This is a genomic window from Corynebacterium sp. Marseille-Q2823 (assembly GCF_903645345.1).
In the GTDB taxonomy this organism is placed as follows: Bacteria; Actinomycetota; Actinomycetes; order Mycobacteriales; family Mycobacteriaceae; genus Corynebacterium; species Corynebacterium hiratae.
The window spans coordinates 111104-161139 of sequence record NZ_CAHJXS010000006.1 but is presented as its reverse complement, the minus strand read 5'-3'; the positions used below and the strand labels follow the sequence as shown (position 1 = coordinate 161139).

Annotated in this window: 46 protein-coding genes, 3 tRNA genes and 2 pseudogenes; 20 read left to right on the top strand and 31 right to left on the bottom strand. The window is 60.6% G+C overall.

Annotated elements, in window-relative coordinates; all coding sequences use genetic code 11:
* The 5 genes and pseudogenes from HWX44_RS08885 to HWX44_RS13315 all read right to left on the bottom strand — a co-directional run.
* Positions 1-785 (bottom strand): annotated as a pseudogene (locus tag HWX44_RS08885) (hypothetical protein); the annotation flags it as partial.
* Between the two features lie 23 nt (positions 786-808).
* Positions 809-3646 carry a hypothetical protein gene (locus tag HWX44_RS08880; RefSeq protein WP_175974240.1) on the bottom strand — a complete coding sequence of 946 codons (2838 nt, stop codon included), beginning with the start codon at positions 3644-3646 and terminating at the stop codon, positions 809-811.
* Positions 3646-7314 (bottom strand): tubulin-like doman-containing protein, encoded by a 3669-nt coding sequence (locus HWX44_RS08875; protein WP_175974238.1) that lies wholly within the window; start codon positions 7312-7314, stop codon positions 3646-3648. The genes HWX44_RS08880 and HWX44_RS08875 overlap by 1 nt, the downstream gene beginning before the upstream one ends.
* A 70-nt stretch (positions 7315-7384) precedes the next feature.
* Positions 7385-10366, bottom strand: coding sequence for a VWA domain-containing protein (locus HWX44_RS08870; RefSeq protein ID WP_254868151.1), 2982 nt, complete (start codon positions 10364-10366; stop codon positions 7385-7387).
* Positions 10366-11013: a hypothetical protein gene (locus HWX44_RS13315; RefSeq protein WP_232760836.1), complete on the bottom strand. Its 648-nt coding sequence runs from the start codon at positions 11011-11013 to the stop codon at positions 10366-10368. Before HWX44_RS13315 ends, HWX44_RS08870 begins: the two co-directional genes overlap by 1 nt.
* Before the next feature lie 435 nt (positions 11014-11448).
* Here HWX44_RS13315 and HWX44_RS08860 point away from each other — a divergent pair, with 435 nt between their 5' ends.
* The 4 genes from HWX44_RS08860 (at position 11449) to HWX44_RS08845 (ending at position 13531) form a co-directional block, all read left to right on the top strand.
* Positions 11449-12183, top strand: a complete 735-nt coding sequence (locus tag HWX44_RS08860; RefSeq protein WP_070546933.1) for a queuosine precursor transporter — start codon at positions 11449-11451, stop codon at positions 12181-12183.
* A 118-nt stretch (positions 12184-12301) separates the two neighbouring features.
* Positions 12302-12511, top strand: a complete 210-nt coding sequence (relB, locus tag HWX44_RS08855) for a type II toxin-antitoxin system RelB family antitoxin (RefSeq protein ID WP_049157792.1) — start codon at positions 12302-12304, stop codon at positions 12509-12511.
* 2 nt (positions 12512-12513) lie between these two features.
* Positions 12514-12798: a type II toxin-antitoxin system RelE family toxin gene (locus HWX44_RS08850; protein WP_049157790.1), complete on the top strand. Its 285-nt coding sequence runs from the start codon at positions 12514-12516 to the stop codon at positions 12796-12798.
* On the top strand, positions 12791-13531 hold the full coding sequence (locus tag HWX44_RS08845; RefSeq protein WP_175974236.1) for a sortase: 741 nt from the start codon (positions 12791-12793) through the stop codon (positions 13529-13531). The genes HWX44_RS08850 and HWX44_RS08845 overlap by 8 nt, the downstream gene beginning before the upstream one ends.
* On the opposite strand, the gene tgt is transcribed toward HWX44_RS08845, so the two are convergent.
* The 3 genes from tgt to HWX44_RS08830 form a co-directional block, all read right to left on the bottom strand.
* Positions 13519-14802, bottom strand: coding sequence for a tRNA guanosine(34) transglycosylase Tgt (tgt, locus tag HWX44_RS08840; protein ID WP_175974234.1), 1284 nt, complete (start codon positions 14800-14802; stop codon positions 13519-13521). The two genes, HWX44_RS08845 and tgt, sit on opposite strands and share 13 nt — an antisense overlap.
* 6 nt (positions 14803-14808) lie before the next feature.
* A complete protein-coding gene (locus HWX44_RS08835) occupies positions 14809-17241 on the bottom strand; it encodes an MMPL family transporter (RefSeq protein ID WP_175974232.1) in 2433 nt (810 codons plus the stop codon).
* Positions 17242-17394: 153 nt separating this feature from the next.
* Positions 17395-18633 (bottom strand): MFS transporter, encoded by a 1239-nt coding sequence (locus HWX44_RS08830; RefSeq protein WP_175974230.1) that lies wholly within the window; start codon positions 18631-18633, stop codon positions 17395-17397.
* 113 nt (positions 18634-18746) lie between these two features.
* On the opposite strand from HWX44_RS08830, the gene HWX44_RS08825 reads away from it, so the two are divergent.
* From HWX44_RS08825 to HWX44_RS08820, 3 genes are all read left to right on the top strand, one after another.
* Positions 18747-18914, top strand: a complete 168-nt coding sequence (locus HWX44_RS08825; RefSeq protein WP_158010513.1) for a hypothetical protein — start codon at positions 18747-18749, stop codon at positions 18912-18914.
* Positions 18915-19147: 233 nt separating this feature from the next.
* A complete protein-coding gene (locus HWX44_RS13470) occupies positions 19148-19276 on the top strand; it encodes a hypothetical protein (RefSeq protein WP_256381183.1) in 129 nt (42 codons plus the stop codon).
* A 77-nt stretch (positions 19277-19353) separates the two neighbouring features.
* Positions 19354-19566 (top strand): hypothetical protein, encoded by a 213-nt coding sequence (locus HWX44_RS08820; RefSeq protein WP_175974228.1) that lies wholly within the window; start codon positions 19354-19356, stop codon positions 19564-19566.
* A gap of 106 nt (positions 19567-19672) precedes the next feature.
* Here HWX44_RS08820 and HWX44_RS08815 read toward each other — a convergent pair.
* The 4 genes from HWX44_RS08815 to HWX44_RS08800 form a co-directional block, all read right to left on the bottom strand.
* Positions 19673-19763, bottom strand: a tRNA-Ser gene (locus tag HWX44_RS08815).
* A gap of 92 nt (positions 19764-19855) precedes the next feature.
* A complete protein-coding gene (locus HWX44_RS08810; protein ID WP_046648854.1) occupies positions 19856-20053 on the bottom strand; it encodes a CsbD family protein in 198 nt (65 codons plus the stop codon).
* Between the two features lie 93 nt (positions 20054-20146).
* Entirely contained in the window at positions 20147-20590 is a 444-nt protein-coding gene (locus tag HWX44_RS08805) for a nucleoside deaminase (RefSeq protein ID WP_070754918.1), read from the bottom strand.
* 34 nt (positions 20591-20624) lie between these two features.
* Positions 20625-21128: a tRNA adenosine deaminase-associated protein gene (locus HWX44_RS08800; RefSeq protein ID WP_046648855.1), complete on the bottom strand. Its 504-nt coding sequence runs from the start codon at positions 21126-21128 to the stop codon at positions 20625-20627.
* Between the two features lie 39 nt (positions 21129-21167).
* Here HWX44_RS08800 and HWX44_RS08795 point away from each other — a divergent pair, with 39 nt between their 5' ends.
* Entirely contained in the window at positions 21168-22196 is a 1029-nt protein-coding gene (locus HWX44_RS08795) for a prephenate dehydrogenase (protein WP_175974226.1), read from the top strand.
* Positions 22197-22687: 491 nt separating this feature from the next.
* On the opposite strand, the gene HWX44_RS13465 is transcribed toward HWX44_RS08795, so the two are convergent.
* From HWX44_RS13465 to HWX44_RS08720, 16 genes and pseudogenes are all read right to left on the bottom strand, one after another.
* Positions 22688-22819 carry a hypothetical protein gene (locus HWX44_RS13465; protein ID WP_303049252.1) on the bottom strand — a complete coding sequence of 44 codons (132 nt, stop codon included), beginning with the start codon at positions 22817-22819 and terminating at the stop codon, positions 22688-22690.
* A gap of 27 nt (positions 22820-22846) precedes the next feature.
* Entirely contained in the window at positions 22847-23944 is a 1098-nt protein-coding gene (locus HWX44_RS08790) for a trypsin-like serine protease (RefSeq protein ID WP_175974224.1), read from the bottom strand.
* Positions 23944-24849, bottom strand: a complete 906-nt coding sequence (locus HWX44_RS08785; RefSeq protein ID WP_046648860.1) for a DUF418 domain-containing protein — start codon at positions 24847-24849, stop codon at positions 23944-23946. The genes HWX44_RS08790 and HWX44_RS08785 overlap by 1 nt, the downstream gene beginning before the upstream one ends.
* Before the next feature lie 116 nt (positions 24850-24965).
* Positions 24966-25445, bottom strand: coding sequence for a hypothetical protein (locus tag HWX44_RS08780; protein ID WP_175974222.1), 480 nt, complete (start codon positions 25443-25445; stop codon positions 24966-24968).
* A gap of 89 nt (positions 25446-25534) precedes the next feature.
* Positions 25535-27064, bottom strand: a complete 1530-nt coding sequence (locus HWX44_RS08775) for an IS1634 family transposase (RefSeq protein WP_444843283.1) — start codon at positions 27062-27064, stop codon at positions 25535-25537.
* 156 nt (positions 27065-27220) lie between these two features.
* The gene (locus tag HWX44_RS08770; protein WP_175974221.1) at positions 27221-27700 is read right to left on the bottom strand and encodes a hypothetical protein; all 480 of its coding nucleotides are present in this window, start codon (positions 27698-27700) and stop codon (positions 27221-27223) included.
* Between the two features lie 108 nt (positions 27701-27808).
* On the bottom strand, positions 27809-28273 hold the full coding sequence (locus HWX44_RS08765; RefSeq protein ID WP_175974218.1) for a hypothetical protein: 465 nt from the start codon (positions 28271-28273) through the stop codon (positions 27809-27811).
* Positions 28274-28348: 75 nt separating this feature from the next.
* Positions 28349-28424: transfer RNA gene (locus HWX44_RS08760), tRNA-Arg, on the bottom strand.
* A gap of 166 nt (positions 28425-28590) precedes the next feature.
* Positions 28591-29674: pseudogene (locus HWX44_RS08755) on the bottom strand (GTP-binding protein).
* Positions 29675-29716: 42 nt separating this feature from the next.
* Positions 29717-31291, bottom strand: coding sequence for an SLC13 family permease (locus HWX44_RS08750; RefSeq protein WP_175974216.1), 1575 nt, complete (start codon positions 31289-31291; stop codon positions 29717-29719).
* Positions 31292-31528: 237 nt separating this feature from the next.
* A complete protein-coding gene (locus tag HWX44_RS08745; RefSeq protein ID WP_175974214.1) occupies positions 31529-31828 on the bottom strand; it encodes a DUF202 domain-containing protein in 300 nt (99 codons plus the stop codon).
* Positions 31825-32187: a YidH family protein gene (locus tag HWX44_RS08740; RefSeq protein ID WP_070702442.1), complete on the bottom strand. Its 363-nt coding sequence runs from the start codon at positions 32185-32187 to the stop codon at positions 31825-31827. The genes HWX44_RS08745 and HWX44_RS08740 overlap by 4 nt, the downstream gene beginning before the upstream one ends.
* A gap of 49 nt (positions 32188-32236) precedes the next feature.
* Positions 32237-32920, bottom strand: a complete 684-nt coding sequence (locus tag HWX44_RS08735) for a potassium channel family protein (RefSeq protein ID WP_070702445.1) — start codon at positions 32918-32920, stop codon at positions 32237-32239.
* 1 nt (position 32921) lies between these two features.
* Positions 32922-34286 carry a TrkH family potassium uptake protein gene (locus tag HWX44_RS08730; RefSeq protein WP_175974212.1) on the bottom strand — a complete coding sequence of 455 codons (1365 nt, stop codon included), beginning with the start codon at positions 34284-34286 and terminating at the stop codon, positions 32922-32924.
* A 117-nt stretch (positions 34287-34403) separates the two neighbouring features.
* Positions 34404-36452 carry a YhgE/Pip domain-containing protein gene (locus HWX44_RS08725; RefSeq protein WP_175974210.1) on the bottom strand — a complete coding sequence of 683 codons (2049 nt, stop codon included), beginning with the start codon at positions 36450-36452 and terminating at the stop codon, positions 34404-34406.
* Entirely contained in the window at positions 36452-38992 is a 2541-nt protein-coding gene (locus HWX44_RS08720) for a YhgE/Pip domain-containing protein (RefSeq protein WP_175974208.1), read from the bottom strand. Before HWX44_RS08720 ends, HWX44_RS08725 begins: the two co-directional genes overlap by 1 nt.
* Before the next feature lie 186 nt (positions 38993-39178).
* On the opposite strand from HWX44_RS08720, the gene HWX44_RS08715 reads away from it, so the two are divergent.
* The 5 genes from HWX44_RS08715 to HWX44_RS08695 all read left to right on the top strand — a co-directional run bounded on the left by HWX44_RS08715 (position 39179) and on the right by HWX44_RS08695 (position 41310).
* A complete protein-coding gene (locus tag HWX44_RS08715) occupies positions 39179-39568 on the top strand; it encodes an NUDIX hydrolase (RefSeq protein ID WP_144657633.1) in 390 nt (129 codons plus the stop codon).
* 61 nt (positions 39569-39629) lie between these two features.
* Positions 39630-40205, top strand: coding sequence for a TetR/AcrR family transcriptional regulator (locus HWX44_RS08710; RefSeq protein WP_144657635.1), 576 nt, complete (start codon positions 39630-39632; stop codon positions 40203-40205).
* Positions 40202-40564 (top strand): DoxX family protein, encoded by a 363-nt coding sequence (locus HWX44_RS08705; RefSeq protein ID WP_070444309.1) that lies wholly within the window; start codon positions 40202-40204, stop codon positions 40562-40564. The genes HWX44_RS08710 and HWX44_RS08705 overlap by 4 nt, the downstream gene beginning before the upstream one ends.
* Before the next feature lie 88 nt (positions 40565-40652).
* Positions 40653-40895 (top strand): hypothetical protein, encoded by a 243-nt coding sequence (locus HWX44_RS08700; protein WP_175974206.1) that lies wholly within the window; start codon positions 40653-40655, stop codon positions 40893-40895.
* Positions 40882-41310 (top strand): TA system VapC family ribonuclease toxin, encoded by a 429-nt coding sequence (locus HWX44_RS08695; protein WP_083276414.1) that lies wholly within the window; start codon positions 40882-40884, stop codon positions 41308-41310. Before HWX44_RS08700 ends, HWX44_RS08695 begins: the two co-directional genes overlap by 14 nt.
* Positions 41311-41370: 60 nt before the next feature.
* Here the strand turns inward: HWX44_RS08695 and HWX44_RS08690 are convergent.
* Both HWX44_RS08690 and HWX44_RS08685 read right to left on the bottom strand, forming a co-directional pair.
* Positions 41371-41459: transfer RNA gene (locus HWX44_RS08690), tRNA-Ser, on the bottom strand.
* A 45-nt stretch (positions 41460-41504) separates the two neighbouring features.
* Complete coding sequence (locus HWX44_RS08685; protein ID WP_175974204.1) at positions 41505-42659, bottom strand: PucR family transcriptional regulator; 1155 nt, start codon at positions 42657-42659, stop codon at positions 41505-41507.
* 113 nt (positions 42660-42772) lie between these two features.
* Between HWX44_RS08685 and HWX44_RS08680 the strand changes: the two genes are divergently transcribed.
* Genes HWX44_RS08680 through HWX44_RS08665 form a run of 4 tightly spaced genes read left to right on the top strand, consistent with a single transcriptional unit; the run spans position 42773 to position 47308 of the window.
* A complete protein-coding gene (locus HWX44_RS08680; protein ID WP_175974202.1) occupies positions 42773-44170 on the top strand; it encodes an amino acid permease in 1398 nt (465 codons plus the stop codon).
* A 13-nt stretch (positions 44171-44183) separates the two neighbouring features.
* A complete protein-coding gene (locus HWX44_RS08675; RefSeq protein ID WP_175974200.1) occupies positions 44184-45857 on the top strand; it encodes an alpha-keto acid decarboxylase family protein in 1674 nt (557 codons plus the stop codon).
* A gap of 10 nt (positions 45858-45867) precedes the next feature.
* Positions 45868-46920, top strand: coding sequence for a histidinol-phosphate transaminase (gene hisC, locus HWX44_RS08670; RefSeq protein WP_175974198.1), 1053 nt, complete (start codon positions 45868-45870; stop codon positions 46918-46920).
* A 16-nt stretch (positions 46921-46936) separates the two neighbouring features.
* Positions 46937-47308, top strand: coding sequence for a phage holin family protein (locus HWX44_RS08665; RefSeq protein WP_144657641.1), 372 nt, complete (start codon positions 46937-46939; stop codon positions 47306-47308).
* Here HWX44_RS08665 and HWX44_RS08660 read toward each other — a convergent pair.
* On the bottom strand, positions 47305-47559 hold the full coding sequence (locus tag HWX44_RS08660) for a MoaD/ThiS family protein (protein WP_144657643.1): 255 nt from the start codon (positions 47557-47559) through the stop codon (positions 47305-47307). The genes HWX44_RS08665 and HWX44_RS08660 overlap by 4 nt on opposite strands.
* A gap of 40 nt (positions 47560-47599) precedes the next feature.
* Between HWX44_RS08660 and HWX44_RS08655 the strand changes: the two genes are divergently transcribed.
* Genes HWX44_RS08655 through HWX44_RS08645 form a run of 3 tightly spaced genes read left to right on the top strand, consistent with a single transcriptional unit; the run spans position 47600 to position 49627 of the window.
* Entirely contained in the window at positions 47600-48751 is a 1152-nt protein-coding gene (locus HWX44_RS08655; protein ID WP_175974195.1) for a molybdopterin molybdotransferase MoeA, read from the top strand.
* Complete coding sequence (locus HWX44_RS08650) at positions 48748-49218, top strand: MogA/MoaB family molybdenum cofactor biosynthesis protein (protein WP_144657645.1); 471 nt, start codon at positions 48748-48750, stop codon at positions 49216-49218. Before HWX44_RS08655 ends, HWX44_RS08650 begins: the two co-directional genes overlap by 4 nt.
* The gene (locus tag HWX44_RS08645) at positions 49208-49627 is read left to right on the top strand and encodes a molybdenum cofactor biosynthesis protein MoaE (RefSeq protein WP_144657647.1); all 420 of its coding nucleotides are present in this window, start codon (positions 49208-49210) and stop codon (positions 49625-49627) included. The genes HWX44_RS08650 and HWX44_RS08645 overlap by 11 nt, the downstream gene beginning before the upstream one ends.
* Positions 49628-50036: the final 409 nt, after the last annotated feature.

Genomic DNA, 50036 nt, shown 5'->3' with positions numbered 1-50036 from the left:
GTGTGGTCACGGTAGGCGGTTCCCTTGGTGTAGACGAGGGTGTCGCCGGCGTCGGGTGAGGCAACCATCTCAGAATCATCGGCTACCACTCGGTAGAAGACCACCTCATCCGGCGTGTGGTCCAGCTCGGGCCACCACAAGCGCACCGGATGGCGCTGGTCGGTGTCCTCTGGAACCGGTTCTGGTTCCACGCCATAACCAGGCTCTTCTTGAGAATCCTGTTCCGGCTGTGCCTCAAGCGGTACCTCAACCTCGAAGTTGATGCCCGGTGGAACCCAGTCTGGTTCTTGGCGGTACTGATACTCCGCCCGGATACCGAAGCCCGGGATAGTGATGTAGTCCTCTTCGTTGACCTGAGTCTTTTGCTCCTCCTCAGCCTGCAGTGCTTCCCACTCAGCGAAGAAGTCGCGAGGACCTGCCGACACAGACTGTGCCTTCTGTGTCTGCTGTGGCTGGGGGAATGCCGGGGCTGCCTCCACTCGTGCCGCTTCTTCTCGTGCCACGCGCTCTTGGGCCGCGCGCTCTCGCGCGGCACGTTCACGCGCGGCACGTTCACGCGCGGCACGTTCTTCCTGCGTCACCGCAGCGTTGCGCGCCTCCGCGCTCAGCTCCGGATGCGTTACCTCTTCGCCGTTGAACGTGGCGGCGATCTGTTCAGCGAACTGCCTAAACGGTGCTGATACGGCGTCGCGCACATCATCGGCGCTCACGCGCTTGAGCTCGTGCAGCGTCCTCAGCTCACTCAGCGGCACGTCCGCAATCGAAGGTTTCGGGTTGTGTGTCATCAACGTTCCTTAAAGAGGTTCCGTCAGAAGGTTTCGTCGAGGTCTGAGAGGTCCGGGGCTGCCGGCTGACCAAAGAATGGCCGCGCGGCTGAGCCCTCGTTGTTCTCCTGCACCGGCGACTTAAAGTCCATGTGATTCGTGTCATCCAGCTCATCCAAGGACAGATCCGAGGACTGAGCAAAGGGCTGTGCGCTAGACGACGCATCCGGAATCAAGTACTTGAAATCCGTAATCTTTCCGTACTGCACTACCGTCACAGAACGTGAAAGCTGGCTGGTCAGCGCGGTCTGGCTGTCGACCTCCACGATGCGCGTGCGGGAGCCATCAATTTCGGTATAACCTTCAGCGCCGCCAGCGCTGGTGAGTGCGTTGGAGCTAAAGGCCTGGAGGGCTCCCTTTTCCTGGTTCATTCCGGCGAGGAACTCGGAGGTGCTCTGCACGCGGCTGCCGCCCTCCTCGCGGAAGGTCACGCGGCTTAGGTAGCGCTGCAGGCTGCGGGTCATCCGCGGGTCCGTGATGACCTTCTGCCATTCCTGTTGCTTCAGGTCACGGTCCTGCATGTACGCGTGATCGAGGTTGCGCGACAGGTTATCCAAGGCAGTGCTGGACCCCAGTCCAGCCATGCCCCACATCTCATTGAGCGCCACGGCCGAGTGGCCAGTGCGGTTGCGCTCGAAGGTGTTATTCATGTCGTCGAGCAGCGACTTAAGCGAACGGTGCGCCCATTCGGTCTGGAAGATGTAGGAGCGGATTTCATCCGTCATGCGCACAGCATCGTCGCGGTTGAGCACGGCCTGGGCAATACGAGCGTTCTCCGGAAGACCCGACTGCGGTGTCCGCAGCCGGTCGCTCGACGTCTCCTTGCGGCCGAAAGGTGCGTAGATCGCACGGCCCAGCAGCGCCGACCAGCTCAGGAACTGGTTATAGGCATTAGAGATGCGCGAGATCTCCGCGGAGGAGGTTGCCAGATTCTGGGCGGCAATTTCCTGATTGCGGTTGAGCAGCTTTCGCCTCTGCACGTAGTCAAAGATTTCACGCTGGGCCTTAGTAAAGACCGCCCAGGAGCAGACGAGGAAAAGCACGACCGCCAGGATGATGCCCACGACGTACCACGGCCAGTCGAACCACTGTAGGTACTCACCCAGCGGCAAGTCTGGATTGTAGCGCCCGGCCACCATGTAGGTCATGAGAGCAAGCGCCACGAAGAGCACGATCCACATCGTGCGCAGCTTCCGGGTCAGTGCTTTGTTTTCCGCGTTGAAATCACGCGCTTGGAAGTTATTGGCCAGCTCTTGTAGCTCGCGTGCTTTGGCGTGCGCGTCGCGGTACTTCTGCTGGGCATGCCCCAGCTTCTCCCATAGGCCCTGGCCCACCTTCCAGGCGAAGGTGGTGCTGTTCTTTGCTCGCCACGACGCAAACTCGTGCTTCTTGCGGCTCACCGCCTCGTTGCGGGTTTGCTGGCTGGTGTACTCGATGTCAGCGGCAAAACGCTCGGCGCCTACCGGATCGAAAGGCGCGACGGTTGCTTGGGACTCGTGTGTATAGCCCAGCGTGCTGGTCATCAGCGGGTGGAAGCCTTGGAAGGAAGCGCTGACATCCTGCACAGACTGGCCACCGTATTGCACGATGTACATGTTGCCCTGGTTATTGCGCAGCCCCTTGGTGTCGATGCTCTCGCGCCACGAGCCATCGACCAAGCCGAGTGCATAGTCGTGGTATGCCTCCCACGTGCGCGACAACTGCGGTTCCTGTCCCAGGGAAAAGTGCTGCTCCCGGGCGACCCGCATGGTGTGCTCGCTGGCTTGGCGCAGCTCTTCGACGCTCGTCGCGCCGCTGCCCTTGCCGGAATGCCCCGCCAAGACGACCTCCACGCTGGAGTCCTCGCCGTAGAGCATCTTCTGCAGGAAGGTAGCCGCGTTCTTGTTCATCGCACCGCGCTGGCCCTCAACCCAATCCTGGGGCTTGCCGACGACCGTGGACCAGTACAAACGCAAGTTATCCTTCAGTGCTGCCCAGCCGCTGACCTTGTGGGACTGCAGCTCCTCATAGGCGGTCGGGGTGCTCACCAACGGAGCAATCTCCTGGTTGATGAACATCTGCGCGCACTGCTCCGTGAGCTGCTCCGGGTTGGCATAATGCACGGCGCGCGAAATGTTGTTGACCTGCGGCTGCGGCAGGCGCTGGGCGGGATCGAAGACAGCCTTTTTTACCTTGTCCTCGATGTCATTGGCATCGATGGTGCGGTGAAAAGCGCGTACGAGACGGAAACGCTGCCGGTCACCGGTTTCGATGACGCGGTGCGTCTCCGGATCCAACACGGCCGGTTCCGGCATGCCGCGCCACAGACCGAAAATGCTGGCCACGGCCGGGGCTGCGAACTGTGCCAACTCGAAGCCGTCCGCGGTGCGCTTGATGGGACGGATGCGCGATGACGCCGGGGTTCCGCCCTCCTCCGGGGAGAGCACGAGGTTGCTCCAGCCCTGCAACGGGGCGATGTCCACGCTTTCGCGCGGGAGGGCGGAGAGCAGCAGGCGCACGCGCAGATTGGAGGCCTGGATGAGCCGCTGATCGACGGCGCTGACCCACTCCGTGAGCTTGTCGACGTCCTGCGGTTGTTCCGCGTCCATCGGGTCAATGGTGGCGAGGAGGACGTCCCCGCTGAAGCTGCGGAGGGCCTCGTCGAGCGTCGACAAGCGCGCCGTTCCCTCTTCCGTAAAGGAGCGCACGACGGCCCCACTGGTGGGGTGGGCATAGTCGATCCAGAGGAAGTTCTGCAGGAGACCAACCGCACGCAGATCGCTCAGGCGGGAGCGGATGTCATCCGCGGTGGCGCCGTGTCCAAAGATAATTACGTTCGTCATTAGAAGGTGTCATCCAGGTCGTTGAGGTTGAATTCCGGCGCGGTGGGCTGGGCGAAGCCTGACTCGGAGCTACGCACCTGCGGCTCCGGCTGGGCCACGGGATTCTCCGCCACCGTCTTAGCCTGATCCAGGTAGTTGCGGATGACCGGAACCATCGCGATGACGTCCAGCGCCAAGTCACGGTAGTACGGCGTTATCGAGGCAACTTCGCGGGAACGGATCTCAGCGAAAGGCTTTTCCTTCCGGCCCTGGCCCGGCAGAGCATTGGAGTGCCCCGGCACAAAGTGGTCTGCGCCGCGAGCAAACTTGTCCAGCTCGTTGACGAAAGTTTCGTAGCGATCCTGAATAGAAGTGCCTACAACTCCGCGGTTCGGGACGTCACCGTTAGCCAGGAACTGTGCCAGGCGATGCACCACGGGGTGCGTCGAGGCGCCAGAGTGGGCGAAGTCGAGGCCGTCGTCGAAAAGCCCACGCAACAGTTGGTACGGGTACAGCGAGGAGGCGAAACCATAACGCCCAGTTTCCTGAACCTTGGCGTAGGCGATGAAGATGGATTCCAGCACCGAGGACATCCAGTCCGACTTCTTGATCATGCGGCGTGGTGAGATGAGCAGCGGGTTCGGGAAGTCCACCCAATCGTTGACGCCGCCATCTGTGTCATCGAAAATGTGGGCCGCGGCGTTGGCAGCATCCGGGTTCGAAATGTAGACGCGGCCGGTGATACGCCCGATGATCCAGCCAGCCACCATGGCCTGGCGTTCCGTGTTCGTCAAAGGCAGTGCTGCCGGCAACGGGCGGGTGCGGCGCTCAGACCACCAGGAGCCGTCGAAATTGTCCTGCTTCTCAATGTCCTTGGCAATGTAGTTGAACATGGAGGAGAAGACGATCGGCGAGTAGTTCGGGTAGGAACCAAAGATCTCAATGTGTTGGACGTGGTCCGACATGTTGAGCGAATTGCGCAAAGCCACGGAAGAAGGACCATCAATCTCAGGGCGGCTCAGCACTGACTCCAGCTGAGCGGCAATGCCGGTCTCCGCAGAGCCCAGCTCCGCAAACGGGATATCGGAGAAAGAGTAGGTGTACTGCACCGACTTGCCGTGGATGCGCTGGACCATCTCATCGTTGACCGCAGCCAGCGGGCGGGCATAGCTCAGGGCCAGTTGGAAAGCCTCGATGAAGCGACGCTGACGCTCCGCGTGCTCAACCTCGTTGATGTCTGGGGTGAGCGTGAGGTAGCGGCGCAGGTCCACAGAGTTGAACTTCTGGAACTCGTAGTCACGGCGGTTAATCCACTGACGCGAGCGCTCCAGCAGGTCAGTCGGGCGAATCTTCGCCCGGTAGTGCGCACGCTGTGATTCGCGGGTTTCGCCATTCTGCGGATGGCGCGAGAGGTACTTGGATACCCAGCCGGCCCGGTTGGAGTAGGCATCGTTGGTGCGCTTCTGCGGCGCCAACGTGTCATTCGGCGCCTGGGCCGCATCGAGCGATTCCCATTCGCCGCGGATGACGGCACGCACGGCAAAGGGGTAGGCCTGCTCGTAGTTGGTGACATCCGCGGTGGACTGTTGGCCCTGGATGGTGCGCAGCATCTGGTCCCGATAGTCCGAGATGAAGGAGTTGACGTCGGTCAGCATGATTTCGTTCTCCGCGCCCTTGAAGCGGGATTCCACGACCTCATCGAACTCCGTCGGCCACGAGTTGACCTCATCGGTGCGGACATCAGCCAGCTTGTTGGTTTCCGGGCGCTTCGACACGGCCTTCTCCAACACCGCATGGGCATCTCCCAGCTCGCGCTTGAGATGGAAGAGGTTCTCATCGGCGTAATCCTGAAGGACGTCCTTGAGCAGGTGTGCGATGGCCATGAGGGCGTAGCTGTAGAACTGGTTGAAGTACAGGCCCATGAGCGCATTGACGGTGGGGGTCGGATCCGTCATCTGCCCCTTACCGGTCAATGGGCTGAGGATGGGATCCGCGCCTTCCGGCTTCGTCAGCACGCGGGTGTTTTGGTAGTAGCCGGAGTACTCAGCCAGGCACGGCAGGAGGCGGTCGGAGTTGGTGAGAACGTCCGTGATCTTGGAGAGCATCTCGCGCACATAAGGAACGCCCACCGCGGCCAGCTCCGCCTCCACGGCAGCGAGGACGCTATCGCTGAAGAAGTTGGCGTAGCGGTAGACGATGTCATAGGCGGCATTGTTAAGAACAGATGCGATGGCCTGCTCGTTGCGCGGATCCGCCATGTTGCCCTCGAACTCTTCACGCCATTCGTTAACGTTGCGGCCCTGGCCTACGGGGATGAAGCTCTGCAGGTATTTCGTGGCGCTATCAGCGGCTTGCTGGGCTTGACCGCCAAACACGCTGTTGAGCCAGTTCCACACGCTGCCGCTGTCGATCTGCCCGCCATGCGCCCAAGAAGGATCGAGCGTGATGGAGCCGAAGGCATTGGGCAGGCGCTCCTCCAGCTTCTTGGCAATCTGCATCTCGCCGGCCTCGGGGTTTTGCGGGTCGAGGTGCCCGTTGAAGAGGCGCTCGAAGGCACTACGCGCAAGGCGCTGGGAGGAATACTCGGCGAAGCGATCGCGGCCCATCGACACCTGGGCATAGCCGAGCGAACCCCAGGGCAGGCGGCCCCACGGGGTTCCACCCGTCGGGCTATCCCAGCCGAAGAAGCGGCGGCCGCCGTCACCGGCCGGAGTGTTAGTCATTGCATAAGACACCAAGTTATCGCTGGCCTTGGTGGAGGCCATCAGTCCTGCCAAGGCTCGTCCCAGGCCACGGTAGATGGACATGGCGGAGCCGTCACCGAAGCGGGCGCTGGTGGTACCCATCTTGGAGCCGATCGGGAAGATGCGGCTGAAGATCTGGCCCTCCGGCGGGGTACCCATGTCGAAGGCCTCAAAGACGGCGCGGTCGTGGTCGCTGGAGTTGCCCATTTGTGCGGCGACGACTTCACCGAACATCGCGAGCGAGTTCGGCCACGCGCCGGCCATGTCATCCGCCTTGTTATCGGAGAAGATCTCCGGGGTGTACATGAAGACGAGCGTGCCCTGCGGGTTCACGTTCGGAATGGTGGTGAGCACGCGGCACACGTCGAGGAACATCGAAGCACCTGCACCGCCTGCCATGGAGGAGACCACGAGGACCACCGGCTGGGAATCGCCGGTATCAGAGTCCAGCTTGGTCTGCTTGTAATTAAGGCGGTTGAGCTCCTGGATCGCCTCCTGCGTGAACATCTCATCCACCGCATCCTTGAGGGCCTGGCGAATCTCCTTCAGGTGCGGAAGGGTCAGCATGCGGCCGATCGCACGGTACTGGCCGGCACCGTCAGCCAGCTTCACGTCATTGGTGGAGGGGTTGCGGGTGGCCCACGTTGCGATCTCCCCGAGCTTGCCGGAGCGGCCCAGGATGCTGGATACGCCTTCATCGAAGGTGTTGTAGTTCTGGCGCGAACCAATGCCAACGTAGTGGCCACCGTTCTGCGTAACGTTCGGCAGCTTTTGCGGGCCGGCTTCCTCTTCGAGCGGCACGTCGATGTTGACGAACTGCCAAGCCTTGGGCAGCTCGGTTAAGTCCGGGTCGATGCTTCGCAGCTCGGCCTTGAGCTGGTCCATCATGAACGCCAGTGTCTTGGCGCCGGAGCCACCGCAACCGACGACGAGGAACTTCTTCATCTCTAATTACCTTTCGAAGGGGAGGTTCGCTTCTGTTCTAATTAGGTTTGGTGTGTGATGCTCAACCGGCTTAGCCCTGGGATCCGAATCCCGGGCTCGGGGGCCAGCCGCCATTGTTACCAGGGTTACCAGGATTGTTCGGGCGCTGCTGGCCTGGCTGGCCGAAACCGGGGCCTCCACCGAAGCCGGATCCGCCACCAACGTTGGGGCCACCGCCAAAGCCGGGGCGCCCTGGCTCGCCTGTGGGCCCTGGCTGGCCGTGATTCGGTGGACCGGATGGCTGGGACGGCCCAAAGCCTCCGTGCTGCGGCGGTTGCTGCTGCGCACCATTGCGGGGAGCACTCTGCGGGCCGCGCTGCGGCGTAGGTGGTTGGCCAGGGTGTGGTCCGCTCTGCGGGGCATTCGGCGGCTGTGGGCCAGGCTGGCCCGCCTGCGGCGGCGTCTGCGGCGGTGTCTGCGGCGGTGTCTGCGACTGTGACTTCTCGGCGGGGAATTCCACTTGGTCGAAGAGCTGCAGGGCCTGGCGGCTGATCTCCTTCGACATCTCGTCGTACGCGCTGGCCTGCGCCAACGTATCGACAGTCAGGACGATCTCTCCGGAGTTGCGGTCCTTCACGTTGCCCACGAAGAACCACGTGTTCTGCACAGCAAGTGGCAGCACTGCGCGGTAGCCGGACTTCTTGCCCTTACCGGAGATAGTGCCATCGCGCTGAACCTCCACGTGGGCGGCGGTAAAAGGGCTCAGGCCCATCTTTACCTTGGCGTCGTTGCCACCCAGGCGAACAGAACGTGCAGAGGTCTCAACCGGAACAGCACCCTGGAATTCATCCTTGGACACCGCAAATGGGCGGCCATTATCGGTACGTATGAGGTTCGCGCCATCGCGCTTGACCGGGATGGTCTTCGCAAACATGCGCGGCTTCTCCGGAATGCGGCCGCTAATCCACTTCATCAAGTACAGAATTCCCAAGGGGATCAGCAGCGCGAGCACAACCGCAAGGACGAAGGACAGACCGAACGCGGACTTGTTCAATGGCGCGCTCATCGAGCCCTGCAGCGTCAGCGGTAGCTCCAGCTGTTGGTTATCCTCAGCCGACTGCAGGTTAATCACCGGCTCCACGCGCAGCGGGCCATCCGCCATCTCCTCAACGCTCACCGTCACCGGGATGGTCGTCTTCTCATCCTTGGAGAGCTCCAGCGCGGAATCCTCAGAATTGTGCTTGGAGCTCACGGAAACGGAAGGTACTCCTGCGGGAAGCATGCCGTCAGCGGAATCCACGGTCTGGTCTGCTACCCAGACCTTGCCGGGACCGGTCACGGGAACATCGACGGTAATTTCCTTTTCCGTCATGGTGATCGTCTGCGCCGAGCCCACCGTCGGCATATTAACCGGGGTAACGGTCAGCGGCGTTTCCGCGTTGATGGGATCCAGCTTCGAACCTGGGCGCTCATCGGTGCCCTTGGTGGTGATCTCCACGCGCGTCACCAGCTGACCGGATGCGGCGTTTTCCACCTGGTCCAGGGGAATATCGACTGGCTGCCCATCGGTGATGGGCGCATTGTCCACGAGGGTAACCGGGGAGCCGTCCTCCGGTACGAACTCGGCGTGGAGGGTACCTTCGCCCTCCAGCGTGCGTGGCTCGCCCTGGCCATCGACCAACTGCCCCTTCAGGACCTGGTCCGAGTTGATGCCGCCTTCCACCTTGGAGCCGTCTTCCGTCTTGAGGTCCAGGTTGAGGCCCGGCACCATAACGACGGACGCGAGGTACTCACCGTCAGTCCCTTCAGCCACCTTGTAGCCAAAAGTCCAGGCGCCTGCCCAGGGGTCGCCGTCCTTCTCCATCGCGATATCAACCATGCCCGGTAGCTTGCTGTTCTCCGTCACGGAGACCTTCGCGCCGGCTACGTGAGTGGTATCAGGCTTGAGCTCAACGGTTTCACCATCGGGCCCAGTCAGAGTCGGGATGAGCTCTCCTTCCCCAACCGAGCTCTTCGGCACCGCCGACAATCGCACTGGGGACACGGAGTTATCGAGGACGAAATCGAATTGGTCCTTGAGGTTTCCCTCCTTGGTCACACCACCCGAGGTGGGGATGAGGTTACGGAAGGCAGCGAACAGCGCCGCTGGATCCTCACCCGCGTCGAAGAAAGCACCGTTGGGAGCGCCCTGGCCACAGTCTTCGCCCTCCGCCATGCGGGTGAGCTGGCGGACCTGATCTTGTGCTTCTGCAGCCGGCACGAGGCCCACGTTAAAGAGGCGGATATTGGAGTTGCGGAACGCGGTGACAGAGGAATTAACCTCACAGAGCTTGTCCTGCGCTCCCTGGAGATCATGAGCCTCGGCATCGGTGTAGTACTTGCCATCGGTAAAGAACACGATGGCGCGGCAGCTGCTGCCCTGGTGGGAAGCCAGTTCCTTGAGTGCTCCCTTGTAGGCCACGCCATAGTTGGTTTCTAGATCCGCAACACGGTCCTCCTGTCGGAACTTGTCCAGTTCGCCTTTGAGAGCATCCCCATTGCCGGAGACATTGGTCCACCCGCCATAGTCAGCCGGATCGCTGTAGTACTCGGAGCCGAAACCGGCGAGCTTGACGTTGATGTCTGCGCCATTGTCCTCCCCGAGGTTAGCCAGCTGCTTGACGATGTCCGCCGTGGCGTCAACGCGGAAATAATCAGCATCCGTCGGCTTCGATCCCTCATAGCCAACCAGCGAGGCCGACTGGTCAAGAACGAACAACAGGTCCGCGGATTTTTCGCTGGCGATGCAGGAGCCAAAATCAGAGAGGTTCTTTTGCGAGACCTCAGAAAGCGCGGACTCGGAGCCGATTCCCTCAACGTGCTCCTGTGGCGGCGGATTCTCTCCGCCGTGGTCTTCTGGGTTCTCCCCGTTTTGTTCTTCCGGCTGGCCTTCCGATCCCTCTGGTGCAGGAGCCTCCGGCGCGGGGGCGTCTGGGGCCGGAGGAGCCTCCTGCGCCACCGCTCCCAGGCTGCCGCCGAATCCGGCGAGTGCCATCGCCGCGGACAGGGCAAGTACACGAGTGAGCTTCTTCATTAGACGCCAACCGCCTTTCCTACGTAGAAGGCGATTTCCACCGCAGCGACAATAACAAGGACAAAGCTCCCGCCCATGATGAGGCGGTACAGCAAGGTTTGCGTGGTGTCCTCTACATAAAACGTCTCAGCCTGGCGCTGCGTGTTCTTCAGCGTATAAATACCCAAAAGGATGAAGGACACGATTCCAGCCAGCAGCCAGCCGCCAATAGCCAGGCCAAAGAACAAGACCTGCGTAGGGGCCGCCACGAGCGGGGCGACAATCAACAGAATCAGCGCAATGACCGCAGATACGCCAGCTGCAATGAGAAGCGGCCACGGTCCCTTCGTGGGACCCGTGGGTGTTGCCACCTGGCGGCGGTAGTCCGGCGCCGGGGAGGACTGGCCGAAGCCATCCGGCGAGCCCGGCGCGCCGAAGGAGCCACCGGTACCCGAATCGGAGCCTTGGCCAAACCCAGAACCCGAGGAAGGCTTCTGTACGGGGTTCTGCGCAGGATTCGGTGCACCAAAGCCACCGAATCCGCCAGGTCCACCGGGCGCGCCAAACCCAGAGCCAGAACTGTTTCCGGACCCTGTGCCTGGCTGGGGAGCCCCCTGTGGCGGGCGCCCGCCGAACTGTGGTGACGAGCCTGGGGAACCAAACGTCATATCGATGACCTTCCCTAATGCGAAGTTGTGCCGCCGACTAGCCTCTACCTACTCCATCGAAAGGCGCAGAAGGCGAAAAAGACCAGCCGGAGGCTTAAGGACTAGAACCAAGGTAGCCGTGCCCCCTGACACGGCCTGCCCTTCAGTGGCCCGAAATTCGAACGCGCCCGAATTTCTTCGAGCGCACCGTGGCACAGTAGACAGGAAACGTGCAGGGAACACGAAAACACTGCAAGCAAAAGAATGCCACACTAGGAGCGTTTTTTCTGCCCACTTCACAGATCTTTATGGGTGGACTACCGGAACTGCCTCCCAGGAAGGTGCAGCTCAACTGCTCTTTCTTAAGGAACGAGGTGGAATGGGAGCACTCCCCGCCTGACGGGAATCAATTTCCTCATTTCTGCTTCCCCCAGTTTCGTGGAAAGATGCTGTTCCATGACAACTCAATCGGCAACCGCAACCACCGCAAAGGGTGGCGAGAGCATCCGATTCATCCCGGTACATTCCACTTTGTACCCGTGGCTGGTCGCGGTGTTCGTCGTTACCTTCCTCATCTCGAACATCAACGCCACGAAGGGCGTCCAGCTCGGCCCGCTTATCACCGATGGCGCCTTCTTCCTCTTCCCCATCGCCTACATCGTGGGCGACGTTCTCTCTGAATGCTATGGCTTCAAGTCCACCCGCCGAGCCGTGTACATCGGTTTCGCCATGGCGCTTCTAGCCGCAGTTTCCTTTTATATTGCAATCTGGCTGCCCGCGGCTGATTTTTACGAAGGCCAGGAAGCCTTCGCCGCCACGCTCGGCCTGGTTCCGCAGATCCTGCTGGCTTCCCTCGTCGGCTACGTCGTGGGCCAGCTGCTCAATTCCTTCACCCTGGTGAAGATGAAGGCCCGCTCGGGCGAGAAGGGCCTCATCGCCCGCCTTGTTGCTTCCACCGTCGTCGGCGAATTCGGCGATACCCTGCTGTTCTGCGCCATCGCAGCGCCTGTCATCGGTATCGATTCCTTCAGCGGCTTCCTGAACTACGTCATCGTGGGCTTCTTGTGGAAGACCGCCTGCGAGGTCATCATGCTTCCACTGACCACGCTGGTTATCTCTTGGGTCAAGCGCCGCGAGGACTACGTGCCTATCGACGAGGCCGACACCCCTACGTCAGCGCCGTCTAAGTAGCAGCGACCCGCCCCGATCTTTCACCCCCTTAGCACGCACTGTGCTGAGGGGGACTTTTCACTCTTCCCTTCACTTGCCCCAATGAATACAATGTATTCACGATGGTTAAGGAGGAAATATGGCTACTTTGACAATTCGCATGGATGATAACGACGCTGAACTCGTTCGGAATCTAGCTACCTTTGAGGGCCGGACGATATCTGACTTTGCCCGAGCAGCACTTTTAGAACGGGTCGAAGACTACTACGACCTTCAGGAACTGCGCGCAGCAATGGCAGAAGATTCTGGCGAACGGTTTAGCCTTGATGAGGTCCTCGAGGATCTCTAAAGATGTCGGAGGGAATCACTTCATATCACGTCGAATTCACGTCGAAAGCCCGCAAACAGCTAAAGAAGTTTGACCGATTCGATGCGCGAATCATCGTGACGTGGATCCAAAAGAACCTCGAAGGCTGCGAAGACCCTCGAGCTCTCGGAAAAGGATTGACTTCAAACCGTTCAGGTGAATGGCGCTATCGGGTCGGCTCCTACCGCATTCTGGCGTACATCCACGACCAGAAAATAACGATTGAGGTATTCGCTATCGGCCACCGGAAGGACATCTACGATGCATAAGCATCTGCGAGGTTCCCTCCTCCCCATCCTTGGCCTGGCCACAGCCTTTAACCTTGCGGCATGCTCGGGTACAGAGGAAGCCACCACGTCGCCTGAAACGACGAGCCACGCGGCACCGGAAACGACGACGGTGAGCAGTGAGGCGTCGTCAAGCGCAGCACCCAGCACCACCCCTGCCCCGCCGCCGCTCAATGAGGGACCGGCACCTGCACTGACCGGCACGTTTGAGATGGATGGCCCGGCCACCATCACGGGCGCGACCTACGATTCAATGCCCTTCGTCCTGCCCCTCAACCCCGCTGGGCCACAGGAGACCATGGTGCGCTGGGTGCAAGACTGGGGTGAGTCACCCGCCACGGCGGAACAGGGCACTACCTACGTCTTGGGCCATGCCTGGGGCCAGCAGAAACTGGTGTTCAACCCCTTCTCCGAGGTGGTCACCGCCAACGTGGACCTGAGCAACCCCACCACCGTGGAGGGCCTCGACGGGGCGCAGGTGCAGCGCTTTGCGACGCCCATCCTCAACGGCTCCCACATCCGCATGACGTCTGATGGTGGTGCCGGGCGCGAGTGGATTGTCGATAACGCTTTCCTGGTGGGCAAGGAACAGCTAGGAAGCGACGCGGACCTGATGAATACCGAGGTTCCCGGGCGCATCGTACTCATCGCCTGTGCGGTAGACGGCAGCACTGACTTGGAGTACAACGTCATCGTCACCGGTCACTTGGCGTAATAGCGCCCCAGGAATTCATCGCGGTAGGCCTCGTAATAGCCGCCGTCGATCGACGCCCGGATGTTATCCACCAAGCGGATCATGAACTCCAGGTTGTGGATGGTGCACAGCGTGCCCGCCAAGAATTCCTTGGCCTTGAGCAGGTGGTGGATGTAGGCGCGGGAGTAATTCTCCGAGACGTAACCGCCGAATTCCTCATCCACACCAGCAAAGTCGCGCTTGAAGCGCGCATTGGTGAGGTTGAGACGTCCGTCGAGGGTGTAGACGCCACCGCGGCGCGCTAGGCGGGTGGGTGCCACGCAGTCGAAGGTATCGGCACCAGCCTCAACGGCGGTAAAGATGTCATCCGGTTCAGAGATACCCAGCAGGTGCCGGGGCTTATCGACGGGCAACTCATCGCACACCCAGCCCACAATCGTTCCCAGGTTCTCCTTCTCCAACGCGCCACCGATGCCGAAGCCACCGAATCCGCGCCGACCATTGGCCTCGGCGCGATCGGAAAGCTCCACCAACCCGCGCGCGGCCTGGCGGCGCAGATCCTCGTATTGCGCGCCCTGCACCACGCCCCACAGGGACTGGCGCGGCTTCTGCGGGCCGCGGGCGAGCGTCAGTCGGTCGTGCTCATCCAGGCAGCGCTGCGCCCAGCGGCGCGTGCGCTCCACGGATTCCTCCTGGTAGGTGCGGGTATCTACGAGCGTGGTGAGCTCGTCGAAGGCGAACATGATGTCCGCACCCAAGCCATGCTGGATCTGCATGGAGACCTCCGGAGTGAAGCGGTGCGTGGAACCATCGATGAAGGACTTAAAGTCCACACCGTCCTCATCCACCTGCGCCATGCGCTCCTTCTTGGCCGCACGGATGTCGGAGTCCGTCAGGTCTGCCACGTCCATGGCGAGTACCTTCTTGAAACCCACGCCGAGTGACATGACCTGGAATCCGCCCGAGTCGGTATAGGTCGGCCCATGCCAGTTCTCGAAGGTAGCCACACCACCGGCCTCGTCCACGATGTCATGGCCCGGCTGTAGATAAAGGTGATAAGCGTTGGACAGGATGGCCTGCGCTCCGGTCAGGCGAATCTGCTCCGGGGTCAGCGTCTTCACCGTTGCCTTGGTGGCCACCGGAATAAACGCCGGGGTTTGGATATCACCGTGCGGGGTATGGATAACACCGGTGCGGCCGTGCTTTCCCGGTTGCGTTGGACCACTTAGGTCCAGCTCCTTCTTCACGTCGAAAGAAAGATCGGTCTCCAGCAGCGGCTTAGGGTGAGTCATAGGGAACTATTCTACGGGCTGTGCTGCTTTATCCTCTGCTTCACGGGACGCTGCCGCGTGTTTGCGCTCCCATTCTTCCTCGAGTGCGGTGCCCTCGATATCCAGCTGCGGGATCAGCTTGTCCAGCCACTTCGGCATCCACCACGTGGTATGCCCCATGAGGAACATGGTGGCGGGGACAAGCGACATGCGGACTAAGAAGGCGTCGAAAAGCACGCCCGCCGCCAGCGCGAAGCCGAAGATCTGGATAAAGGGCAGGGGCTGGCTGATAAAGGCCACGAAGACCGCAATCATAATGATGGCCGCGGCGGTGACCACGCGGGCACCGGCGGTAAAGCCAGCGATGGTGGCTTCATCGTTGGCGTTGTACTTGCTGTACTTCCCACCACTGCCCTGCGGGAAACGGGAGAAATGCTCGCGCATGCGGGTGACCAGGAAGACCTGGTAGTCCATGGCTAGGCCGAAGGTCACGCCGATGAGGAAGATGGGCATGAAAGAAATCAACGGGCCCGGCGCAGGCACCAGGCCGGTGAGGCCGTCCTGCCATACAAGCACGGTCAGGCCGAAGGCTCCGCCGACGGAAAGCAGGAAGCCCAGGCCCGCGACCAGCGGCACCAAGATGGAGCGGAATACCGCCAGCAGCAGGAAGATGGCCAGCCCCACCACGATGGCGAGGTATGGCCCCATGGCCTCCTCGAGGCGCTCGGTGATATCGAGCTGCACCGCGGTCAGACCTGTCATGCCGATCTCGGCACCGGTGGCATCCTCCAGCTCCGCGCCGGCGGTGCGCAAGGCGGAGGCGGTGCCAACCGTGGCCTCATCCGTCGGCGCTGTGGTGGGGCTGACCATAATCTGCGCAGCCTTCATGTCTTTGCTCACGCCCACCAGCTGGGCGTGCTTAACGCCGCCGACCTGGTTCAGGCGCTGCACGGAATAGATGAAGGAGGACAGCGCGGCCTTCTTCTGCTCATCTTCTTCGCCCTCCTGGCCCTGAATATAGGGCTGCAGTGCCGCGGATTCCGGATTAGCGTTGGCACCATCCACAATCACCAGGAAGGGGCCGTTGATGCCGGGGCCGAAGCCCTCGGACAGGAGGTCCGCCGCCTTGCGCTGGGTGGTATCCGGGTTGGACGTGGTATCCGCCGGCAGGGCCAGCTCCATGTGCAGAACCGGGGCGGTCAACGTTCCGAGGCCGAGCACCACCAGCGCCATGACCACACCGGGGACGCGCTGCACCGTGCGCACCCAACGGTTACCCATCGTTGGCTTCGTGCGGCGCGAGCGGCGCTTGGTGGGGTTGCCCGCCACGCCGGGTATGCGACCAGCGAAGGCCTTATCTCCCAGCAGGCCCAGCATCGCGGGCACCAAGGTCAGCGCCACAAGCACAGCCATGAAGACCGTTCCCGCAGCGGCCAGGCCCATGGCGGTGAGGAAGCTAATGCGCGCCACGAGCAGCGCGAAGAGCGCGATGAAGACCGTCGCGCCGGCAAAGACCACCGAGGAACCCGCGGTGCCAACGGCCATGCCGGCGGCATCCGGCCCATCCATGCGGGAGCGCTCCTGCCGGTAGCGCGACATGATGAACAGCGCATAGTCGATGCCCACGGCCAGGCCAATCATGACGGCCAGCACCGGGGTGAGGTTGTTGAGCTCCATCCAGTGGGTCGCGATCATGACGCCCATCGCACCCAGGCCCACGCCCACGACCGCGGAGATAAGCGGCATGCCCGCGGAGGCCAGCGAACCAAAAGTAATAATGAGAACGATAAACGCCACGGCCAGGCCGATGACCTCAGAAATCGAATTGACCTGGATTTCATCACCGAAGCCCGCGCCGCCGGCCTCTACTTCCAGCCCCGCCGCACGGCCGAGATCCATGGCTTCATGGACCACGTCTTTATCCGCGGGGTCTACCGAATAGGGGCTTTCCGCGTCGAAGTCGAAGGTGGTGTAAGCAATGGTCTCATCGGCATTGACCATGGCCAGGTTGTCAGCATCCGCCCGCGCGGTCTCCTCCGGTAAACCCATGGAGGTGAACTGCTCAATGACTTGCTGCTGCAGTGCAGGCGATACGTCGAGCGGGTTACCCCAGCGCTGCTGGCTGCCCTCTGGGATATCAAGGCCTTCAGCAATGTGGTGCACCACATCCGCGACCGCTTCTTTATTCTGCGGATCGCTGAGTTTCTGCCCTTCCGGGGCCTTGAAGACGAGGTTGACCGACGGCGCATTGGCCGGATTACCGTTCTCCGGGAAGAGCTCCACCGCGCGGCGGGTGGCATCAATAGCGGGCGTGCCGCTGATGGAGTACTCCGTGGTCATCGGCTTCATCAAGCTCAAGGTTGCTCCACCCGCGGCCGCCACGATGAAGATCCAGGCGATGATGACCTTCCATCGGTTGATGTAAGACCAGCGGCCTAGGTGGTAGAGCAGCTTTGCCACGGAAATTCCCCTTCACATGCGCGATTATTGCTCGCGGAAGCTTTGGTGGTGGACACGAATGTGCACCAGTTTAACCAGTTGGGCTGTGAAGCCCTAACGGTATCGCACGCCCAGCTAGGCACCACTACGTGGCCGAGCGTTAAGCGATCTCCGCTACGCCTCAGCCATATCTGCAGTTCGCGGCGAACGCGCCACAGGCAGGGACGACGCAACAGCTGCAACCACCAACGCAGCTGCCAAGGCAACCGCCGCAACACCAGGCTGAGAAGAAAGCGCCGCGAAAAGAATCATTCCAAGCGGGGTACCGGCGGTAAAGACCAGCTGATCCTTTGTTGCGAACTGGTGCACCAGACCATCATCCCCCAAAGACTGCCCGAGAGAATCCCACGCAATGCCTGCCGCAGTCATCAACAAGGACGCAGCAGCAGCAACTGCGGCGATGAGCACGAAGACAGAGGAGAATGCCAAAGCCAGGATCTGCCCGGCCAGAAGAATCAGCATCAGGATTTGCAAGGTGCTAAAACGCACCCGATCTAATGCCTTCAGAATTGTTGCGGCTGAGCCAAGCAGCGAACCGACCGCAAGCGCAGTTGCCATAAACCCCCAGGACTTTTCGTCGAAAGTATTCATAATCCATGTAGGTCCAGCACTTCCCAGGAAGCCGTTGACAATTGCCGCGACCAGCCAAGTGCCGAGCCCTACCCGCACCCAGCTCGGGAGTGTTGGGGCCGCAAGAGGCTTGTTCGGGCTCGATGAACCTGCGCTGTCCGGTTCTGGTTCAGCCGCTGCGACATTAGAGCTTTCGCCTGCTGGTTCCCTGCGCACTGAGAGAAACGGAAGAACAAAGAGCATGGCCACGAGGAAAGTGGCGCCGTCGATAAGCAATACCGTGTTGAATCCCAAGGTGAGCACTGCCGCTGTACCGATGAGTGGGCCGGCGATAAACAGCACATCACCGAGCATCGACAGGGTTCCATTGACGCGGGTGCGCTGCTCATCGGAAAACAGCTGCGACAAGAGACTAAACCTTGCTGGCCCAAAGAATGACGAGGCACAACCGTACACGCAGCTTGAGAGCGCGAACGCAGCAATGGAATCGCCGCGAGCCACCACCCACGCCACGAGTCCCCACTGCGCCAACATCCGAACGACATCACTACCCAGAATCCAGGTCACCGGCCGGTGAGGTGGCGGCAGCTTTCGGACCACTAAAGAACTAAGGAAACGGCCCGCCCACAGTGCGATAAGCACCACCGTCAAGCCGCGCCCCGACGGATCTACTCGGTGTGCCTGAAGCGCAAAAGCAATCGGGATGAGGCCGTCACCTAACCCGGAAACGACAGCGGCTGCGAAGACGAGCGAGAACGTAGCTTTAAAAGAAAGACTATTCATCAACCTCAACATTTTATAGTGCTACACTTCATAGTATTGAGCTATAGAGAGCCAGAATACATCCCCCCCTGTCCAGTCAAAGTTTTAACCCCTGAAGTGCTCTAGGAGACCCCATGTCCACTTTCGTCATCGTTGCCGTCGCGGCCATCCTTCTCATTGCCATCCCAGCAGGCATGATGAACCGACGGATTCACAAACGTACGGAAGACCACGACCCCGAGGCGCGCCAGGCCGCGCTGGATTTCCAAAGAGATGTTGATAGAGGCCGGGCCAGCTTCTAAAACACAAAAAGACCGGCACCCCAGAGCTAAGAGCTGGAGTGCCGGATGTGGCGGTGGCGGCGTAGTCCACGCTCACGACATCCTTGAGCACCGTTCCTGCGCACGCCGAAGGGAGGAGTGCCTAGGATTGCCTCAAAAAAATAGCGTCCAACAGCCAATTCTGCGGACGCATCAAAGCAGATGGACAATGGTCACCGTACGTTTACGTGAACACTGTCCCCTAAGGAATGACTGTGCAAATCTTTCTGATCCTGCTGGTAGCTTTCATAGCTGCACGGCTTCACTTCTTGGTCAAAGAAGTAGAAAAAACAAATGAACTTCTAGCCCTTCAGATTGAAGAAACCCGCCAAGGCGATACCTAAAGCATCGCCTACTGAATGCCTCACTTTTTCAGGGGTTAGGGGTCTAAATGTGTGACAAAAAGAAGGTACAGGAGCAAATGGGAAAAATTCTATTGGGCATCTCTATCGGTCTACTAGCGGGAGGAATCATTGCTTTTGTAGCGCTCTCCTATATTGACCTCACCGCGCCATTCTCCTGGGTAGTTTTCTTTTTCTCGGCGACCATCGTGGGAGCTATCGTCGACATGATTCTGCGGACAAAGAAATGCGAAGAAAACACTTCTGCCCCAGACAGTGATATCCACCCTTGATATCGCCCGCCATACAGGTCGAAGCCCAAGGCCCAAGAGGGGGCGGGCCGGCTTCTAAAACATAAAAAGACCGGCACCCCAGAGCTAAAAACTGGAGTGCCGGGTGTGGCGGTGGCGGCGGGATTTGAACCCGCGGTTGGGGGTTACCCAACAATCGCTTTCGAGGCGATCACCTTCGGCCGCTCGGACACGCCACCGCGTTCCAGATTACGTCGAGTAACCCCGAGCGACAAAATCGCTGCCCTCGCCAGGCGGCGGGGACAGCGATTCAGCTATTTAAGGCTATGAATTAGTCCTTGAGGTTGCCGATAACCTCGTTGGCCTTATCCTTGACGCCCTCAACGGCGTCGGAAGCCTTCTGCTTGGCCTCAGAGGTGACCTGGTCGGCCTTGCCCTCGTTCTCCAGCTTCTCGTTATCGGTCAGACCGCCAGCGGCTTCCTTAGCCTTGCCGACGAACTCGTCCTTCTTGTTCTCGAAATCACCCATGATTCTCTCCTTACTCTCTACTTCTCTCACGTGGACCACCCAGCCTACACGCGAATCGGAAGGTGGCTCCGGGGCCACTAACCAATTCAAGGGCTAAGCGCCGCTGCCGCGCAGACCCCCGAAGAAGCCCGTGAGCAGCTCCGCGCACTCCCCCTCCAGTACACCGCCGCGTACCTCGGGAACGTGGAGGGCGCCCGGGGCGCGCAATACCTCCACCAGCGAACCGCACGCCCCCGTCTTCGGCTCAAAGGCCCCGAAGACCACCGAAGACACCCGGGAAGCCTGAATCGCGCCCGCGCACATCGCGCAGGGCTCCAGGGTGACAACCAGCTCGCAGCCCTCCAGACGCCAACCATCGCCATGCACGCGCACCGCCTGGCGGATGGCTTCCACCTCTGCGTGTGCGGTGGGGTCATTCAGCTGCTCGCGGCGGTTAACGCCGGTGGCGAGTTCGTTGCCGGAGGCGTCGTAAAGCACGGCACCCACAGGGATATCCCCCGCCGGCGTGGTGCGCGCAACCTCCAGGGCGCGGCGCATGCGGGCCTCTGCGCGCACCAGCCCCGCTGCTGGTTTAAGAGTCATCCGAGTCGAGGCCGTCGATGAAATCCTCCAGCTCATCGCCAAAACCCAGCTCGCCGGCGATGCGCAGGAGCATATCGGAAGGCCAGTCCTCATCGTTGTCGATGATGTAGCCCACCTGGTCCTCATCGAGGCCGAGGTCCGCGAAGATATCGAAATCGCCGTCACCGTACGGGTCGGCGTCCTCCCACTCGTCTTCGTCTAAATCCGGGATCTCGAGATCGCGCAGGTCCAGGAAATCCGCGGCGAAGTCGTCCTCGGAGGCGTAGGTGGCGTCGGAAAGCAGCATGCGCACATCCCCCGGCACCGGGCGCACGACGACGAAATAGTCATCCTCCACGCACAGCAGCGCGAATGCCGCCCCCTCGGAACGCAGGTTGCGCACCGCTTTGATGGAGGTGTTGACGTCGGTGAAGTCATCCTTGAAAGGGCGAATCACCCAGCCGCCTTCGGCACTGGCAACGGTGATGGCAAAGGACAGATCGTCGTGGCTCATACCTCGTCAGATTAGTCGGGTTGTGCCACAATTGTCACCGTGAGTTCTCAAGATGTTCAACGCCCCGTCTGCATTATCGGCCTCGGTCTCATTGGAGGTTCCCTCCTGCGTGACCTAGCTGCTGCACACCATTCCGTGTACGGCTATAACCACTCCACTTCTGGTGCCCGAACGGCCATTAAGCAGGGCTACGACGTCACCGATGATCTGCCGGCCATCCTGCGGCGCGCCGAGGAGGACAATGCGCTTATTGTCATCGCGGTGCCCATGGATGCGGTTGCCTCGGTCCTCGACGCCATCCAGGAACACGCCCCGAGCTGCGGGTTGACGGATGTCGTCTCGGTCAAGACCGAGGTGCGCCAGCTCATTGTGGAGCGCAACATGGAATCGCGCTACGTGGGTGGCCACCCCATGGCCGGCACCTCCAAGTCCGGCTGGGAGAACTCCCACACCGGGCTATTCAACCGCGCTGCCTGGGTAATCACCTATGACTATGCCGCCGAGTGCGAGGCCCGCGGCGAGCGCATTCCCGCCGCATGGGAGAACATTTTTGCGGACGTGGTCCGCATGACCCAGATGGTTCACGCGGAGGCGGTTCCGGTGCGCGTGGCGAACCACGATGCCGCGGTTGCCCGCATTTCGCACTTGCCGCACGTGCTGGCGGAGACCCTCGCGGTGGTCGGCGATAATGGCGGCATTCTGGCACAGTCCCTGGCGGCCGGCTCCTTCAAGGACGGCACCCGCGTGGCGGGCACTCGCCCGGATCTGGTTCGCCAGATGTGCGAGACCAATGCACCGGCACTGGTCCAGGCCCTCGACGAGGCTCTTGAGTTGCTGCCGGATGCGCGCGAATCGCTGGCCTCGGATAAGCCTTCCATCGCCGCGCTTGCCGACGCTGGCTTCCGCGCCCGCACCCGCATCGAAGCCCGATCAGGTGCTCGGAAGGAATCGGTCTCCCCGGTGAAGATTTCTTCCCGCCCGGTCTTGCGGCTGCACCCGGGTGCGCCGAACTGGGTGGCGCAGCTGCGCCAGACCGAGTCTTTGGGCGGGCGCATCGAGATTTTCTAGCCGGCTGGTCGGCTTCTAGGCCTGACCTTCTGCCCTAGCAGGCGGTTTCTCGACGGGTTCGCGCACATGGTTCCAGTCAAAAGGTTTGTTTGCCCCCAAACGAACCTTCTACCTGGTTAAAGATGGTTTACTTGCCTCCAAGGGAACCTTTTGACTAATGACTTCTGAGTGGAACCTTTTGCGTGCTGCTGGGCATGGGGCAGTTTCCAAAAGGCGTCTTGCAAATGGCATTTGCAGATGGCATCTGTCAAAAGGCGTCTCGCCTGAAAACGCCTTTTGGGGCGTGCAGATGGCGTTTTCAGCCCCAAAGATGCCTTTTAGTGGATGTCTTTTGTGGGGCGCCATTTGGCGACGGTTTGTGGGGTGCCATCTAGCGACCGACCGTGGAGGAGCGTGCGTGGTGGCGGGCGGGCGGCGTAGTGCGGTGGCGTGGGGCGGTGCGGGACGCTTAGTCGCGGAAGGTGTCGTCGCGACGTTTGCGGGCTTGGGACTCATCGCGCGTGATACCGAGCAGCAGCGGAGCCCGCCGCTAGCACGGCAACATCCAGAGCATGCCGGAGGCCAGCCACAGCACCACACAGGATGGCACCGGCAATCAGACACGGAACGAGTTTCTCCTTCATGAAGAAACAGCCTAGTTGCTACCCCGCTCAGCGCCTGCGGCGAAGCAAACGTGAAGCGATGGCTAGCACGATCAGGCCCACCACCCCAGTCACGCCGGCTGTCAGAGCTGCGGGCGCGCTGACCTGCATCGTTGCCGGCGGCGCCGGGGAGTTATCGGCGTTGAGAACTCCGTCGGTATCACGGCCGCTGGTGACGTCCTCGATCCAGTCGCGAACTTCGACCACGGACGTAATCGCCGCTGTTGGGGAAGGCAGATCCGGATCCGCGTTCGACGTACCAGCCGTGGCCACGCCCACAAGGCGACCGCCTACGAAGAACGGCCCGCCCGAGTCGCCGCCCTGCATGCCTTCGCCGTTGAGGGACTTCACGTCCATGATGGCAGCGGCAATCATCGGCCCCACTCCCCCAAGCTCACCGGCGGGAATGCTTTCCGCGCCGTCAGGTCCAACGGCAATCTCTGGCATGTCGCCGCCCTTCATCACCTGGGGCGCATCGGACGAACCAGGGGCGGGAGCGACCATTCCACCGGGGGCAGGCACTGCCATGTCACCAGGAGCCATAGCCCCGGAATCTCCTGGCACCACCGGCGTCATCTTCTCGCCGGATTCATCTGGGCTGGCCGGTGGGGTGCCGCCGGATAGCAATTCGCCTACTTCCATCTCTGCCATCGGCAGCTGGCCTTTGCGGGCCATACGGGAGCTACTGCTCCAGCCGTAGAAGTGGCCTTTCTCGCCGGCGGTGGGGACCTCATCCGCGAGCTTGGCGGGTTTGATGTCCTTGACGGGCTCGGTCAGGTGCATGAGGCCGGCGTCGATAGTCGGCGAAACAGCCCAGGAGTCCACGTCATAGACGCGGGTGTCCTTGCCCTGGCCAAAGCGGGCCTGCGAGCCTTCGTTGTTGACGGACTCCAAGCAGTGGCGGGCGGTGAGCACCCCCTGCTCGGCAACCAGTGTGCCGGTGCAATCGCCGAAGTTTCCGATCTTGCCCATACGCAGCGCAGCCACGGCAGCGCTTTCCTCCGAGTGAAGTGCGGGCTGGGCGAATTCCAAGGCCATGGCCGGCGCAGCGCCTAGCCCCACGACCAGAGAGCTGGCCACAACAGCAGTTATCTTTCGTGCCACCATTACGCAGCCACCTCCTTGATTGCCCAGGCCACGACCCTCTCGGCCGGGCCCTTTCCACAGAACTTCTTCCACAGCGCGCTCAGCACCAAGAACGCGAGCACAAAGCCCAGTGCCGCCATGGTGTTGTGCAGCGAGACGTGTGCTTGCCAGTAGCGTGCGGTGAGAATGTGCAGGATATAGATTGTCAACGACATCGAGCCCAATGCTGCGAAGGGGAAAGCCAAGCGTGGCAACTGACGGCCGATAATCAGGCACAGGTGCAACACCACCGCGGTGACTGCCACGGAGAGAAGGATTTCACCAAGCACACCCGTATGCCCGGTAAAGCGTAGCCAGCTGGGGATATCCGGGTTAAAGCGCTGCCACAGGCCGATGCCGGCAACGACGACGGCCACCGCGGTCACAACGGCTTGGATGCGGGTGGGGCGGGTGAGGTAGACGTCGTAAAGCAGCATGCCTGCCACCATGTACGCCAGGAATGCCACGAGGGGATAGACCTGCGGGAGGGTATAGGGCGCGTAGAGCACCGTGGCGCCCGCGGTGGCCAGCGCGAAGAGCAGGACCTTCCACACAGTGGCGAGCGGCGGCACCCAAGCGGTAAGAGCCATGGCTGCGCCCATCACGACGAGGACAACCTGAATCTCGCCGCCGACGGGCAACAGCGCCACGCCGATGAGCATGACTATCAGACCGCGGGCGACCAGTTTGAGGAAGACCCGCAGCGAATAATCGCGGGCAAGGATCATCATCGTGGTACCTGCAATGATGGCAAAGCCCGCCGCCGGCAGCCCGGAGAGCACCACTTTGGCGCTCCACACCAGGTTGGCCATGTGCAGAATAATCATCCCGATGATGGCCAAGGAACGTGCAATATCAAGGCCCACTATTCGGGCACGCGCTGACACCTATTCATCTCCTTGCAGTCGAAAACGTCGAAAGACCGACCAGTGGCTCTGGCCGGTCTTCTTATTTGTGTGCGTTTTCAGCTCTGCATTTCACTCAGCGCTGCGTGATATGCATCTCAGCGGGTAAGGGCGATAGCTTTTCCATCGCGCACGAGGTAAATGCGCTCAGGGGTTGCGGAGGCATCGGGGTCCACCTTCACCGTTACTGGACTTGCAAGAAGTTTCATGATGGCCCCGTCAGGTTGCGAGCCAAAGCAGATTTTGTCCAACCTCAAATCCCGAGTGATTTCTAGCTGACCATCTCCGCTGCTCTCAAAGTGGAAACTGAGGATATCGCAGGAGAACTGCACGACCCGATCCCTAAAGTTCACGCGAAAGGAATCCGGCTGCTGCGCGGACTCCCACTCGGAATTCACCACGAACTCCATCTGCTGCGCATTGGCGGTGACCAGGCCTGCGGGCACGCCAGTAACAATGTTGCGCTGCGAGGATCCAGCTTCCGCTATGCCCGAGCTTCCCGGCAGCTCCGAGGAGCCAGCAAAAGAAAAGAGGGAGGAAATGAAAAGCAGGATAGCGGAGAGAATCGCTTGAATCATGGGCATCATTGTATCCCTCCCAACCGACCAACCATTGGCTCTGGCCGGTCTTCTCATTTCTGTTTGTTGTCAGCCTGACTTAGGCCAATTTAGTGCGGAAGTTCGCGGCCGGTGATTGCTTGGATGGTGGCGGTGAGGTCGGGCGGGAGTGGTACGGCGGCGTGAATGGTTTCGCCGCCCACGACGAGTTGAAAGCTGCGGTATTTCTTGAGTGTTCTCACCAGGCGTTTGATGGATTGACCACTGCGGGTCTCCATCAGGTGAGCCACGGCTAGTGCGGCCATCACAATATGGAGATGTGCTGTGATCGAGTCTTGTTTCCTGGCGTAGATTGGGCGTGCTTTCAGGTCTGATTTCGACATCCGAAATGATTTCTCAATGTTGAATAACCTGCGGTAATGCCCTATAACCTCACTAGCGGGAAGAGTAGTCAGGTCGGTTTCATAGCCTTTAATTCCGGCTAGGGCTCGGTGCTTGGCAGCAAGAGCGTAGTTGACCTTCTTATTCGGGGCGGAAAGATCAATATAGCGGTTGCGCTTGATTGCGATATCGCCGTCAACAGCGCGTTTGGCTTTCGCGACTTGCTCTTTGATTCCGCGCAGGCTGCGCCTAGCCCGGTCGTGAGAGTACTGGTAATGCGTCACCGAATTTGGGGTAGCGTGCTTGCGCCCATCACTTGCCGAGGCTTGCGTCCAGATCTGGCCGTGGGTGTAGTCTTCACCGGGGTTGTCCCGCCGCCAGGTTTCGATCACCTCAGGCACGGTGGGGGTTTTCACCGACAAAATGTAGTGCAGCCCTGCATCTATCAATGCTTGTTTGTTCGCCGCTGAAAACATGCCCGCATCAGCAACGACGGTAACTTCATCGAGTTGGTAAGCCTCTTGGAACCGTGTGATCATCGGCAGCATCGTGTGGGTTTCTGCCGAGTTGCCAGCAAACGCGCCCACATGCAGTGGAAACCCAGTGGCATCAGTAAGCAGCCCGACAAGGATTTGCGGCTCTACACGGCGCTCTTTGGAAAACCCGGGTTTACGAAGCTCATCAGCAGTATCGGTTTCAAAATACAAGGTAGTCACGTCGTACAAGATGAATGCGCCTGGCCCAATACCTGCATGATGGGCCAACGCTTGAGTTAGTATCTCCCCGAACGATTCGGTAGCGAAGGAGGAAAGACGCCTCTGGATGGTGCGATAGCTTGCGCTTGTCACCCCAACTTCAGCAAGGGTTTCGATCGAATCAAACTTTGAGCCAGGATTAATCAACCGAGCGCGCACCAGATCGCGAAACACCGGATCATCACCGCTTGCTGCAGCAAGACCTAACTCGTTGAAACACGCATCAATACAGTCCAGCAAGTATCCGGCCCGCTGACCGACTACCGGCAGCGGGTTGGAAACGCTGCCTGTTGCCGGAGGGATGTGTCTAACCTCGCCGAAGTCCAATGCGAGTTGGTCACCATCGACGATGCGTTGAGCTTCAGCCCGCAAAAGCGCAAGCTCAGACTCTGAATGCGCTGAACCGATATGCTTCATCCTTTTCGCACCTTTGCGTTCAGAGAACACCACCTGCACCGCCATCGCCCCAGAAGCGGTCTTGACAGTGCGAATATAAGGACTCACAAAAATCAGACTACTGAACACCCCCGGCACTACCCACTTAGTGCGGAAAAATTCCTCCCCACCGACGAAAACCAACAGGTAACAGTGTCAAGAGTGACGTTACTCACCCACCCATGACCTAAGTCAGGTTTCACTCAGCGCTGCGTGATATGCGTCTCAGCGGCTAAGGGCGATGGCTTTGCCATCGCGCACGAAGTAAATGCGCTCAGGGGTTGCGGAGGCATCGGGGTCCACCATCACCGTTACTGGACTTGCAAGAAGTTTCATGATGGCCCCGTCAGGTTGCGCGCCAAAGCAGATTTTGTCCAACCTCAAATCCCGAGTGATTTCTAGCTGACCATCTCCGCTGCTCTCAAAGTGGAAACTGAGGATATCGCAGGAGAACTGCACGACCCGATCCCTAAAGTTCACGCGAAAGGAATCCGGCTGCTGCGCGGACTCCCACTCGGAATTCACCACGAACTCCATCTGCTGCGCATTGGCGGTGACCAGGCCTGCGGGCACGCCAGTAACAATGTTGCGCTGCGAGGATCCAACTTCCGCTATGCCCGAGCTCCCCGGCAGCTCCGAGGAGCCGGCAAAAGAGAAGAGGGAGGAAATGAAAAGCAGGATAGCGGAGAGAATCGCTTGAATCATGGGCATCATTGTATCACTCCCAACCGACCAACCAGTGGCTCTGGCCGGTCTTCTCATTTCTGTTTGTTGTCAGCTCTGCGTTTCACTCAGCGCTGCGCGATATGCGTCTCAGCGGGTGAGCGTGATAGCTTTGCCATCGCCTACAAGGTAAATGCGCTCAGGGGTTGCGGAGGCATCGGGGTCCACCTTCACCTTCGCCGGTTCGGACAGGAACATGATGAAGGGAAGGTCGACTTTTCCTCTAGGGCAGGCCTTATCCGTCAACATGCTGAGCTCCACGCCGCCATCAACCAAGGTGAAGTCACCGCCGTTACAGGGCAGCCACGCCGTCTGGTTCTGGAAATTCAGGGAGAAGTCCTCTGGGCTCGCCTCAGACTCCCACCTGAAAGCAGTGATATGTTCCATCTGCTCATCGTTTGCTTCGACTAGTCCCCCGGGTGCGTCCGTGATGATGCCGTGCTGGGCGACGTTTAGCCCCCACGCCTCCGAGCTCCCCGCCAGCTCCGAGGAGCCCGCGCTAGAAAACAGCGAGGAGATGAATAACAGGATGGCGGAGAGAATCGCTTTGATCATATTTCAGGACATTACCGGGTTTGCCCAACCCACGGAGTCGAAAACGAGAAAAGCCGCCCGAAGGCGGCTGAGATTTGGTGCGCCCGGAGGGATTCGAACCCCCAACCTTCTGATCCGTAGTCAGATGCTCTATCCGTTGAGCTACGGGCGCAGTCCGTTGGTTCGCAGTGCTTAACGCCGGAGCGTGTGTGCTCTGCTGTGCAACGAGGAATAACTATACCCACACTCCAGAGAACTAACAAATCCCGATGTCAATGCATGTTTTCAACCCAAGAAATGGGCATAGCAATTCACCCCGTGTTCACCTTAAGAAGGGGCTAGATGAGGGCGGCCACTTCGACGTCGGAAAGCACGGCGTCACGGAAGGACTGAAGCGTGGACTCGTGGTCGAAGTCGATGCCAATGAGCACTAGTTCTGTGCCGGGAGTGACGCCGTTGGCAGCCCACAAGGAGGCCGGCATGATCTGCAGGTTGGGACCAGCCTGTTGCCAGGCGTGGGCCACGCGCAGATCGGTATCAATCCAGCAATAGCCCTTCGAGCGCACCAGGCCTGTGCTGGCACGCAAGGCCTTGAGCAGGCGCTCGCGGTTGAAAGGACGGTCAGCGCGGAAGACCACCGAAGAGATGCCATACTCTTCGGTTTCGGGGGCGTGCGGGTTCGCCAGCTCCTCGGCGTAGCCGTGGTAGGTCGCGGCGGTGGCGGCGTCGTAAAGGTGGGCGTCGAGAACCAGCGCGGGATCGATGACCCCGTTGGTCACCGGCACGACGCGGGCGCGGGGGTTCATGGCACGCACGGTGGCGATGACGCGCTCGGTTTCGGCGGCCTCCACCAGGTCCGTCTTGGTGATGAGGATGAGATCGGCGAACTCGACTTGATCCACGAAGAGATCGGCGATGGTGCGGTCGTCGTCAGGCGTGGCCTCAATGTTCTCGGAGACTAGGCTGCGGCCGCGGCGAAGATTAGTCAGGAACAAGATTAGTCAGGAACGTGGAGGCATCGACGAGGGAGACCATGGTGTCGATAGGGGCAACGTCGGCAAGCGTGGCGCCGTCTTCAAACTTCCACTCAAAGGTGGCGGCGACGGGCATGGGCTCGGAAATACCGGTGGATTCGATGACGATCTGATCGAAACGGCCGGAACGGGCCAGCTTGCCGACGGACTCAATAAGATCCTCGCGCAACGTACAGCAAATGCAGCCGTTGGAGAGCTCAACGAAGCGGTCTTCGCCGCGTTCAAGATGACCCTCGCCAGCGACGAGGGCGGCATCGATATTGACCTCGGAGAAGTCGTTGACAAGGACTGCCAGCTTGCGCCCCTCGCGGTTGGCCAACAGGTGGTTGAGAAGGGTGGTCTTTCCGCTGCCTAAAAATCCGGACAGCACGGTAACGGGTGTAGCCATCCCGTAATGATAATGTTTTTCATCAAGGGATGGCTACGTCAGCTAGACCGCGAGGCCGAAAATAGGCACCGCCAGCAGGTAAACGGTCAGGGTAATGAGGAAGATGCCGATGATATTGAGACCCAGACCGCCCTTAATCATTTCACCAATCTTGACGTAGCCAGAGCCGTACGCAATGGCGTTCGGCGGGGTAGCCACGGGCAACATGAATGCACACGTTGCCGCGAGCGCCACCGGGATGGTGAGGAGGAGGACGTTGACGTCACCGTCAGCGGTCAGACCAACGCCCACCGCGACGCCGCCCATGATCGGAATGAAGGTCGCGGCAGTTGCGGTGTTAGAAGTGATTTCCGTAAGGAAGAGCACCAGCGCAGCCACGGCAGCCACGATGAGCACGACCGGCAGGACGCTAAGCCCCTTAGCCATCTCACCAATCCATAGGGACAGGCCAGACTGATTGAACATTGCCGAAAGCGATAGGCCACCACCAAACAAGAGGAGCACGTCCCACGGCATCTCGTTCGCCGTCTCCCAGTCCAGGAGGCGGATACGGCGCTCGTTGTCCGCCGGCAAGATGAAAAGCAGAATACCGGCTGCAATACCTACGATGGCGTCATCGTAGTTGTCGAATTCCTTAAGCACGAGCGGCAGGGTCACCCAGGAAGCGGCGGCGAGCAGGAAGATAATACCCGTCATGATTTGGGGGCGGGTCCACGGGCCGAGGGCCTCAATTTCCTCATCAATAAGCTCGCGCCCACCCGGAATCTCCTTCATCTCCGGCTGAAAGATGGTGATGAGCAGGAACCACGCGATGAGCAGGAAAATGGCGGCCAGCGGCACACCTACAGCCATCCAGCGACCAAAGCCGAGGGTCACACCCCAGGTATCCGCCATATACGCATTGAGGAAGGCATTCGGCGGGGTGCCGATGAGCGTGCCCAGCGAGCCAATGGACGCCGAGTACGCGATACCAAGCATGAGAGCAGTGGCGAACTTCTTCTGCTTATCCCAACCACCAACGGTCTCCGCAGTCAGCGCCAGCACTGACGTACCAATCGGCAGCATAACCACGGCGGTTGCAGTGTTAGAGACCCACATGGACAAGAATCCAGTAGCCACCATAAAGCCCAAAATGAGACGCTTGGGCGAGGTACCAATCAGCTTCACCACGTAAAGTGCAAGGCGGCGGTGAAGGTTCCAGCGCTGCAGCGCAAGGGCTACAAGGAAGCCTCCCATGAACAGGAAGATAGTGGCGGAGGCATACGGTGCACCGACTTCCTTGATGGCACCCACACCAGCTAGCGGGAAGATAACCAACGGCAACAGTGCCGTAGCGGCCAACGGAATGGCCTCCGTCATCCACCACACGCCCATCAGAATGGTCACGGCGGCTACAGCACGCAATGCACCCTGGGTGTATTCGGTGTCTTCCTTAGCGCCGGGTGATTGCAACACCGTATCAACAGCGTTGCTGGGGAAGATGAACCACACAAGAATGGCTAATGCGAGACCGACAATGAGGCCAATAGCCATGCGGCGCCAGTCTTTGCGGTCGACACCGCGATCGTCCTCGCCCTCCGTGTGCGCGGTTGAGACGTGAGTTTGCGGGGTAGTCATCTGCCCCCTCCTTTTCCTGGTTAACCAGCCCCCATTCAGCCGAGAGAGTTATCGGGATCACCGAATGGGCCTACACGTTCAGGCTATCGAGACCACAGACAACCAACAAACACTTTCGTCTCATTACCCCCACTAAAGAACCAAATTCACCCCTGTTTGCAAAACTTTTTGCAGATTAGCTGCAAAGAATTCTCACCAATGTGTGGGCAACCCCTTTAAGATTCGCGTTGAGCACCGCTACCAGATAGCGGCAAAGGCCACCGCGCCAAGAAGCATCGTCCCCAGCGTAACGGCGGCCAGCGCTGGGGCCCCGGGCAGGATAGGTGATGAAGTCCGGGCGAGGATCTCGTCAGCATGGCGGAGCTTAGCGGTGGCCAACCACAACACAACGGCCACCACTACCCCAACAATCAGCGCGGCCCATGGCGCAACGGAGCGCACGACGAGCAGCCCCGCGATGAGGCCGGCAAGCCCCGTGCGCTGCCAGGCTAAGCGGGTGCGCTCGGGTTGGAGGCCGGGATCAAAAAGCTCGCTCACGCTAGCAGCTCGCCCACCAGAATCATCAGACCGATGATGATCACCACGCCAACAATCAGCGCCAACGCCGGGCTAGCCGGGAGCGGGCGCCCCTGGCGCATCGCGCGCTCGGAGGCACCCCAGTGAAACCACGCCACCGCCGGCAGCACGATGGCCACGATCAACATGATGACGGAGACGACACGAGTCAGCGTGGAATTCAGAGGCAGCTCGAAAGTCTCCAGCGCCACACCACCGGCAATAAAGGCCAATGACGTGCGGATCCACGCCAGAAAGGTGCGCTCATTAGCCATGCTGAAGCGCGGGTCGGGTTCCTCCCCTGTTCCATACACCGAGCGCGGGAAACGTGCCTTCCTCATAGGCGCTACTGTAGCGCCCCGCTCCTCACTCCACAGCGCGAGGCGCCGCCTAGGACTGCGAGAAGGCCTCCAGATCCGCGGGGCTACCGGCGACGACGATGAGGTCGCGGTGGGTGAGCTCGGTGCCGTCGACAAGCGGGCGCCACTGGCCAGGCCCCTCACAGCGGGAGATGAGCTGAACGTTGTGTGCTTCCCACACCTGGTGCAGGTTGAGCGGGCGCTTGCTTATCGACGCCGGCGGGGTCATCGCCGTCACACCATAGTCGGTGGCGATCTCTGCAAAATCCTCGAAGCGCCCGCCCAACAGGTGCGCCACGCGGCGGCCCGTATCGCGCTCCGGGCGGATCACGTGGTGCACTCCGAGTTGGCGCAGGATGCGGGCATGAGCATCTGAATCAGCCTTGGCCCAGATATCGCTCACCCCGAGCTCCACGAGGTTGGAGGCCGTAAGGATGGAATCCTCCAAATCGGAGCCGATGGCCACGACCACGCGCTCTACTTCATCAACGCCCAGCTGGCGGAGGGCCTCGGCGTCGGTGGTATCCGCGGTCACCGCTTCGGTGAGGTACGCGGCGTGTTCGCGCACGTGCTTCTCCTCGGCGTCGATGCCGAGAACCTCCACGCCGTGCTCCATCAGCTCGCGGGCCAGGGAAGAACCGAACCGCCCCATACCAATGACGACGACCGGTGGAATATTGATGGACGTCTTCTCGCGCCGCAGGGCGCTGAACATGTTAGCCAATGAACGGCCTTTCTTCTGGGTAGCGGTAGCGCAGGCTGATGGTCCGGGCGGCCAGTGCCGCCACGAAAGTGGTGGGGCCTACGCGGCCAACGTACATGATGAGACACAGCATGAGCTGCGATGGTGCGGACAAACTTGCAGTAATACCCGTGGACAAGCCCACGGTGGCGAAGGCGGACATGACTTCGAAAGTGACCTGGTCCGCGGTGAACTCTGGGTCCCAGATGCGCAGCGTCGCCACACCTACGGCAACGACGATCATTCCGGCGGCAGTCAGCGCGAGGGCCTGACGGAAGGTGGACAGCGGCAGGCGACGGTGCCCGATGGAGGGGTCTTCCCTGCCCAAGAATTCAGAAATCATCGCCGCGCCCAGAACGCATGCGGTAGTCACCTTGATGCCACCCGCCGTACCGGCGGAGCCGCCGCCGATGAACATCAAGATGTCCGTAACCATCAGCGTCAACGGGTGCGCTTCCCCGTAGTCGATGGCGTTGAAACCGGCCGTTCGGGGCGAAGCGCTCATGAAGAAGGCGTTGATCAGCTTCTGGTCCAACGGCATCCCATGCAGCACACCGGAACCCTCGGAGAGGAAGAAGACCACGGTGCCACCCAGCAACAAGAACGCGGTGGCGCCCAGCGTCATCCGGGCGGTCATGGACATGCGGTGAATGCGGGGCGTGCCGCCGCGCCAGCGCGTTAGCCGTGCACGGGCCCGTCGCACGAACTCCGCCAACATGGGATAGCCCAGACCACCGACAATCAGGGCGAAGGCGAGAGGAATCAGAATCCAGCCATCGGCGGCGAAGGAAATGACGCTGTCTGAATAGGTACTAAACCCAGCGTTATTGAAGGCCGAAATGGCGTGGAAGATACCTTCCCACACCGCGCGCCCTGGTGCCACGCCGTGTTCGGTGGCTAGGCGCACACCGATGAACACGGCAACTGTGGCCTCACAGATCAGAGTCATCATCAGGGTGAGCAGCAGGGCATGTCGAATGCCTCCGGAAGCCACAGCACGACCTTCCGCCGCCATGGTCCGGCGGGCTTTGAAGCTGATGCGACCGGTCAACAACATGCCTGATAGCGATGCCAGGCTCATAATGCCGAGGCCGCCCAGCTGGATGAGCGCGATGATGACCGCTTGGCCGAAGGGCGTCCAATAGGTGCCGGTGTCCTCCACCACGAGACCCGTCAAAGAGACCGCCGAGGTAGCCGTAAACAGCGCCGGCAGGAACGGTGTCCACTGCGGAACGTTGGCGGAAATCGGCAGCATCAGCAGCAGCGTTCCCACGAGGATGAGCAGGATAAAGCCCACGGCGGTGAGCCGAGCCGGGCCCAGGAAATGACCGCGTTTCACAGCGCTTCAGCTTACTGCCATTTACCTCCGATGGACACTCCCCTCAGCCTTGAATATTGCGATTTTATTATGTGAATCATCACAATCGATAACCCCGAAGGCACCGCGAAGTAAGCGCTACATCAACTTGGTCTTCTCCAAAGTCTCTACCCAGCCGTTGGTGAACTTCTCCAACGGTTTGTGGAAGACCACGCCCAAAACCAGCATCGGCACGGCAAAGAGTAAGAGGGCAAGCAGCGAGAGCCAGAAATCGCCGTGATAAGTTCCGGCGATGGCCGCGCGGAGTGCACGGATGGTGTAGGTCGCCGGCAACCAGGGGCTGATGTTCTGGAACCACTCCGGAAGCACCTGCAATGGGTAAGCACCGCCCGACGAGGACACCTGAATCACCAACATGAGCACCGCTAAGGCTTTACCGGCGTTGGCGAAGGAGACCACGAAGGTGTAGCAAATCAGCATAAAGATGAGCGAGCTTACCCAGCCTGCCAGCAGCATGAGAATCGGGTGCGCAGGCTCGATGCCCACGAAGAAGATGAGGCCCAAAATGAGCATCGTCGACTGCATGAGGCCGACTGCCGCGAAAATACCGAAGCGCCCGAAGAAGCGCTGCATCGGCGAATACTTGTCCTTGTCCACAACATCCGTGCGCACGCTCACTGCGGTCAGCAGCGCGCCGACCCACAGCGCCAGCGCCGTGTACATGGGTGTCATGCCGGCGCCGAAGCTCTTGACCGGGTAGACCGCTTGCCTGTCGACGTTCACTGGAGCCGCAATCGCGTGCGCCAGAGCGTCCGGATCGGAACCGATGAGGTCCGCCAGCTTCTTCAGATCCCCGGATGCCGCAGCGGAGTCGATATCCTTCCGCAAGTCGCCGAACTTGTTGGCTTTATCCTGCAGGCCAGAGGCGAGCTTCTGTACCGCATCCCGAGCATCCGTCAAGGAAGAGGAATCAATGGTGACGGGAGTCTTCGCGGTATCCAGATCCGCGCTTACCTGGCCCAGGGAATCCTGCAGCGCGCGCAAGGATTCACGCAGGCCAGAAGTGGAGATTCCTTCCACCGCCCTCTTGGCATCATCGAGGCTGGAGAGATCCGGCTTCGTGGGTTCGGGAGCGTTCGCGGCCGCCGTGAGGCGGGCGTGGAGAGTGCGCTGAGCATCGATGGCCTCCTCGATACGGCTGAGCGCTTTCTCCTTATCCCCTACGGGAATCGGGAGGACCTCAATGTGGCCGTGCAGGTTCTGGTACTGGGCAATCGTTCCTTCTACCTGGCCGGCCAAGGTATTGAGCGTGGCGACACGGTCGGCGCGGGAGGCGGAGGCGTCGTCGTAAAGCGCATCAATGCGTTGGCGTACCACGTCATAACTGGCGCTGGTGGCATCGAGGGATTGCTGCAGGGCATCCGTGGAAACATTGAGCGAGGAGGACTGGACCTCCGGCAGCTCCAGGTCTGCCGAGTCCGCAATGCGCTGGGCGCTTTCCATGAGCGGAACCGCGGTATCCACCAGGCCCGCGAGGGAACGCGCGGTACGCGCGGCCATGTCCAGCTGGGTCTGCACTCCATCCGCGCGCGCCTGCATCCGATCCAACACAGCCTTGGTATCGCCCTGGCTCAAGAAATCGGAGAGCGAGGTGACCAGATCGAAGGAGACGTCACCGACCGTCGTGGTGAAGGCCTCGGCCACCTGGGCCGACACACCCTCTGCGCCTTGACCAGTGATCTTCGGAGCCAAGGCGTTCTTCTTCTCATTCATGTAGAAGGACAAATCCGCGGGCTGGGAACCATCCGTATAGAAGTTCATCATGTCGGTACTGAAATCTTCCGGAAGCACGATGGCTGCGTAATACTCACCGGACTTGGTACCTTCAATCGCCTCATCGGAAGTCGTCACAACCCAATCCAGCTGATCGTTTGCGCGCAGCTCATTGAGCACCTGGTCGCCGACATTGATGGGCACCGGCAACAGATCGCTTTTATAGCCGGTGTCCTTGCTAGCCACCGCCACCTTGAGCTGGCTGGTGTTATCGAAGGGATCCCAACTGGCCAGCACGTTGAACCAGGTAAACAGCATCGGGATGACAACGAGCCCCACGAGCATCACCGCGCTCATCACGTTGCGGCATGCGGTGCGCATGTCGTCGAGGAAAAGATCGAGTGTTCCACGCATTAGTTATCCCCCTCCGTGGAGTCGGCCCCGATGCGAGCCGGATGTTTGATGTCATCCTCATCCAGCGTCACCAGCTCTGCGGACTGCTTCAGGCTAATGCGCAGGTACTCCAGGGTGACCGCGGCGATAATGATGAGGAAGCACCATGCCGTCCAAATAGCCAGAAGCAGCGGCTTTTGGTCGGGCAAGAGACCCGAGACGACGATGAGGATCACCACGCCGATAACGCCGGCGATGCCCACCAGCTTGAGCCAGTAGCCCCAGTCATGCGCACGGCGGTCCAAATCTTTCTTCAGACCACTGCGGCTATCCAGCGCCTGGATGACGTCCGCGATGCGATAGCCGGAGCCGACAACCTGCACGTTTTCATAGTCAAAGAGCTCGGTATCCCGCAGCTCGCGGTTAAAGATGACGTTGAAGTGCGCCAACGCCTTACGCAGCAGCAGGCCGAAGACGAAGAACAGAATGAACATGAAGGCGAGCACGGCCATGTTCTTGAAATAGTGGTTGCCGTAGAACCCACCGATGGTTTCGCGCATGGCATCGATGCCGTACGTGAATGGCAGTAGTGGGTAGATGGTGTGGAAGAAGTTGGGCAAAAGCTCAATCGGGTACAGGCCCGACGCACCCGGAATCTGGATAATGACAAAGACCACGCAGAGGCCACGTCCCAGGTGTCCCAGGGATGAGGACAGTGCGTAAATAATGCTCAAGTAGGCCAGCCCCACGAGCACGCCCGTCAGGATGAAGGCAGGCGCGTTCACGGTCTGCACGCCAATGAGCAGATCACCCACGGTGACCGTGACGGCCTGGATGATGACCATCAAGGCCATGAGGAGGAAGCGGCCCAGGTAGGCCTGGCCCACTGTGACGCGGTCGAAGCCTTCCTTATCCACCTCCACCCGGAAGATCACCATGAGGACGAAGGCACCAATCCACAGCGAGAGGTTAGTAAACAGCGCCGCCATGGCGGAGCCGTAGCTGTCCACCGGGTACACGGTTTCGGTCTTCAGCTCGATGGGTTCGGCAAAGAACCTACCGATTTCTTCTGCATCCAGCCCGGTGACATCTTGAACAACCTTGGAGTTCATTGCGGCTCGCAGCGAGCCCACATCGCCCTGCATCGCGCGCAAACTGTCCTGAAGGGCAAGGAGGTTGGCATCGAAATCAGACAAGGTGTCCTTCGTCGCCCGCAGCTGCTGGGCCACACCATCTAGGAGACCGTCTGCCTCCTGCATGGTGCCCTTCTGGGCTTCCAGGGTGGAGCTCAAAGCGCTCGCCATGGAGCTCAGATTGCTCATGGCGCGGTTGATTTCGGGCACGGCGGACGTCACGGTATCGCGCAGCGTCTGCGAGGTGGCCTTGGTATCGGCCGCCGCCTGGTTGATGGCCTCCGCGCTAGCCTGCACGTTATCCGCCGCGGCCTGCGTATCCTTGCTCAGCGCACTGAGGTTCCCCACCAACTGGCGGTTGGATTCATTACCCTCATCAAGGCGCTGGATGGCGTCATCAATCTCCTTAGCCACCTGCGGTGAGAGTGTTGCGGAATCGCGCAGGGCTTTAAGCTGCGCAATCGATTCTGCGCTCGCATCAATGGCGGTATTGGCCCGCTGCGTGGCGTAATCGAAGCGGTCACCGGCCTGGTTCAGGCCCGCGGTGACATCCGCGATGGATTCCTGCGCCTGGGCAGTACCGTCCGCCACCGCAGTCGCACCGTTGACGAAGGCGCCGGTGGTCTGGTCGGTGAAGTCCCCAATACCACCTTGGGCCTGCTCGACCAGGGAGGAGACCTCGGCGAGGGCGGTTTGGGCGTCGCCCAGCGCGGTGCTCACATCAGCCACCGTGGACTTAGCTCCCAACGTGGAGTCAGCAGCGGCGTCAAGCTTTCCCTGGATCCGCGCGAGGTTCTCGCGGTTGCCGTCGATCTCCTGCGCGGTCGCCCCGAACGCGGAGCTGGTGTTGTTCATCGCGCGCGTGACTTTTCGCTCGAAGTCGGTACCGGTGTCCTTAACATTTTCCGCCGCAACCGTGGCCACCTGTTCCTTGAAGGCCGCCGTGATCTGCTTGTCCAGACCTTTGGCACCGGTATCCGTGATCTTCACGGCGATGGCGTTGTTCTTCTCATTGACGCGGTAGACCAGTTGCGGCTGTGTGAACTTCCCGTCGAGCATGCTCACGAGGTTCTCGCTAAAGTCCTCCGGAATCGTCACCGAGGCATACACGTCTCCCTCTAAAAGGGCTTTCTCGGCTTCGTCGCGCTCAAGGAATTGCCAGCCTAACTGGTCATTCTTTTTCAGCTTTTCAATGACCTCGCTGCCGACATCAATGTCCCCGGTGAGCTCGTTGTTTGCACCCTTGTCCTCGTTGACCACGGCCACTTTGATGTTGTTGGTATGGCCATAAGGATCACGAAAAGCCGCGATGTTCACCCATGAATACAACGCGGGGGTGATGATGAGTCCGATGAGGATGATCCACGCCCTGGGGACGCGGCCAAGCCTGGCTACATCTCTGATAAAAATCTTCCAACTTTGGCGCACTGAAGGCAGTGTACCCGTTGAAGCTTCGAGTCTCTAACCTGCCGAAACCTATAAAGTAATTTCCATGATTAACAATTAACGATTGATATGGTTTGCTGAAACAAAACCCTTGTCCCACACCACGCCAACTTGTATTGATAAACAAAATTTTTCTAGCACTTTCACTGCCCACTACAATCGGCGGCCATGATTGAAGTCGCAGCCGTCGTCATCCGCAACCCGCAAGGTCACGTGCTCACCGTGCGCAAAAAGTCCTCCACCAAGTACCAGCTGCCCGGCGGCAAGCCTGAGGCGGGCGAAGCGCTTGTCGACGCCGCCCTGCGCGAAGTCGCCGAAGAAGTAGGCCTCACCCTCGACGCCGAGAGCCTCAACGAACTCGGCACTTTCGACGCCCCCGCCGCCAACGAACCAGGCGAGGTCGTCGTCGGCACCATCTTCACCTGCACCCGCACCGTCACCGCCGACGAACCCCATGCGGCCGCCGAAATCGGCGACACCGCCTGGGTCAACCCAGCGGCCCCCGACCGCGAGCTTGCGCACCTGTTGCGTGACCGCGTCTTCCCCGCGCTGACCTAGTTGCAATCACCAACACTCTGACGCCATTGACCCTGAAACTGTCAAGCGCTACTCTTTGAACATGTTCACTGAACACGTTCACTCATCACGCTCGGCCGCCAAAGCTGGCACCGACAGCAAGGTCCTAGCCACCGCCTATGACCTCTTCCTCACTCAGGGCTACGCCACCACCAGCATCCGGACTATCGCATCCGAAGCTGGCGTCAGCGTGGGGACCGTCATGGGAGTCGGCGACAAACAAACGCTGCTTATCCACACCATTGGCCAACGCATTTCAGAACTCCACGATGACATCCGGGGACAATCCGATAGCCTCCTCGACGTCCTCAAACCATTCCTGCAGATGTTCACCGGCCACGATGAACTCTCCCGCGCGTTCGGCGCGGCGCTCATCCAACAAGGTAACCAAGGCGAAGCGCTCACCGCGCTCAAAGCGCTCCTGACCGATGAAATCGCCCTGCGCCTTGGCTCCAGACTCAACAGCGACGATGCGGCCGAGTACTCCAACCTGCTGTACAACGTCTACCTCGGCTTACTCATTGGCTGGGCCGCCGGAATCTACGACACCGAGCACCTCACATCCCAAGCCGCCTCATCGATCGAACGCCTCAACACCGCATTCGGAGTAACCCAATGATCCTAGAATCCTCCCCCGCTTGGCCCTCCCTACTACTAGCAGCCATTCTGCTTGGCGATGCCGCCCTCTCCCTCAAACCAGTCCCCTTCATCGAAGCCTGCCTCAGCGGCGTCAAACTCCCCAAGGACTGGTGGTGGGCGCTCATTGTCATCAAGTGCCTCGCCGCCGCAGGACTCATTGCCGGCCTCTGGTTCCCCGGCGTAGGAATCGCAGCCATGGTTGGCGTCATCGCCTATTTCTGCGCGGCCGCAGCAGCCCATGCCCACGCCCACTTCCTCGGTAGCGCATTCTGGATTAACTGCTTAGGCATGCTCGCGCTCTCAATCGGCGTGCTCACCCTGACGCTCGCACTGAATTAAGACACCAGTCAACCTTTCACGGCTTCCTGAAGGCAGATACATCATTTCACCTCTTGATTGATGACTTGATGCTTTCTACCCTAAAGGTATGCGTACCACGATAAACCTCCCCCCGAAACTCCTTGAAGAAACGAAGGTCCAAGCCAAAGCCAACAATGTCACTTTGAGCTCATACGTCGAAAAGGCGGTCCGCGCTGCCCTCAAGAAGGAATCCCACATCAGTACCGAAGACACCCCCGTTAACCTGCCCTCCTTCGATTGCGGCGGACCGGCTCTAGTTGATCTCAGCGACAAAGAAGCTGTGTGGGCGGTGCTCGATGATCATTCCTGATGTCAACATTCTCGTTTATGCCTTCCACTCCGCTGCACCGCAACATAAACCCGCTCAACAATGGTTAAGTAGTGCTCTAAATCGACATGAAACAATTGGACTCCTGGATGTTGTGGCAACGGGCTTTCTTCGAGTCATGACGAACCACAAGCTTTTTCACAAACCACTTACCGCCCAGCAAGCGCTGACTGCACTCAATACCATTTTAGAAGCCCCAAACGGCACCCTTTTAAGCTCCAGCCCAGGAACCTGGACAACCTTCACTGAATTGGCGCGCTTGCACAAACTTAAAGCCAGCGACATCCCCGATGCCTGGATAGCTGCGGCCGTAATAGAAGAAGAAGCAACCCTACTGAGCCAAGATCAGGGCTTTGCCCGCTACCGAGATCTGCGCTGGCACCCGCTTCCAGAATGACAACAACAAAACGCAGAACCCGAGCCACCGGTGAAACGATGACTCGGGTTCTGTAGTTTGCGGAGACGAGAGGATTTGAACCTCCGGACCTACGCAAGTAAGTCAACTCCTTAGCAGGGAGCCCCATTCGGCCGCTCTGGCACGTCTCCAGCGATTCGTAATGAATCGTCCATCACTCTACCTGAGCGCTTCCCCTATGGACAAAATGGGGCTTCCCTATTCTTTCCCTGAAGCGCCGCGTGCAGCTTGAGGGCAACGTAAAGAGCCGCGCAACGCCAGCCATCATCGAGCACGCCGGGCCCGAGAATCTCACGCACACGGTCTAGGCGGTAGTGCAGTGTAGCGCGGTGGATGTAGAGCGCATTAGCGGTAGCAGAGACATTGCGGGAATGCTCAAAATAGGTCAGCAGGGTGTGCCAGTAGGAGTTGCGGGGGTCGTCGAGAAGCACCGCGGCATCCGGGCTCATCGCCACCACCGTCGCGGGGGTCAGTTCCCATCCACGCAGCAGGCGCCACGCGCCCGCCTCTTCCCAGCGCAGCGAGTCCTGGCCGCAGAGTTTGGCCACGTCCGCCATGAGTCGCGCCTGCGGGGCCGTCGGCGCCGAGCCGCGGGCTACCACCTCGGCGCCGGCGACGAGCGACGCACTCTGTAGCTCCTCCATAAGGGCCTCGGTGTCCTTGTCATCGCGGCGGCACTCGACAAGCACGAGGGAATCATGAGAATCCGCAACCAGGAAGGGCCGGCGCACCAGCGGGCGGGCAAGCTCCACGGCCACCGCGCGCTGATCGCCTTCCACCAGCACGCGATGCACGGTCAGCTCGCCATCAGAGGGCAAAAGATCGCGCTCACGCGCCCCGGCCAGCGCGGCCAGATCACCGGTAAGCACCTCGCGGGCCAGCTCACCGAGCTGTTGGGCGCGGGCGGCGAGGGGCGCATCGCGTTCGTCGATAAGCCTGGCTAGCGGAGCCGTTAAAGAACCGAGGCGGACCAAGGGGGCATCACCCAGCGCGGGCTCATCAATAATCCACAGGTAGCCCACGAGCCGATCCTCGTGGCGCAGGGGGATGACCACGCGAGGCAGCATGTCATAGCGCTGATTGGCGGGCAGGCGAACCGGCAGGACCGCCTCTTGAATACCGAAGCTCAGCATCCACGGGATGGGCTCCGGGGGCGGGGTGCGATTAAGAATAGAGGCCGCCCTGTTCTTATCGATGGCACCAATCTGCGCACTGGCGGCAATCACCGCGATGGCGGGGGTAGTCACCTCGACGGAGCGCTGCAGGATCTGGGCGCATTCGTCGACGATATCCTGAATGCTCGTCAGCTGCGGGGGTGTCACTTTTGACATATGTCAAAGATACTTCCGAATATTGTCTAGTGACAAACAAAACTGTGCTGCGCAATAATCTCCTACAGTTAAATGACCCACGTCACACATATACGTTCATGAAGGGCGTCTACATGACCACAACCAACAATTCCGTCAGGGCACAGGATGTTGTCGCCAGCGACAACACGAGTGCAGACGACGGTCTGCAGCGCGGCATGAAGTCGCGCCACTTGCAGATGATCGCTTTTGGCTCGTGCATCGGCACGGGCCTCTTCTTGGGCTCCGGCGCCTCCATCCAGGAGGCCGGTCCGGGCGTTATCGCCGCCTATGCCATCGGCGGTTTCATCATCTTCCTCATCATGCGCATGCTTGGTGAGATGGCCGTAGAACACCCCGTCGCCGGCTCTTTTAGCGCCTACGCCCGCTCATACATCGGGCCCATCGCCGGTTTCGTCACCGGCTGGAATTGGTGGTTTACCACCATCGTCGTCGGCATGCTGGAGCTCACCGCTGCCGGAACCATCATGGACTTCTGGTTCCCCGGAATCCCACACTGGCTCACCGCCCTCGTCGCGCTCGTCATCGTCACCGCCATCAACCTGGTGCACGTCGGCGCCTTCGCCGAGGCGGAATTCTGGCTTTCCCTTATCAAGGTTGTCGCGCTCATCCTCATGATCGTCGTCGGCGCGGCCATCGTCTTCGGCCTCACCCCGGAGCCCGCCCTCGGCTTGAGCAACATCACCGAGCACGGCGGCTTCTTCCCCAACGGTGCCTCCGGCGTGCTCTTCTCCCTCGTCGCGGTGATTTTCTCCTTCGGCGGCATCATCTCCATCGGCACCGCCGCGGGCGAGGCACAGGATCCCGCTAAAAGCCTGCCCAAGGCCATCAACAACGTGATCTGGCGCATCCTCATCTTCTACGTCGGCGGCATCGGCATCATCGTGCTGCTCGCTCCGTGGAACGAACTTGATACCTCCACCTCGCCCTTCGTGCGCGCGCTGAGCACCCTGGGCATTACGGCCGCCGCCACGGGCCTCAACCTCATCGTGCTGGTCGCCGCCGTCTCCGTGTTCAACACCATGACCTTCTCCGGCGCGCGCATGTTGAGGGATCTCTCCCGCGGCGGCCAAGCTCCACCCTTCTTCAACTCCGTCAGTGCTAAGGGCGTGCCGGTTCGCGCCTTGCTCTTCAACTCCCTGCTCATGGGTTCTGCCGTGCTGCTTAATTTCCTCTTCGAGGGCAAGATCCTGATTGTTCTGCTCGCCATCATCGTCGGCGCGGAGCTCATCTCCTGGTCCGCCATCGCCGTAGCACACCTGAACTTCCGCAAGCGCTGCCCGGATGCTGCTTTCCGCGCGCCCCTCTACCCCATCGCTAACTACCTGTGCTTGGGCTTCTTCGCCCTCATCATCGCTTTGATGTTCATGCTGCCGGACTACCGCACCGGCGCCATTGTCCTACCCTGTTGGATTGTGACCTTGGCCCTCATCTGGCTGGGCAAGAAGCGCCACGACGCACGAAACACATAGAAAGGACCCTCTCATGCAGACCACCATTGGTGATTTCATCCTGGACCGCCTCAAGGCCATCGGTATTACTGAAATCATCGGCGTGCCCGGTGACTTCAACCTGAGCTTCCTCGAGCAGATCGAGGCCTCCGAAGGCATCCGCTTCGTCGGCGCCTGCAACGAGCTCAATGCCGCCTATGCCGCTGACGGCTATGCCCGCCAACGCGGCGTAGGCTGCCTGCTCACCACCTACGGAGTGGGCGAGCTCTCCGCGCTCAACGGCATCGCCGGTGCCCGCGCCGAGCACGTCCCGCTGGTCTCCCTCGCCGGCGCACCACCCCAGTACGCCACGGAGTTCCGCTGGAACCTGCACCACTCGCTTGCCGACGGCGACTTTGCCAACATGCTCGATTCCTTCGCGCCCTTCACCGAAGTGGCCACACGCGTGTCCCCCATGAACGTGGTCGAGGAATTCGACCGCGCTCTGCACACCTGCCTACGCGAGAAGCGCCCGGTGCACATCCAGATTCCTTCCGATATCACGCACCTGACCATCGAGGTCCCCGACGAGCCTTTCTCCACCGAGCTGGCAACCTCCGATCCGGAGCGCCTAAACGCCGCCGCGGACTACCTCTTGGAGCACCTAAAGAAGGCCAAGGACCCGATCATCCTCATCGATCAGGACACCAACCGCCACGGTTTCACGGAAAAGTTCCGCGCCATCATCGACAAGGCCCAGCTACCCTACTCCCAGCTCTCTTCCGGCAAGGCCATTCTGTCTGAGCGCCACCCGCTGTTCATCGGCACCTATAACGGTGCGGCCTCCGCACCGGGCGTGCAGGAGCGCATCGAAAAATCCGATTTCCTGGTCACCACGAACCCGCGCTTCATCGAGGTCAACTCCGGCTCCTTCACTCATAACCTGGCCGATGCCCGCGTCTATAACTTCGGCGACCAGCACGTCAACGCCAACGGTGAGTTCTTCGTGGGCATCAATACGCTGGAGCTTCTCGACGTCCTCCTCGACCGCATCCAGGAAGCGGAGGCGTCGGCAAGCGCGGCTTTCGAGCCCGAGCCCTTCGAGCCGAAACCGGATGCCCCGCTGACCCAGAAGCGCATCTGGCCGCAGATGCTCGGCTTCATCCAGGAAGATGACGTGGTCATCGCTGAAGCCGGCACCTCCAACATTGGCTTGGGCCAGCAGCGCATGCCCGAGGGCGTGCAGTACATTAACTCCACCATTTGGGGCTCCATCGGCTTTACCCTGCCCTGCGTGCTGGGCTCGCAGCTGGCCAACCCGGAACGCCGCCATGTTCTCTTCATCGGCGATGGCTCCTTCCAGCTCACCGCCCAGGAGCTCTCCACCATCTTGCGCCAGGATCTCAAGCCCATCATCGTGCTGGTGAACAACGATGGATACACCATCGAGCGCTACATCCTGGGTATGGAGCGCGAGTACAACGAGATTCAGATGTGGGACTACACGGCCCTGCCTAAGGCCTTCATGAAGGACACCACGATGGAGTCCTACGTGGCCTCAACCGAAGGCGAGCTAGCCAAGGCCTTGGAAGACATCGCCGCCCATCCAGAGCGCGGCGCCTTCCTCGAAGTGCGCCTCGATGCTTTCGACGCGCCGAAGGGCCTTCAGGCCTTCGGGCCGCAGACCGCTGATTTCGACTTCGGCCCTCGTGGCCCCCGCAACGCCTAAGGTGGAGAACATGATTCGACCAGACCTTTCCTCCCTGCCCGCCTACGTTCCCGGAAAGAACGCCGAGCACGCCTTGAAGCTCTCCTCCAATGAGGCAACTCAGGAGCCGCTGCCCGGCGCGCTCAAGGCCATGGAAACTGCAGCCGCGCACGTCAACCGCTACCCGGATATGGGCGCGGTGGAAATCCGCAAGGCACTCGCCGAAAACCTTGGTGTCACCCCGGAGCAGGTCACCTGCGGCGCGGGTTCCTCCGCGATGTGCCAACAGCTGGTGCAGATCACCTCGGTGCCCGGTGATGAGATTGTCTTCCCCTGGCGCTCCTTCGAGGCTTATCCCATCTTCGCGCAGGTCGTTGGCGCTACCCCGGTCAAGGTTCCGCTCACCGCGGATCACCGCGTGGACTTGGAGGCCATGGCGGCTGCCATCACGGATAAGACCCGCCTGATCTTCGTGTGCAACCCGAACAACCCCACCGGCTCCGTCATCACCAAGGAGGAATTCGACGCTTTCCTGGCCAAGGTCCCGAAGGACGTCATCGTGGCGCTCGATGAGGCCTACATCGAGTACAACCGCAACGACGCCGTCCCGCTGGCCACCGACTATGTCCACACCCACGACAATGTCATTGGCCTGCGCACCTTCTCCAAGGCCTATGGGCTGGCCGGCGTCCGCTTGGGCTATGCCTTCGGCAACGCCGAGATCATCGAGGCGCTGAGCAAGGTCGCCATCCCCTTCTCCGTTAATTCCATCGCACAGGCGGGTGCGCTAGCCTCGCTGGCCGCCCAGAAAGAGCTGCGTGAGCGCACCGACGAGACCGTGGAGCAGCGCGACCGCCTGGTGGAGCACTTCGCGGATTTTGGCGTACCGGAATCCCAGGCCAATCACATCTGGTTCGCCGCCGACTCCATTGCGAAGCTGGGCTCCCCGCAGGACGTCGCGGCACAGCTCGCGGAGAATGACGTCCTCGTCCGCGCCTTCCCCGAAGGCGTGCGTGTCACCGTCACCACGGCGGAAGAGACCGAGGCTCTCCTCACCGCTTGGGAGGCGGCCTTTAACGCGTAGGCATAAGGTGGAGAGTATGAAAACTCTCATCAATTTTGGACTCAACGTCATCTCCGTCGCGGTGGCCTTCTGGGCCGTGGTCGCACTCATTCCCGGAATTTCCATCGAGCCTGCGACCGCCCAGAATTTCCTGCTCATCGCGGCGGTCTTCATCATCGTTAACGAGGTAGTAACCCCGGTGCTCCGCTTCCTCGGCGCCCCGCTGACCTGCCTAACCCTGGGCCTCTTCGCGCTCGTCATTAACGGCGCGGTCCTGCTCCTCGTCAGCGCGCTGATGGATTCGCTCGTCATCGACGGCTGGTGGGCCGCCATCATCGGTGCGATTGTGCTCGCGATTGTCTCCAGCGTGGTGAACTTCTTCACCAGCCCCCTGCGCCGCCAGGACTAACCGCCAGCGAAGGGCGGGAGGACGTCGACGCGGGAGGCGTCGCTAAGCACAGCGTCCTCGGTAGCGCTCGCACCATCCACCAGGAAGGTGCAGCGCTCCAGCACCTCCGCAAAGCTCATGCCGGCCTCGGTGCTGCCGGTGTGCCGAGCGCGCAACACGTCCAGCAGCTCCCCCAACGTTTCCGCCTGCGCTGTGTCCTGCGCGCGCCCCGCGGCGGCACGAGCTGCGGCAAAGTAATGTATGTCGACCATAGTTGCCACTATGCCAGCCTCCGTGACAGGAAGGAACCCGATGCGCACCTATGAGGAACACCTCGCCGCCGTTCGCGCGGCTCTTCCGCAGCCCCGCGCGGTCTCCACACCCCTGACCAGCGCCTTCGGCCGCCGCGCCGCCGCCACGTACCGCGCCGAACACAACCTTCCGCCTTTTGATAACTCACAGATGGATGGCTATGCGCTTTCCACCTGTGATGGCGGTACCTTCACCGTGGGCCGCACGATAGCGGCTGGGGATCCCCCGGGTGACCTCACCGAAGACACCGCCCTGCCCATCATGACCGGCGCAAAAATCCCTGAAGGCACCGTCACCATCGTCCCCGTCGAGCACTGCGAGCCTCCGCACTTCCCGGAAGAAGGCGCCACGGTCACTGTGCCGGCAGCCCCTGAGCAGTTCATCCGCCGCGCGGGCTCCGATGTCAAGGCCGGCACAACCCTCATCAATGAGCACGCGCTTCTCGACGCCCCCTCCATCGCCACCCTCGCCTCCCAAGGCTTGGCCGAGGTCCGCACGTACGCGCCCGCCCGCATCCTCATCTGCACCGGTGGCGCGGAAATCGGCGGCGACGGCGAGGCCACCATCCCCGATTCCAATGCACCGATGCTCGCGGCCTTGGCTGCGCAGTTTGGCATCGACGTGGCTGGCTTCGTGCGCACGAACGACGATCCCGATACTCTTCGCTCCGACCTCGCTGAAGCAGTCATCACCCACCGCCCCGATATCATCGTTACTTCCGGCGGTATCTCCCACGGAAAATTCGAGGTCATCCGCCAAATCTTCGAAGAAGACGGCTGGTTCGGCCATGTGGCCCAGCAGCCCGGCGGCCCACAGGGCCTGTCCCGCCTTGGCGACGTCCCCGTGGTCTGCTTCCCCGGCAATCCCATCTCCACGCTGGTGAGCTTCCGCCTCTACTTGGCACCCGTCCTTGGCCATGCCCCGAAACCGGTCCGCGCACACCTGGTGGAACCCGCAGATGGACTCAACAACCGCGAGCAGTTCCGCCGCGGAACTATCAGCATGTCCGACGGCACCGCCCATGCCTCCTTCCTCGGCGGCACCAGCTCCCATCTAATGTCCCAGGCCATCGGCGCTAACGCCCTCATCCGTATCCCGGCTAACACGCAGCTTTCAGCCGGCGACCTTGTGGAGGTGTTCCCGCTCTCATGACCCGCCGCGCACTCGTTATCGTTGCCTCGACCCGCGCCGCCGCCGGCGAGTATGAGGACCGTTCCGGCCCCATCTTGGTGAACTTCCTGCGTGAACAAGGCTTCGATACCCCGCAACCCCTCGTCGTCGCGGACGCCGACATCGACGCCGCCCTAGCCACCGCCTTCGCCGATGCGCCCTCCGTCATCCTCACCTCCGGCGGCACGGGCATCACACCGGATGATCGCACCGTCGAAGCGCTCACCCCACACCTCGAGCGCGAGCTCCCCGGCCTAGCCCACGCCTTCTACGCGCACTCCGCCGCCATCCCCACCGCGGCGCTCTCCCGCACGATTGCCGGAGTCACCGGGTCCACTTTCGCCATGGCCCTGCCCGGCTCGACGGGCGCTGCCAAAGACGGCTGCACGGTCCTCGAACCAGTTCTTCACCACATCATCAACCAGCTGGAAGGCATTCATGAGCACTGATTTCGGCCTTATCGGCGCCCACATCAGCGCTGAGCCCATCTCAGCCCCGGACATCGCCACCGCTGAAACCGGCGCCGTCGTTGTATTCGACGGCATCGTGCGCAACCACGACTCCGGCCGGGGTGTGAAACTCCTTACCTACACCGCGCATCCTAGCGCCCAAGAAGAGATCGAGCGCGTGGCCGCTGAAGTCGCTGCCGCCTTCCCCGCCGTGCGCCTCTGGTGCGCACACCGTACTGGCCCACTAGAAATTGGCGAATCCGCCTTCATCGTCGCCGCTGCCTCCGCGCACCGCAAGGACGCCTTCGAGGCGGCCTCGACCTGCGCCGACCGCGTCAAGGCGGAAGTCCCCATCTGGAAAAAGCAGCTTCACACCGATGACACCACCACGTGGGTAGGCTTGGAATGAACGGTCGTATGCACTATCAGAATTCGGTATGGGCGAAAAATTGAGATAGATATTTTAGTAAAGTGGCGACCACATCGAAAGCTGGGTTCCCCCATTATTCCCTTTAGGTGTGGGAACCCAACTTTGGAATGCGCCGCTATGCGCAGCGGTACGTTTAATGGGAGTTCATGGTCGGGCCGTAGGGGAGCCAAGAAACAGTTTTTATCAACGCAAACGCTGAGATCTCTAGTATTACCGCAGATTCCATGGTCTCCTATCCCTGCGCTCGGTAAACTTCTACGCTTCCATTATCGCCAGGAGAAGAAGCATTAAATGAGGTGCCAGGATTCTTGTTGATGGAGAAACTCTCAACATGAAATATGGTCATTATGCCTAGCGCTTATTCCGATCAATTCAAGCAGCAGTGTGT

Bases quoted from the DNA above. Each gene is read 5' to 3' on its own strand.
- HWX44_RS08880 (WP_175974240.1), bottom strand. From the start codon at position 3,646: ATGACGAACGTAATTATCTTTGGACACGGCGCCACCGCGGATGACATC.
- HWX44_RS08875 (WP_175974238.1), bottom strand. From the start codon at position 7,314: ATGAAGAAGTTCCTCGTCGTCGGTTGCGGTGGCTCCGGCGCCAAGACA.
- HWX44_RS08870 (WP_254868151.1), bottom strand. From the start codon at position 10,366: ATGAAGAAGCTCACTCGTGTACTTGCCCTGTCCGCGGCGATGGCACTC.
- HWX44_RS13315 (WP_232760836.1), bottom strand. From the start codon at position 11,013: ATGACGTTTGGTTCCCCAGGCTCGTCACCACAGTTCGGCGGGCGCCCG.
- HWX44_RS08860 (WP_070546933.1), top strand. From the start codon at position 11,449: ATGACAACTCAATCGGCAACCGCAACCACCGCAAAGGGTGGCGAGAGC.
- relB (WP_049157792.1), top strand. From the start codon at position 12,302: ATGGCTACTTTGACAATTCGCATGGATGATAACGACGCTGAACTCGTT.
- HWX44_RS08850 (WP_049157790.1), top strand. From the start codon at position 12,514: ATGTCGGAGGGAATCACTTCATATCACGTCGAATTCACGTCGAAAGCC.
- HWX44_RS08845 (WP_175974236.1), top strand. From the start codon at position 12,791: ATGCATAAGCATCTGCGAGGTTCCCTCCTCCCCATCCTTGGCCTGGCC.
- tgt (WP_175974234.1), bottom strand. From the start codon at position 14,802: ATGACTCACCCTAAGCCGCTGCTGGAGACCGATCTTTCTTTCGACGTG.
- HWX44_RS08830 (WP_175974230.1), bottom strand. From the start codon at position 18,633: ATGAATAGTCTTTCTTTTAAAGCTACGTTCTCGCTCGTCTTCGCAGCC.
- HWX44_RS08825 (WP_158010513.1), top strand. From the start codon at position 18,747: ATGTCCACTTTCGTCATCGTTGCCGTCGCGGCCATCCTTCTCATTGCC.
- HWX44_RS08820 (WP_175974228.1), top strand. From the start codon at position 19,354: ATGGGAAAAATTCTATTGGGCATCTCTATCGGTCTACTAGCGGGAGGA.
- HWX44_RS08810 (WP_046648854.1), bottom strand. From the start codon at position 20,053: ATGGGTGATTTCGAGAACAAGAAGGACGAGTTCGTCGGCAAGGCTAAG.
- HWX44_RS08805 (WP_070754918.1), bottom strand. From the start codon at position 20,590: ATGCGCCGCGCCCTGGAGGTTGCGCGCACCACGCCGGCGGGGGATATC.
- HWX44_RS08800 (WP_046648855.1), bottom strand. From the start codon at position 21,128: ATGAGCCACGACGATCTGTCCTTTGCCATCACCGTTGCCAGTGCCGAA.
- HWX44_RS13465 (WP_303049252.1), bottom strand. From the start codon at position 22,819: ATGAAGGAGAAACTCGTTCCGTGTCTGATTGCCGGTGCCATCCTGTGT.
- HWX44_RS08790 (WP_175974224.1), bottom strand. From the start codon at position 23,944: ATGGTGGCACGAAAGATAACTGCTGTTGTGGCCAGCTCTCTGGTCGTG.
- HWX44_RS08780 (WP_175974222.1), bottom strand. From the start codon at position 25,445: ATGATTCAAGCGATTCTCTCCGCTATCCTGCTTTTCATTTCCTCCCTC.
- HWX44_RS08770 (WP_175974221.1), bottom strand. From the start codon at position 27,700: ATGATTCAAGCGATTCTCTCCGCTATCCTGCTTTTCATTTCCTCCCTC.
- HWX44_RS08765 (WP_175974218.1), bottom strand. From the start codon at position 28,273: ATGATCAAAGCGATTCTCTCCGCCATCCTGTTATTCATCTCCTCGCTG.
- HWX44_RS08750 (WP_175974216.1), bottom strand. From the start codon at position 31,291: ATGACTACCCCGCAAACTCACGTCTCAACCGCGCACACGGAGGGCGAG.
- HWX44_RS08740 (WP_070702442.1), bottom strand. From the start codon at position 32,187: ATGAGGAAGGCACGTTTCCCGCGCTCGGTGTATGGAACAGGGGAGGAA.
- HWX44_RS08735 (WP_070702445.1), bottom strand. From the start codon at position 32,920: ATGTTCAGCGCCCTGCGGCGCGAGAAGACGTCCATCAATATTCCACCG.
- HWX44_RS08725 (WP_175974210.1), bottom strand. From the start codon at position 36,452: ATGCGTGGAACACTCGATCTTTTCCTCGACGACATGCGCACCGCATGC.
- HWX44_RS08715 (WP_144657633.1), top strand. From the start codon at position 39,179: ATGATTGAAGTCGCAGCCGTCGTCATCCGCAACCCGCAAGGTCACGTG.
- HWX44_RS08710 (WP_144657635.1), top strand. From the start codon at position 39,630: ATGTTCACTGAACACGTTCACTCATCACGCTCGGCCGCCAAAGCTGGC.
- HWX44_RS08705 (WP_070444309.1), top strand. From the start codon at position 40,202: ATGATCCTAGAATCCTCCCCCGCTTGGCCCTCCCTACTACTAGCAGCC.
- HWX44_RS08700 (WP_175974206.1), top strand. From the start codon at position 40,653: ATGCGTACCACGATAAACCTCCCCCCGAAACTCCTTGAAGAAACGAAG.
- HWX44_RS08695 (WP_083276414.1), top strand. From the start codon at position 40,882: ATGATCATTCCTGATGTCAACATTCTCGTTTATGCCTTCCACTCCGCT.
- HWX44_RS08685 (WP_175974204.1), bottom strand. From the start codon at position 42,659: ATGTCAAAAGTGACACCCCCGCAGCTGACGAGCATTCAGGATATCGTC.
- HWX44_RS08680 (WP_175974202.1), top strand. From the start codon at position 42,773: ATGACCACAACCAACAATTCCGTCAGGGCACAGGATGTTGTCGCCAGC.
- HWX44_RS08675 (WP_175974200.1), top strand. From the start codon at position 44,184: ATGCAGACCACCATTGGTGATTTCATCCTGGACCGCCTCAAGGCCATC.
- hisC (WP_175974198.1), top strand. From the start codon at position 45,868: ATGATTCGACCAGACCTTTCCTCCCTGCCCGCCTACGTTCCCGGAAAG.
- HWX44_RS08665 (WP_144657641.1), top strand. From the start codon at position 46,937: ATGAAAACTCTCATCAATTTTGGACTCAACGTCATCTCCGTCGCGGTG.
- HWX44_RS08660 (WP_144657643.1), bottom strand. From the start codon at position 47,559: ATGGTCGACATACATTACTTTGCCGCAGCTCGTGCCGCCGCGGGGCGC.
- HWX44_RS08655 (WP_175974195.1), top strand. From the start codon at position 47,600: ATGCGCACCTATGAGGAACACCTCGCCGCCGTTCGCGCGGCTCTTCCG.
- HWX44_RS08650 (WP_144657645.1), top strand. From the start codon at position 48,748: ATGACCCGCCGCGCACTCGTTATCGTTGCCTCGACCCGCGCCGCCGCC.
- HWX44_RS08645 (WP_144657647.1), top strand. From the start codon at position 49,208: ATGAGCACTGATTTCGGCCTTATCGGCGCCCACATCAGCGCTGAGCCC.